Raw genomic sequence first — 56863 nt, 5'->3', positions numbered from 1 at the left:
CATGGAACAGCGACGACTGTCTACCGGTAGGCCGTGACGAACGGCGCGCTGGTGGGAACGATCTGCTTACCCAGGGGCATCAGGGATACCGGGATGAGCTTCAGGTTGGCGATGGCCAGCGGGATTCCGATGATGGTGACGGCCATGGCAAAGGCAGTCACCACATGGCCGATCGCGATCCAGATGCCCGCCACCAGCAGCCAGATTACGTTGCCCAGGAGCGAGAAAACCCCTGTCCCGCCGGGCTTGTCCACCACCGTCCGGCCGAACGGCCACAGTGTGTACTCCGCAATCCTGAACGAGGCGATTCCCCACGGGATGGTGACGATCAGCAGGCAGCAGATGATGCCGGCCACGAAATAGCCCAGCGCAAGCCAGAATCCCCCGAAAACCAGCCAGATGATGTTGAGCAGTGTCTTCATTCATCCATTGTGCCCCCGGGGGTCTGACAAAAGGATGGGGGCCTTCCCTGACTGGCCCCTGACTCAGCTGCTAAACCGGGGCCGCTTCGCTCTTCGCTGCCTGGACGAAGGCGCGCACCTTGGCCAGGTCCTTGACGCCCCGGGATGCCTCCACGCCGGAAGAGACGTCCACGCCCCAGGCATGGGCGGCCGTGGATGCGCCACCGACGTTGGCCGGGTCCAGCCCGCCCGCAAGCAGCCAGTGGCGTCCCTGAAGTACGGGCATTGCGGCAACGGAGGCGTAATCCCAGGCCTCACCCGAGCCGGGCACCGCGGCGTCGATCAGCAGGAGGTCCTCGCCCCAGTCTTCGAATTCCTCCGGAGCGGCGCCCATGGTGACTGCCCTGATCAGCTTCATGCCGGCGTCGTGCACTGTTGTTACGTCCTGGCGGGAGCGCGGGCCGTGCAGCTGGATCCATTCGAGCCCGGCAGCGCGGGCGATGGCCACGGCGTCGGCCACGGGTTCGTGGCGGAAGACGCCGATGGGCGAGACTCCCGCGGGGACCTCCGCCAACAACGAGGACGCCTGGGACGGCGTGACAACGCGGGGGCTGGCGGTGAGGACAAAACCGACGGCATCCGCGCCGGCCTGCACCGCTTCACGGACGGATTCGGGCGTACTGAGACCACACACTTTGACAAACATTCCCGGCTCCTTGAGGCTGCTTTGGTGTTATCCCCCCGGAGGAGAGTAGCAGGAACCCTGGGGCGCGGAGGCACCCGCGGCAATTAGGCTGGGCTGATGGAGATTATCCGCTTTGCAGACCTCAAGCCCCAATCCTGGCGCAACGGCGGCGGGGTGACACGCCAACTCGCCACCCACCCCAAAGCCGCTTCCACACAGGACGGATCCTGGGACTGGCAGGTAAGCATCGCGGACGTCAGCAAGGCCGGAGACTACTCGCCGTTCCCCGGCATGGAACGGGTCCTGACCGTGATCGACGGTGAACTCCTGCTGCTCACCGTGGACGGCGCCGAACACCCACTCGAGAAGTACCGCGCATTCCGCTTTCCGGGCGGTGCCAGCACACACGCCTCCCTGCCCACGGGCGACATCCGGAACCTAAATGTCATCACGCGGACCGGAAGCTTCAAGGGCTTCACGTCCATCATTGAGCTGTCCAAAAAGCGCGCGAAACCCCTCTTCGAGGGGCAGCTGGGGATCCTGCTGCAGGGACAGGCAACAGCCGCCGTCGGGACAAATGATCCCGAAACCCTGGCGCGGTACGACGCCGTGGTGGGTTCCGACGTCGACACCCCTGACATCCTGGGCCGCGGCTTCCTGGCCGTCGTGTCGATCGACCCGGTCGAGGAGGGGCCAGACGGGGAATAGGGAAGCCTCGCCTTTGGGAAGCAGAGCCTTTCCACACTGGTCACTCCCCGCAGCCGTCCCTAAACTCGGCCTATGACCACTTCAACGTTCAATGCGCTCCTGTCCACCCAGATCGGCAACGAGTTCACGGCATCGCAGCAGTACATTGCCGTGGCCACCTGGTTCGCCAACCAGGACCTCCCCCAGCTGGCCCGGTACTTCTACCGCCAGTCCGTGGAGGAACGGAACCACGCCATGATGATGGTGCAGTACATGCTGGACCGGGATATCCCCTTCACCATTCCCGGCGTCCCTGCGGTCCGCAACGACTTCTCCTCCGTAACGGAGCCGCTGGCACTTGCGCTGCAGCAGGAAAAGGAAGTCACCCGCAACATCGAGGACCTCTTCCGGGCTGCCCGCGGCGAGAACGACGCGCTGGGCGAGCAGTTTATGCTCTGGTTCCTGAAGGAGCAGGTGGAGGAAGTCGCGTCCATGACCACGCTGCTGAACATCGCCGAGCGTGCGGACAACCTGTTCGACATCGAGAACTTCATCGCCCGGGAAACCATCGGCGACGGCGGCCGTGACGCTTCCGCCCCCGAAGCTGCCGGCGGCGCGCTGTAGGGTCCCGTCCCGCCCCAACTGGTGAGGTTGGGCACCATCATTGGCCGCCCGGCGTCGGGCGTTGCTACGCTGGAAGCCAAGGCTCCGCGGCGGAGCCTCCGGACGACGGTTCAGTACCCGGCACGCGACAAGACTGGCCAAAGGATCTGTCATGCCGTGGTTAATACTCATTGTTTCCGGTGCCCTTGAAGCCGTCTGGGCGGCAGCCCTGCACCGCGCCTTCCAGGTGTCCGGCCAGCGCCGCGTCGCCCCCACATTGCTGTTCCTGGTCTCCGTGGCCGCCAGCACCGGCGGCCTCGCAATCGCTATGCAGTCCATCCACACCGGCACCGCTTACGCCGTCTGGGTGGGGGTGGGCGTAGTGCTGACCTCCGCGTACGCCATCGCCACCAAGGTGGAACGCCCGACGGCGGCACGCCTCCTCCTGTTGTCCGGCATCGCCGTGTGCGTGGTGGGCCTGAAGGTGGTGGCGTGATGCTGCGGCGTTCGATTCCCTGGCTGGTACTGCTGGCCTCGGCCGTCCTCGAAGCAGTCTGGGCAACAGCCCTTGGCCTGTCCGACGGTTTCACCGAGCCCATGCCCACACTGGTTTTCGCAGTGACAGCAACCCTGAGCATGCTGGGCCTGGGCATGGCCATCCGCAGCATCCCGCTCGGCACCGCGTACGCCGTCTGGGTAGGAATCGGAGCCGCGCTCACCGTGGGCTGGGCAATGGCCACCGGCGTCGAACCGTTCAGTGTGCTCAAGGTGCTCTTTATTGCCGGGATTGTGGGCTGTGCGGGCCGGGCTCAAGGTTCTGCCCGGCGGCTCGGACGCCGATAAACCTGAAACTGCAGCCCCTTCCAGCTCCACCGCCCGCTGAGTTTCCCCACGTTTCAGGGCGGCGACGGCGTGTCCCGGCAAAACGCCGTCGAACTCGCCTTCCCGGACGCAATAGGTGGGGAGGATCAGCGGAATCCTGGCTGCGGGTGGGGCGTTTAGGCTTTTGCCATGGAAGCACCCGAGATCACTGAGGCTGTCGCTGCCCTCCGCCAGTCCTTGGACGGAGGCCGGCGGATACTGCTGGGCATCGCCGGTGCGCCGGGTTCCGGAAAGTCCACCTTCGCGGAATTGATTTGGCAGCAGTTCGGTCCCGACGAGGCCGTGGTGGTGCCCATGGACGGTTTCCACCTGGGCAACACCATCATCGACGGCACGCCGCTGCGGCAGCGCAAGGGAGCCATCGATACGTTCGACGCCGGCGGCTACCTGTCGCTGCTGCGCCGCCTGGTCCGCCGGGATGAGCCAGTTGTCTACGCCCCTGAATTCCGGCGCACCCTGGATGAACCCGTCGCAGCCTCCATCCCGATCCCCGCGGAAGTGCCGCTGGTGATCACCGAGGGCAACTACCTGCTGGTGGAGCAGGAACCCTGGAAGGACATCCGGGCGCAGCTGGACGAGGTCTGGTTTGTGGACACACCACACGCGTTGCGGCTGCGACGCCTGGTGCAAAGGCACATCTCGTTCGGCATGGAACCGGCAGCAGCGGAGGCGTGGGCGCACGGACCGGACGAAGCCAACGCCGTCCTGATCCAGGCCACGCGTCCGGCAGCGGACCGGATCATCCCCTGGCACTAGGACTGACGGAATACAGCAACCCGGGACGGGGTTCCTGGCTTGGATAACTTCAATGATGGGAGCACATTCATGGCAGCACCGATGGTTCACCTCGGCGATGGCCTCAACGTCAGCCCGCTTGGCTTTGGCGGCATGGCACTGACACCGGTTTACGGGGACGTGGATCCGGCTGACGCACTCCGGACGCTGCACCACGCCGTCGATTCCGGAGTCAGCTTCATTGACACAGCGGATATCTACGGCGGGGGCAGCAACGAGGAACTGATCGCGCAGCTGCTGAAGGAGCGGCGGGACGAGGTGCAGCTGGCCACGAAGTTCGGGCTGGTGGGCTCGCCGGCGGACGGGTACACGGACATCCGGGGCGACGCCGCGCACATCCGGCAGGCAGTGGACCGCAGCCTGCAACGGCTGGGTACGGAGGTTATTGACCTTTACTACATGCACCGCCGTGACCTCCGCGTTCCGATTGTGGAAACCGTGGAGGCCATGGCGGAGCTTGTGCAGCAAGGCAAGGTCAAGCACCTGGGACTGTCGGAGGTGACTGCCCAGGAGCTCGAGGAAGCCACCGCAGTCCACCCCATTGCGGCGGTCCAGAGTGAATGGTCCATCTGGAGCCGCGACGTGGAACGCAACGTTGTTCCTGCCGCCGCCGCCCTCGGCGTGGGTTTTGTGCCGTACTCGCCGCTGGGCCGGGGATTCCTCACCGGCACCGTTGACGCCTCCAGCCTGGGGGAAAAAGACTTCCGGCGCCGGATCCCCCGCTTCGCCCCGGACGCTGCCAGCGCCAACGAGGCTGTGGTGGCCACGGTCCGGTCCGTGGCGGACGAGCTTGATGCGACACCCGCCCAGGTGGCCTTGGCCTGGTTGTTGGCCCAGGGCAAGCGGCTGAACCTGCCGGTGGTCCCCATCCCCGGCACCCGCAAAAGGCACCGGATCGACGAAAACCTCGGCGCCCTCGCCCTGGAACTGACCCCGCCGCAACTGGACGCGCTTGGCGAAGCGTCGGACGCCGTCGTCGGCTCCCGCTCCGCCGACCCCAAGTGGGTGTCCCAGGGCCGCGAGTAACCAGGGCTGCAGACGGGCGTCCCTAGACTGAAGCCTATGGACTCACTTCTTTACGACCTGCCGGCCCTGACCATCCGCCGGATCTCAGTCAGCGGGATGAACAACAACGTGTACCTGCTGACGGCCAAAACCAGCGGCGAACAGGTGCTGATCGACGCCGCAGATGACCTTCCGGCCATCCAGCAGCTGCTGCGGGGTGCCGCCGGGGACACGTCCGCCGAGCCCCGGCTCGCCCTGATTGCCACCACGCACCAGCACTGGGACCACGTCCGGGCGCTGGAGGAGTTGGCGGCAGCCACGGGTGCGCCCACGGCTGCAGGAAAGGACGACGCCGACGCGTTGCCTGTCGCAGTTGAGCGGCACCTTGAGCACGGGGACATCGTGGCCGTGGATGGCTTTGAGCTGACGGCAATCCACCTGCGTGGGCACACACCGGGCTCAATCGCGTTTGTGTACCGGGACCCGGAAGGCCCCACGCACATTTTCTCCGGAGACTCACTCTTCCCCGGCGGCGTGGGCAACACGCAGCAGGATCCAGGGCGGTTCAACCAGCTGATCACCGATGTCAGCGAGCGGCTGTTTGACGCCTACCCGGACTCCGCTCTCGTACACCCGGGCCATGGGAAAGGCACAACCCTGGGTGCTGAGCGGCCGCACCTCGCGGAGTGGCGCGCCCGCGGCTGGTGACACTTGTCCCATCGAGTGCTCCGCAATCGCCCTTTTGAACCTTCTAAAGGGCGTTCACGGAGCACTCGATGATGAAACTAGCGGCTGCGGCGTTCGTTCGAAGCCGGAGCCGAAGCGCGGCGCGGGCCGCTGCGGGCGGGACGGCCGGAGCCGCCGCCGTTGCCGGCGGAGTAGGACCCGCCGGAGGTTCCACCCGTGTTGGAGGACCAGACAGCCTTGTTGCCGCCGGTGGCTGCACCTGCACCGGCGGAACGGGAACCGCCGCCGGTCCGGGCACCTGCACCGGCTGCGGCACGCTGGCCCGTTGCCGGGCGTCCGCCGCGCTGGCCACCCGAGGTTGCCGGACGACCTGAGGAAGCCGGACGGCCGGTCCCGCCGCGGGGAGCGTCGCTGCGGGTTACGCGTGAATCAGCGCGTCCGTCCGAACCGCGGCCGGAGGCTGCACGGCCACCTGCCGCCGGGACGTCATTGCTGTGGGTGGACGCGGTGCCGCGGCCACGTGCGTTGCGGCGGGCAGCTGCTGCTGCGATGGCGCGGTCCTCGTTCTGCTCGCTGACGCGGTCGAAGGCTGCGCGGGCTTCGGTCCGGCCCTCGAAAGCTGCTGCGCGGCGCTCGGCACGCGGAACATCGGTACGCGTGGGCTCGGCGGAAACCCGGCCTCGTCCACCGCGTCCGCCACGTCCACCAGCGGTGGGTGCAGCCTGGCGACGGGCGCGCTTTCGCTCGGCGTTGGCACCGGTGGAGGTACCGCCGCCCTGCTGCGCGGCTTTTTTGGCCAGCAGTGCAGCCCGCGTGCGGGGATCGATCTTGTCAGCCATTTCCCCGACCAGTTGGGCAACCAGCGGCGAGTTGGCGGTGACGCGTTCGAAGTTGACCTCGACGCCGGCGGCCTTCATCAGCTTCTTGACGTCGGTCTGCTGCTCGGGGAGGGTCAGCGTGACCACTGTGCCGTCGGAACCGGCTCGTGCAGTACGGCCTGAGCGGTGCAGGTAAGCCTTGTGTTCTGTGGGCGGGTCAACGTGGATGACCAGTTCAACGTCGTCCACGTGCACGCCGCGGGCTGCGACGTCGGTGGCCACCAGGACGCGCACGTCACCGGAGGAGAACTCGGCGAGGTTGCGGTCGCGGGCGTTCTGCGACAGGTTGCCGTGCAGGTCGACGGCGGGGATCCCGGCGTCGGTCAGGGTCTTGGCCAGCTTGCGGGCGTGGTGCTTGGTCCGCATGAACAGGACGCGGCGGCCGGCGCCGGAGGCGAGCTCCACGATCAGCTGCTTCTTGACGGTCTGGTCGTTGACCACCAGGACGTGGTGCTCCATGGTGGTCACCGCGGCCTGCGGATCGTCCACGGAGTGGGTCAGCGGGTTGGACAGGTAGCGCTGGACGATCTTGTCCACGCCGTTGTCCAGGGTGGCGGAGAAGAGCAGGCGCTGGCCCTGGCTGGGGGTCATGTCCATGAGCTTCTTGACCACGGGCAGGAAGCCGAGGTCGGCCATGTGGTCGGCCTCGTCCAGGACGGTGATTTCCACGGCCTCAAGGGTGAGGATGCGTTGGCGGATCAGGTCCTCCAGGCGGCCGGGGCAGGCGATGACGATGTCGACGCCGGCACGCAGGGCCTTTTCCTGGCGGGCCTGGGAGATACCGCCGTAGATCACGGTGGTGTTCAGGCCTGCAGCCTTGGCCAGCGGCTCGATGGTGGCGTTGATCTGGGTGGCCAGCTCGCGGGTGGGTGCAAGGACCAGGCCCATGGGACGGCCGGGCTTACGGAAGTGCTTGGCTTCCCGCTCAGCGAGTCGTGCCACAAGCGGGATGGCAAAGGCGATGGTCTTGCCGGAGCCGGTGCGGCCGCGGCCCAGGACGTCGCGTCCGGCCAGGGTGTCAGGGAGGGTCTTCACCTGGATGGGGAACGGCTCGGTGATTCCCTGTGCGGTGAGGGTTTCGGCAAGGGCTTTGGGCGTGCCGAGGGCAGCAAAAGTAGTCAAAGTCAAAGGTCTTTCAGGCGGTATCCGTGCGGATATCGGCCCCCGACGCCGGTTGGCCAAGGGGGTTCGCCGAAGAAAATTCAGGTGATCAACCAGCCTGCTGCCGCTTATGCAAAGCGGCGGCCGGGACCAAATGGAACGCGTTCATCGACGCAGGATGTGCCTCTCACATGAAAAAAGCCCAGTCCCTCAATGAAGGGAGACATGGGCATCACTGCACATCAAGTTCCACCAGTCTAGCATCCCGCGCCCACTCCCCTTGTCCTCCCCCTTTCCACCCTCTTCCCAACGCCTTCCGGTGGGCGTTGCCATCACTGTCTTCGCGGGGCAGGGTGGAGGCATGACTGAACACGCGTTCCACCAGCATGAAGCGGATTCTCCCGGCTCACACCAGGCAGCGCACGACGCCGGCCCGGGCCTTTCGGGAAACGGCGACGGCCGGGGAATCAGGGACGCCGCCGCCCTGTGGGATGAGCGATACCGCAGCAAACCCCAGATCTGGAGCGGCAAACCAAACCCGCAGCTGGTCCGGGAGGCCGGCGGACTCCGGGCGGGACATGCGCTGGACCTGGGCTGCGGCGAAGGTGCGGACGCTATCTGGCTTGCCCAGCACGGCTGGACGGTCACCGCCGTCGACGTTTCCACCGTTGCGCTGGAGCGGGCGCACGGGCACGAGAAGGCCGCCCTGGCGCGGGAGAGTGTGCACGCTGCCGAGGGCGCCATCGCCAGCCGGATCCGCTGGCAGCAGGCCGACCTCGAGGAATGGCAGCCCGACGGGTCGTACGACCTGGTGACCTCGCAGTTCCTCCACTCCCAGGAGCTCGCCTGGCAGCGGCCCCTGAAAACGGCCGCGGCAGCGGTCAAACCGGGCGGGACCTTGCTGGTGGTGGGCCACCATCCGGACCGGCTTCCGCCGTGGGGCGGTGGCCACACAACGCACGAAATGTTCTACACCGGGGAGCAGCTGGTGCAGGAGCTGGGACTGGATGGGCCTGACTGGCAGGTAGAAGTGCAGACCAGCAGGGAGCGGCCGGTGACCGGCCCGGACGGGCAGCACGCCACCATCGCAGACGTGGTGGTCCGTGCCAGCCGGCTGACCTGACGTCAAGCCCCGAGCTGGTCTTTGCTGGTGACCCTGGGAGCAACCCCCACCGCGGCTACGGCGACCACGGCGGCCAGTCCGAAGACCCCTGCGAAGGATTCCTTCGTCGTCGTAAAAACTGCGAACACGATGCCCGTGGTGGCCAGCGCCAGCGCGCCGCCCAGGGAGTCCGAAATCGACATGGCGGAGCTGTTGAAACCCTCGTCTTCCTTGGCGGACAGGGCCAGGGTCATCACGCTCAGCCGGGGATAGAGCAGTCCCATGCCGCCGCCGGCGAAGATCCATCCCATGATGGCGACGGCGGCCGGCCAGTGCAGCGCGGTGGTGGCCAGGGCGAGGACAACAGCGCCCAGCACCATAAATGCGCCGATGCGGATGGCGCGGCGATGGGGCAACCGTGCACCGAGCCGGCCCTGTACTGCCGACGCGCCTGCCCAGGCGAGCGCTCCACCGGTAAGGGTGAGACCGGCAAAGGTTGGCGAAAAGTCGTACTGCTCTATCAGCAGGTACGGCAGATAGACCTCGGCGCCGAAGAACGCAGCCGAGGCGAGCCCGCGGACCAGGATGACGCTGGGCAGTCCGCGCCGGGCGGTGAGCGTACCCAGCGGCACCAGCGGCCGCACGGACACCAGGGCAATCACGACGGCGGCCACCGCCAGGAGCGCCGGCGCTGCGCCGAACCCCGGGACATGAACCTCCCGCGAGAGGTTGAGCCCCAGTACCGCGAGCGCCGCGAGGGTGGCCCAGGCAAGCCGGTCGAAGGCCACCGGGATGGGTGGCTGCTGCGCATTGGTACGTTCCTTGGCGCCCTGTCCCTTAACTGGCGGCACGCCCCGCAACACCGGCGCGATCATCACCAGCGCCGGAATGACCAGGCCCACCACACCCAGGAACACCCAGTGCCAACTGAACACCTGCGCCACAATGCCGGCAGCAAACGGGCCCACCAAGGACGGGATCACCCAGGCCGCGGAGAAGGCAGCGAAGATCTTAGGGTGGAGCAGCGCTGGATAGATGCGTGCCACCAGGACGTACAGCGCCACTGTCAGGGCGCCGCCGCCGAGCCCCTGCACCAGCCGCCCGGCCACGAGCAGCGGCATGGAGACCGCGGTGCCCGCGATCAGCAGGCCAACCACAAACAAGGCCACGGATGCGTAGAGGGGGAGGGTGGGTCCACGGCGGTCGGACCAGTTTCCGGCCGCGACCATGCCGATCACGCCGGTTGCGAGCGGCCCCGCGAAAGCCAGGGCGTAGAGTCCTGCGCCGTTCAGTTCGCGGCTCACCACCGGCATGATGGTGGTCACCGCGAGGGACTCGAACGCGGCCAGGAACACCAGCGCGCAGGCACCGATGGTCACCCACAGGTACGGTCTCTGCAGGATGCCGGCGTGGGGGCCGGTGGCTGAAAGGGTTGTCTCGCGCACGCTTCTGGCCCGATCGGTTGTTTTGGATGTGCTCCACAGCATAACGGCCGGCACTGACAAGCCCGGCCCGGAGGCCCGGCTTCTGGCAGGCCTAGCCGGCGCTGGCCACCGCCGCGGGGACGATGACCCGGCCTGTGGCCGTGGAGTCCTGGTTCAGCATCCAGCCCACCCGCTTGACGGTGCTGAGCATCACCACGCTTTCGACGAGTTCGATCCCGGGAATCCGCTGCTGCAGGGCAAGTTCCGCATTCAGCACGTCAGCCAGCGACTGCAGCCACATGATGATCACAAAGTTGGTGCGGCCGGTGGTGGAGGCGCTGAGCCGTACATTGCGGAGACCGCGGAGCTCGGCGGCAGCCGCCTCATGGTGGCCGGCGGGGACGTTGGCGAACCATTGGCAGGTCACCGGATAGCCCGAGAACTTCTGGGCCACTTCGCAGCGGAAGGAGAGGACCCTGCTGGCGAGGACCCGGTTCAACTGGCGCTGCACGGTGGCCGGATGCCGGCCAAGCGCCCGTGCGATCTCGGCCGCCGTCGCCCGCCCGTCCCTCGCCAGGAAAGGAAGCAGCGCCAGGTGGCTCTCCGGCAGGGGCTCAATGACGGACTCCGGAGGTGCCGACCCTGCTGCTTCCGGTCCGGCCTTGGCCTGCAGCGCCGAGGTCTGCGCCCGGTTGAGCACGTTGAGGCGCCAGGCGTAACCGCCGGAGTGCAGCCTGGTGCAGAGCGCCGTCTGGTACTTCAGCAGTCCATCGATGTCCTTGAGCCGGGAAGCCACGGCCGTGGTGAACTCCTCAAGGGACTGCGTCAGGACCGTCAGCATCAGGTCACGGTTGCTGGCCGCCTCCTCGATGGTGACAATCTGCGGCACCGCTGCGAGGGCCTCGGTCACCTCTTCGCGGCGGTGCATTTCACAGTCGACGTCGACGAGCGCCAGGCACATCTGCTTGGGGTCCCCCATCAGGTGCGCCGTCACCCACGCCGCGCCGGACTGGCGCACCCTTTCCCACCGCGTGGCCAGCGTGGTGGCGTGAACGCCGAGAATCTCACCGGCGTCCGCCCAGCTGATCCTCGGCGCGATTTCCAGCGCGTTGATGAGCGCGAGGTCCTCCTCGGTTAGGTCCATGGTCCCCATTCTTCCGCAGGTGTGCATGAATGCAGCAGCAGAAGGGGTGCCGCTGCATTTTTCGAGGAGATGTGTTGCTTGTGAGTCATGTCACCCCACACTGGACTAAACCATTCTTTGGAGGAGTAGAAATGACCATCATGCCCGCGGCCAGGGAACTTCAGCCCGAATTGATCCGGTTCCGCCATGCGATGCACCAGGAGCCGGAAATCGGCCTGGACCTGCCGCGGACGCAGGAGAAAGTCCTCAAGGCATTGGACGGGTTGCCCTACGAAATCACCCTGGGCAAGGAAACGACGTCGGTTACGGCCGTGCTGCGCGGCACGGGGCCCTCGGCTGCTGCCAGGGACGCTGAGGCAGCCGGCGCGGCTCAGCCCGCGCGGCCGTCCGTCTTGCTCCGCGCCGACATGGACGGCCTGCCGGTCCAGGAAAAGTCCGGCGTGGACTACACCTCCCGCGTGGACGGAACCATGCACGCCTGCGGCCATGACCTCCACACCGCGATGCTTACGGGCGCGGCCACCCTGCTGGCCGAGAACCGGCACCGCCTTGCGGGCGACGTCGTCCTGATGTTCCAGCCCGGCGAGGAAGGCTTCGACGGCGCCAGCTACATGATCCGGGAGGGTGTGCTGGAGGCGCCCGGCCGGCGCGTCGACGCCGCGTACGGCATGCACGTGTTCTCCGCCCTGGAACCGCACGGCACCTTCGCTACCAAACCCGGCGTGATGCTTAGCGCCTCCGACGGCCTGGTGGTCACCGTACTCGGCGCAGGCGGCCACGGTTCCGCCCCACACGCTGCCAAGGATCCCGTGACCGCGGCCGCCGAAATGGTCACTGCGCTGCAGGTGATGATCACCCGCCAGTTCAACATGTTCGATCCCGTAGTCCTCTCCGTCGGCGTCCTGCACGCCGGGACCAAGCGGAACGTCATCCCGGAAACGGCACGGATCGAGGCCACCATCCGGACCTTTTCCGAAGCCTCGCGGCAAAAACTGATGGACTCCATTCCCCGACTCCTGCGGGGGATCGCATCGGCGCACGGCCTTGAGGTCGACGTCGACTACCAGCAGGAGTACCCGCTCACCATCACGGACGAGGATGAAACCCACACAGCCGAGAACGTCATCACCGAAATGTTCGGCGATTCCCGGCTTTCCCGCTGGGCCACGCCGCTGAGCGGTTCGGAGGACTTCTCCAGGGTCCTGGCCGAGGTGCCCGGCACGTTCATTGGCCTCAGCGCCGTCCCCCGCGGCGTTGACCACGCCGCCTCACCGTTCAACCACTCACCGTACGCAACGTTCGACGACGGCGTGCTGGCGGACGGTGCCGCCCTCTACGCGGAGCTCGCCACGCAGCGCCTCGCCGCGCTTTCGCAGTCCCCCACGAACTCCTGATCCACCTTTCCAGGAAGAGAACTTCGATGACGTCCACCATCAGCACCCAGCGCACTGAGCGCGCAGCAATGCGGAAGACCCTCGTGGGTACCGGGATCGGCAATGCCGTTGAATGGTACGACTGGGCCATCTATGCAACCTTCACCCCCTTCATCGCCAGCCAACTGTTCAGCAAGGCGGACCCGGCGTCGGCCGTTCTGTCCACGCTGGCGATCTTCGCCGTCGGTTTCGTTGCCCGGCCCTTCGGCGGATTCCTGTTCGGCTGGATCGGCGACCGGGTGGGCCGCAAGACGTCCATGACCTTGGCCGTGGGCCTGGCATCGCTGGGCAGCCTGATGATCGGCATTGCGCCCACGTTCGCGAGCATCGGCGCCTGGGCGTCACTGATGCTGCTGGTGGCCCGGCTGGTCCAGGGCCTTGCGCACGGCGGTGAGCTGCCGTCGTCGCAGACGTATCTCTCCGAGATGGCGCCGAAGGAAAAGCGCGGATTCTGGGCCACCCTGATCTACACGTCCGGGACGGTGGGCATCCTGTTCGGCACGCTTCTTGGCGCCGTCCTGAACATGGTGCTCAGCACGGAGGCCATGAACGCGTGGGGCTGGCGCATCCCGTTCCTGATCGGCGCGGCGCTGGGGCTCTACGCCCTAATCATGCGGTCCAGGCTGCACGAGACCGAGGCCTTCGAAAGCGAATCCGCCGGCGAGAAGCGCGCGCCGATCTGGCCGCAGATTGTCCGCCACCGCAGGCAGGCCCTGCAAGTCATCGGCCTGACCGTCGGGCTTACGGTGATTTACTACATCTGGGGCGTAGTTGCCCCGAGCTACGCCACCACCGCACTGAAGATCGACCGCGGCGAAGCCCTCTGGGCCGGCGTCATCGGCAACATCGTAGTTCATCGCGGCGCTGCCCTTCTGGGGCAAACTGTCGGACCGCATCGGCCGCAAGAAAGTGCTCTGGTCCGGCGCCATCGGGTCCGCCGTCATGCACTTCCCCATGACCTGGCTGCTCAAGGATTCCGCGTGGCAGCTGGCTGTCGGCATGTCCGTGATGCTGATCTTCATTGCCGCGAGCGCCGCCATTGTTCCGGCCGTGTATGCCGAACTTTTCCCCACCAGCATCCGCACGGTGGGCGTGGGCGTCCCGTACTCCATCTGCGTGGCGCTGTTCGGCGGCACCGCGCCGTACCTGCAGCAGTGGCTGGGCACTACCCTCCAACTGCCGGACCTGTTCAACGTTTACGCCGTGCTGCTGCTCGTGGTCAGTGCCCTGTTCGTGTTCACCATCCCGGAAACGAAGGGCAAGGACCTGACGCACTAGTTTTCCCACGTAAGTAGCAGCAGGTGTCGTTATGAGCGCTCATAACGACACCTACTGCTACCCAGTTGGGTCCCCGACGAACCGGTTCCGGCCGGCGCGGTAGCCGAAAACCGCCGCGAGCAGGCCCACGGCCAGAAAAAGGACGCCGGCCGCTGTGAACGATCCGGTGGCCTGGTGCAACTGTCCCACCAGAAGCGTTCCCGATGAACCAAGGCCGTAGCCCACGCCCTGCATCATTCCGGACAGGTGCGCCGCCGTGTGCCCGTCCCGGGTCCGGAGCATGATCATGGTCAGCGCCACGGCGGTGAGGCTCCCCTGGCCGAGCCCCAGGAGTCCGGCCCACACCCAAATCAGCTCAAGCGGCCCGAAGATGCTGAGTGCGAAGCCACCGCCGGTCATCAGCGCCACCACCATGTTGATGGCCCGCTGGTCCCGGACGCGTGCAGCCAGCGCGGGCGCAAAGAGCGAGCCGAGCATCTGCAGCACAATACATGCGGACACAACCAGCCCCGCGGTGGCGCCGTCCACACCCCTTTCCCGCAGGATGGGTGCCAGCCAGGCGAACACACTGAAGGACATCATCGCCTGGAGCACCATAAAGATCGTGACCTGCCACGCGACTGCCGACCGCCAGACGTTTACCCCCTCCCTCACCGCCTGGTGCCGGATTGGGTCCTGCCGGACTGCCACCGGCAGGAACAGGACAAGGACGACGGCGGCAGGCAACGCCCAGAACCACAGCGCCAAAGCCCACTCCCCCGTCGCCTTGTACAGCGGGTAGGTGAAGCCGGCGCCGAGGGCGGCAGAGGCGCAGATGGCCGTGGTGTACAGCCCGCCCATCAGGCCAAGGCGGTGCGGGAAGTCGCGTTTGACCAGCCCTGGCAACAGCACATTGCACAGGGCGATGGCGGCACCGCAGGCCGCTGTTCCTGCCAGCAGTGCGGTCAGGTGGGCCGGTCCCGGCGGGCCGGAAACCTGCAGCCATGGGAGCTCGACCGGCCGGAGCAGGAGCCCCGCAGTGAGGACCGCCATCGCACCGAGGAGTACGCGTTCGGCGCCGAAGCGTCGGGCCAGGACCGGGGCCAGGGGCGCGAAGACGCCCAACAGCGTCACCGGAACAGTGGTCAGCACTACCACCGCCCAACCTGGAAGTGCGGCCTGCGAGGTGACCTCGGGAAGCACCGCCGAGAAACTGGAGAAGACCGTGCGCAGGTTCAGACCGATCAGGACAAGGCACAGGCCCAGGTAAACCAGGCCCCTCCGGCTTCCTACCCGGGTTGGTTCCGGCGCCGGCAGCTCATCAATTTCAGCGTCCACCAGGTTGCCGGGCCGGGGCAGATTGTCCGGCTGGGGCTTTCCCGCCTGCTGCCTTTTAGCCGCAGCGTTCGTCGCTTCCGTCACCTGCCCATTCTTGCAGGAGGCTGACGGACGAATTATCCACATAGCGGCGGTCTACGCTGTTGAAGCCCTCGCCGCCTGCCTCCGTTGGGACAGCAGCCAACGGCCCGATCAGAGGAGAGTAATGGGTATTCCGCCACCAGATGAGCCTCCAGCGGCAGATGGGGAACTCCAACCCGAAGCACCTCATGTCGCTGGATCCCAGGAAACCAGGGCCGGTCGCTGCGAGCGCAATGCAACAGCCAGCGTGGTACTGGCGGTCCTCGCAGTGCTCAGCATGATTGTCACTGCCCCGTTGGCGATGTTTGCCATCCTTGGCACCTACCCATCCGACGGCCCATCCCCCACTCCCTGGGTGGCACCCCTGGTGTTCTTCAGCCTGCCGCTTCTGTTTGCTTTGCCCTCCCTCGGGCTGGCAATTTCCGTCATGAGGAACTCCCCGGACCCCTCGCCGGACCGGTCATCCGTCGCGTTTGCGTTGTGCGTCGCCGGCTTGGTCGTTGCCCTGGCCATCGGACCGGCGCTGGACCAGTTGGGGAACTGATGCTTGAGCCATTCTTACGCCGGTATTCTGGAAGGGATGAGCGAATCCCCAGAATCACCGCAGCCGGAACACGTCCCGAGGCCGGTGACCCCGGGCACGCAGGCGTCGTTCGGCACCTACGGAGGCCGGCCCGTCAGCTTTGTTCGCCGCGGAACCAGGCTGCAGGGCCGCCGGCAGGCCGCATGGGAAGAGCACGCCGAGCGTTGGGCTGTCGACGTGCCCCGCCACGTCGCGAACACGTCGGTCCACCCGGACTACACTTTCGACTCCGAGGCGGAGTTCGGCCGCAAGGCACCCCTCATCGTGGAGATCGGTTCCGGCCTGGGTGACGCCATTTGCCATGCCGCCGAAGAGAACCCGGACACTGATTTCCTGGCAGTGGAGGTCTACACCCCCGGACTTGCGAACACGATCATCAAGATCAACAGCCGCGGGCTGAACAATGTCCGTGTGGTGGAGGCCAATGCGCCGGAGGTGCTGGCCAGCATGCTTCCGGCAGGTTCCGTCAGTGAACTGTGGGTTTTCTTTCCCGACCCGTGGCACAAGTCCCGGCATCACAAGCGGCGCCTTATCCAGCCGGAATTCGCGGACCTCGCCGCCCGCGCGCTTAAGCAGGGCGGGCTCTGGCGGATTGCCACTGACTGGTCCAACTACGCGGTCCACGTCCGCGACGTCCTGGCGGATTCGGAAGACTTTGAGAACCTGCACACCGGCGAGCGCCGCGGACCGGAAAGCCCACTGACCCAGGTGTGGCAGTCCGGCGTGGAATCGGTGGTGGGCGGAGCCCCGGTCCGTGAAGGCCGCGCTCCCGTCAGCACAGAACACACCGGGCCCAACGAGGGTGTGGACGAAACGGGTGGTTGGGCGCCGCGGTTCGAGGGCCGGATCAGGACCAGCTTCGAGGGCAAGGCCCACGAAGCCGGGCGGCTCATCTTCGACCTCTGCTACCGCCGCCGATAATTCCAGCGCCTTCACACATTCAGCACTGCTGGATCACTGGCACGTGGCATCCCGGCGTGGCACGATTGCCCTTATGCCGAGGCACGAAACATCAGCGCATCGGCGCCTGCATAGAGGGAACAGCCATCAAAAGAGAATTAAGACAGGCCGCTGATGCAGCGGAGAGTGTCAACCAACTCCCGCAGTCTGGAACTGCTGGCCAGGGCGGGGTTTGCGGCGAGCGGCATCCTGCATCTGCTGGTGGGCGCCATCGCGATCCGGCTGGCCATGGGCGGTACCGGCAACGCTGATTTCAGCGGTGCGGTAGCTGAGCTCGCCACCCAGCCGGCGGGGCCTTTCCTGTTGTGGGCCAGCTTTGCCGCCTGCGCAGCCCTCGCGCTGTGGCAGACCAGCGATGCCATCTTTGATTACAACCGGCTGCCCACCAAGGAAAAGGCCGGGAAGAAGGCCAAGGCAGCGGCACAGGCTCTGGTGTTCGCGGGGCTGGCCCTCACGCTGATGTCCTTCGCGCGGGGTACCGGTTCCGGCGGGGACAACCAACAGGCGGCCAGCGACTTTACCGCTTCCGTGATGAAGGCTCCGGGCGGCGTGGCGCTGCTGGTCCTGCTGGGCATCGGCATTGCCGTTACCGGTGTCGTCTACGGGATCCGTGGGCTGCGAAAGTCCTTCGAAAAACATCTGGTGATGCCTGCATCCTCCACCCCAAGAACGGCCGTCACCGTCCTGGGCGTGACAGGGTACGTGGCCAAGGGCACTGTGCTGTTGCTGACCGGGCTGCTGATTGCCATAGCCACCCTGCAAGCGCACCCAGAGGAGTCCACCGGGCTTGACGGCGGGCTTCGGGGGCTCCGTGACCAGCCGTTCGGCGTCTATCTCCTGGCAGCGGTCGGCGCGGGGCTGATCTGCTACGGCGTCTTTATGACCGTCCGCGCACGCCTCGGGAAGATGACCCAGTAGACCGCCCGCTCCCGCGCGGCTTCACCGGTGTCGTTGGGCCAGTGCCGGCCCAGCGCCTCGAGTCAGGGTCCAGACGCTAGGGTACGGTGATCACCGCGACGGCCTGCTGCGTGCCGTCCCGCAGTTCCACACTCGAAATGCTGGTCAGCTGGATGGGCGTGGCACCGGTAACCTTGACCCTGCCGCTCGGGGTGGCCGTCCAGGCGCACGCACGGTCCTCGCCGCCGGCACGGTCCCGCACCCACAGCGACAATGTCCCGTCGGAGGGGAGGCTGCTGCCGTTCACGGCCAGCTCGGTTCCCCAGTTCTTCCGGGCCAGGTCGATGCTGAACTGCAGGCCGCCTCCGGACTGCACTGAATATGTGGCGTCCGGTTGCGCGGGCCGGTTCAGCAGCGGACCCACCGCCATCCCCACGGCGAGGCACGCTGCGGCCACAGCGCCTACCAGAGCCGCCCACCGCCGTCGCGCCTTACGGCGGCGGTTCGCCAGTTTGGACAGGAGGTACACCGGCGCCCCGGCTGCAGGGGCGGGCGGCGCACCCAATCCAGCCGGGACCACGGTGAGCGCCACAGCGTCCGGCACCGGAAGGGCGTCCAGCAAGGCGGGCACTTTCTCAAGCCGGGCAAGCTCATCCCGGCATTTCACGCAACCCTGCAGGTGCGCTTCGAAACCCTTCAAATCCTCGGCGTCCAGTCCGCCCAGAAGGTAGGCGCCCAGCAACTGGTGCTGCTCGGAAGCGTTCACCGTTCCACCCCCATCTCGTCCAGAATGGTCCGCAACGCCCGCACAGCGTAGAAGGCACGGGACTTCACCGTTCCGCTCGGGACGTTCAACTGCACCGCTGCCTCATTCACGGTGAAGCGGCGGTAGTGCAGGGCAACCAGCACGTCCCGGTGTTCCGAGCTGAGGCGGAGCAGCGCTTCCTCGATCAGCACCCTGTTCAACAGCTCATCCACGCGTTCCACAGCATCCGCAGAATCGGCAAGGCCGTCGTCGAGGGTTTCGGCCGGGCGGCGCTGCGCCCGGCGGTAATTGTCGATCATGATGTTCCTGGCCGTCCGGAAAAGATAGCTGCGGAGGCTTCCGGTGACCTCCGGCGCGTGCTGCCATACACGGAGCACGGTTTCCTGGACAACATCTTCGGCCAGTTGCGGGTCCCGGGACGCACTGAGCACGAAGCGGCGCAGGGCCGGGCCGTGTTCACGGTAAATGGACTCCACCACATCCTCATCCAGAGGCATTTCAGGACCTCCCGTCCCGGCCTGCAGCACGCTCGCCTCCGTGCTGCTTCCGGCTGGTACGACGTCCGCAGCCGGAATTTGGTTCATTTGAACCATTCTTCACCCGGAAGCGTATTACTCGTTAGCGTCCGGCATCGACGCCGGGCACGAGCCAAGGAGCAAACCTATGAAAAAGCATCTGGGAACAGGCCTTACCATCCTCGCCCTGACGGCGGCCCTGGCAGGCTGCGCCGGCGGCAGCGGAACCACCCCTGCAGCCAGCACGCCCGCGGCCACCACTGCCGCTCCCGCGACGACCTCGGCCGATCCCACTGCCACGTCTTCAGCGTCAACTGCAGCCGCCGGAGTCGACCTGATGATCGGTTCCTCCAGCCTGGGTGACATTGTGGTCGATTCAAAGGGGATGAGCCTCTACTACTTCACCAAGGATGTGAAGGATTCCGGCACCAGTGCCTGCACGGGAGGTTGCCTGACCGCCTGGCCGCCGCTTCTCACCACTGCGGACGAGCCCAAGGTGGAGGGGGTAACCGGAACCGTGGGCACCATAACCACGCCGGAGGGTGCCAAGCAGGTGACCTTGAACGGCATGCCGCTGTACTACTTCCAGAAGGACACCAAGGCCGGTGACATCCTCGGTCAGGGCGTCAATGATGTCTGGTACCTTGCGGATCCGGCCGGCGAAATGATCAAGACGGCTGCCAAATAACTGGGGGACGGTGAGCCGGGTGCCGGCGCCGTCACGGGAGCGGAACTGCCGGCAGCGTCGCCGGCAAGGGAACCTGTGAAGGAACCGGCACTTCCGGCGAGCCGCCCAGTCCATCGTCGATACGTCCGGGAACAACCCCGGGCAGGGTCTTTGAAGCGGGGACTTCCCCGGGCTTACCCGGGGAAGTTGGCTGGCGTGTGGCGGGCCCTTCCGCGGCCGGGCCGTCCGACGGCTGACCCGCCGTCGGCTGCGTGGCTGCGGCGGGGCCTGCCGGTATCGATGCCGGGTCGCCGGCGGGTGAAGCGCTGGTGGGCGCCGTACCGGAGGTGGCTGCGGGCAGAGGTGTCGCGGGCTGTTCGGCAGGATGGTCCGCAGTTGCGCCGCCGGAAGTGGTGATAAAGGAAGTGACCGCCTGGTTGAGCTGACTGAATGATTCCCGGAAGGTTTGGTCGGACGCCGCGGCAATGGCACCGCCGGCGCTCAAGGAAACCGCCACGGACAGCGCCGTGAGGGTGGCCCGGCGTCTGGCCCTGCGGCGGGCAGCCAGCTCGTCAGCAGGACCTGATGGGGGTTCGACGGCCGCAGGCGTCGCGGTTGCTCCGGCCATCAGGGCAAGCAGCTCAGCTGTTGGTTCCGGTGCAACAGATCCCAACGCCCGGAGTTCCAAAAGGACGGGGCGGAGCCGCGTGTCGCCGTCCAGGTCCGCCTCCAACAGCAGCTGGTCAACGGAGCCGTCACGGCGGGATCCTGCGGTGTCACTCATTGTTTGCCTGGTTTCTTTTGAGCGTCTGTGCCTTGAGATTCTGAAGGGCCCTGCGCTGGAGCTGCTTGACCGCCCCTTCGCTTTTGCCCATGATTCCGGCCACCTGTTCTATGGAAAGGTCGGCCACCACCCGCAGGGCCAGCACTTCCTGGTGTTCGTCGCTGAGTCCGTCCAGCAAGGCGGCAGCAGCGCCGTTCAGCTCCACCACACAGTGCTCTGCGGAGGGGGTACTCCGGCTGTCCTCCTGAGGGTCGTAAGGAGTCAGCTGGGGCCTGCGTTCCTGCCGCCGATAGTGGTCAACCATCCGGGCGTGGGCGATGGAAAACAGTAATGACTTGGCGCCCTGCAGCCCTCCGGTGAGGCCGCTGATCTTCGGAAAGAACGCCAGGAACACGTCCTGGGTCACCGCTTCGGGATCGTCGACGCCCCGTGCCTTAAGGTAACCCAGCACTGGACCTGCAAAGGACCGGTAAGCGACGCCGAACAGCGCTGCCGGGTCGGTTCCGGCTGCGTCGTCGAATATGTCGATCTCTTCTTGGGCCAAAGTGTCTAGCACCGGCGGCTCCTCCATCCCGGAACAGGGCAATGCCCATCCCGGTTTACGGTGCGGTCTACGGGTCCTGCTCTTACTTCCCCCCGCTGCCTGGCAGGTGTTCCGGGCTGAAAATCCCGGACCGGCCTCCTCGAGGGCGGCGATTTTCCTGAAGGATGAAGTCCCAAGGGTCAGGATTGCCCTACTGCGGGAAACGGACTTCCTGCCGTTTCCCGCAGTACACACTAGCTAATGCCGCCTAGCGGACCGAAACGGACGGGGCATCCACAGCTGCGCTGCCGCCGTCGACGGAAGCAGCCGGGACCTCGGGAACGGCAGGTACAGCGGGAACTGCCGGCTCGCCGTCGATACCCGGAAGAGCGGGGACCGCCGGGACAGCGGGGATGGCCGGAACAGCAGGAAGCTCGGGGCTCCCGACCTCAACAGCGGCCGACCCGGTGGCTGCGGCGCTTGCTTCTGCGGCAGCGTCAGCCTGGGCTACGACGTCGGCGCAGAAGCTTCCGACATTCGCTTCACCCTGTGCAGCAAGGACCAGGGAGGAGAAGCCCTCGGAGGAAGCGTTCAGGCCACCATTGGCGAAAGCGGTGCAAAGGCCGAGGGCGGCGGCGCCGGCCGCATCAACGGCCGTGCCGGCACCAGCGGAGGCGGAGGCCTGGGCAGCGATGCCGTCCTCCGAAACAGCGGCGGTTCCTGCGGCTTCTGCTCCAGCGTCAACGGCGGCGTCCGTGCTGGCATCCACAGCGTCACCGGCGACTGCCTGCGTGTCAGCGGCTGCTTCTCCAACGAGTTCCGGAGCCGGTGCGCCGAGGAGTTCGTGCGCGGTCTGCTGTGCCTCGACGGGGAGGACACCGGAAACAGCTGCGGCGCCGGTCCCACCCACGGCGATGGTGCCTGCTGCCAGTACTCCGGCGGCGACTTTGCTGGTGGCGAGGACGGTGAACAACGACATAAGACACTCCAAAACCTAGACGATACGTTTGATTCGGGTCCGTCGGGCGGACCCATCACCTCCTGCATCGCGAGGGACGGAGGAAAAGTTACGGGTGTCCGGAATCTTTTTTCACGGCGCTACGATCGATGCATGCCTACGGTTCCAGAGTCCCGGAAAAAGCCCAGCACCTGGCAATCGATGGTGGACAGCAACAAAGCCCTCCTTGTCAGGAAGACCGGCGAAGACACCGCCCACTGGGTCGAAAAGGCCCGCGCCGCCGGCATCCGGAACGACGGCGAGCTCCGCACCTGGATGCGCGACGGCTTCGGGGTGACGGGGTACGCCCAGTACGCAGTCTCCTGGGAAATGTTCGGCTACCCGGAGTTCATGCTGCGGGACGCCGACGAGCTGATGGACGGGCAGTACATCAATCACCCGCACTTGAGGCCCATCGCGGACGCCATCCTGGCGTGGGCGTCCGCGACAGAGGGAGTGGATATCCAGATGCGGAAGGGCTACGTGTCGCTCCACAGCCCCCGGCGGAAATTCGCCCAGGTCACCCGGACCACCAACACCGCAGTGGACGTGACACTCAGGCTCGAGGCCCCTGCTGAGGGCCGGATCGAAACCGTCAAGACCCGGGCTGACGACCCTTTCGCCCGCCGGGTCCGCCTCACCTCGACCGAACACGTGGACGACCGACTGCTGGAAATTCTTGCGCTGGCCCTAAAGCAGAACAGCTAAGGGGCGCCCCGTTGCGGGCGCCCCCCGTTTTGAGAGCCTAAGCGTCGGCCAGTTCGGCGTCGGCTTCTTCGAACTCCACCGCCGCGACGATTTCCTGGGTTGCGGGGTTGATCATAAAGGCCTCGTCGTCCTCCTCAACCATCAGGAAGTCACCGTGGTCCGTGGAGAAGTGCCAGGCCAGGGCCTTCCCGCCGGCGTGCAGGTAATTGGGGTCGCCCATCGTGATCCTGATCAGCTCGTACCCGGCGATGCTGCAAAGTTCGCGGATGATGATTTCGAAGTCGGGGGCATCCTCAAGGGCCTCGGCGTCAGCCTGTGCCTGGCGCTCCGGCAGGTCCGGAATCCGGGCCACGAGCCGCTCGATGTACGCACCGATTTCCTCGTCGTCCAGCACCAGCAGTTCGGGCTGGCCACGCAGCCAGGCAGCGTTGAGTGCGGTGATGTTCTCCGTCTCCAGCAGCTCCTCGAACTCGCCGTCGAGCTCCTCCACCCGGAGGACGCCGTCGGGCGTGTCCCCGGAGTCCTCCAGGCCGCCGTCGAGGTAATGCTCTTCTTCTTCTTCGGACAGGTCAGCAAATGCCTCGACAGACCGGTTGAAGAGGTCCAGGTGCGTGGTGGCTCCCATTCCTGCCATGCCTTCGCGGATCAGCGCGTCCGTTTCGGCCCTGTCGACGGCGGTGAAGACGTACTGCGCGAAGCCACCCTCGAGTGCCTGGGTGAGGTAGAAGTCCACGTAGTAGCTGCACACGGCGACGGGCGACATCTCTTCGGAGCGGAGCAGGGCAGTGTGCATGGCATCCACGATGCTGACGTTGGCCTCCACGACGTCCTCGTCGCTGGATTCTATGCTGCTGCTGGTCAAAACGACAGGCTGCTGGCTGGTGATCATGGCAATCCTCACTGCGGTAAGCGGGTGGTGCTCGAACAGTTTTCACGCTACGTGGGCCCGGTACCAACGGCGTTGAGGGGGAAGTGAACGTCCGGCGAAGATTGTGGGGCCAGTTGTCCCTGCCTGGGAAATCGACGGCGGCACTCCCTCCCCCGCGGGCGAACTAAGATGGATCAGATAACCAACCACCGGCCCCGGCCCCGCCGTGGCCTGCTGAAAGTAGCGCGCACCATGCCATCCCAACCGGACGAGAGTGCGGCACTGGCAATACAGACTCCCGCCATCAACGACCGTTCGCTGGCGGCCGGACTGGCGTATGCCATGGGAAGCCGCGTCTCGGGAATTTCGTTCGACGCCGCCACCGGACTCATGCTGGGCAAGGTCCGCGGCGGCGCGGACCTTCCGTATTCGACCACCGCCAAGCTGGTCCGCAAGGGTGGCGGCTGGAGCTGCACCGTAGGGGTGTGCAGCTGCCCGGTGCGGAAGGACTGCAAGCATGTGGCGGCGCTGCTCTTCGCCGCCGAGGATAATCCGGCCACCCGCGTGCAGCTGCTTTCGCCGGCCACCGCCACCCAAGTCTCGCACGCACCGGCCACCGCCGTTTCTGATTGGGAACGGGCCCTCAGCCCGCTGATCTCCCAGCCGGGAATTGCGCCCTCGACCAACGGCGTGCCCCTGGCGCTCCAGTTCGAGATTGAAGAGCCCGCGCCGCACTTTTCCTACACAGGCCGCCGGGACCCGCTGCGCAGTGTCCGCCAGCTCAAGGCCCGCCCGGTCATCATGGGCGCCAAGGGCAAGTGGATCCGCGGCGACGTCTCCTGGAACACCCTGAGCTACCTGAACTTCCGCCGTGAGTGCAACGAGTCGCACGTCGAGTGGATGCAGGAGTTCCTGGCTGCGCACTCCGCCTCGGCCGCCCGGATGCAGAACTCATCAGGCCTCTGGCTGGGCCTGAACACCTACTCCGGAAAGAATCTCTGGAGCCTGCTGGCGGACGCCAAAAAGATCGGCCTGGCACTGGTCCACTCGCGCGGCACCGAACCGGTCCGGCTCGCGGAGTCCCCCGCCGCCGTCGGCCTTAACCTCAGCCGTTACGGCTCGCCCGTCACTAAACCTTCCGCTGCTGCCGTGGAGTCAAACGGTACGCCCGCCAAAGCTCAAACTTCGGACGGCGGGCTGGAGCTTGCGCCCACCGTCACCGTTGAGGGCGTTGAGGTTGATCCGGCGTCGATAGGCACCATCGGCCGTCCGGCGCACGGCATTTTTGTAACGTCCGGGGAGGCGGCCTTGCCGGGCGTCCCGGACCCCGACGGTGTCATCACGCTGGCGCCGCTGGAAAGTGGCCTGAGCGAGGAGCTGCTGGCCTTTGTTACTGCGGGCAGCACCCTCCACATTCCCGCCAAGGACGAGTCGCGCTTCCTCACCGGGTTCTACCCCAGGCTGAAGCAGGCGGCCCGCGTCACTGCCCGCGATGAGTCTGTTGAACTTCCCACCCTGGCCCTCCCCACCCTCTCCCTGCTGGCAAATTACGGCGCCGACCACAAGGTGCGGCTCCACTGGGAATGGCACTACAAAACAGGAAACCTGGTCACGGCCCAACCGCTGTGGCGGCACCCCGGCGACCACGGCTACCGAGACGACACCGCCGAGGCCCGGATCCTTGAAGGGATCGGCCAGCCCTGGGACGTGGTCCCGGCCCTGGGCGAATCCGCAACCGGCGGCTGGGGCACTCCCCGGCTCGCGGCTTCGGTAGAGCTGAAGGGCCTGGACACCCTGGGGTTCACCGAGGAAGTACTGCCCCGCCTGCGCCAGGCTCCCGACGTCGACGTGGACACCGCGGGCGACATCGCCGACTACCGCGAGGCTGAAGAAGCGCCGGTGGTTTCCATCTCCACCAAGGCCACCGAGCAGCGCGACTGGTTCGACCTCGGCATCCAGATCTCCCTTGAGGGACAGCCGGTTTCCTTCGCCGCCGTGTTCTCCGCGCTCGCGGCGGGGCAAACCAAGATGCTGCTGCCCAGCGGCGCCTACTTCTCGTTGGACCTCCCCGAACTGCACCAGCTGCGGGCGCTGATCGAGGAGGCCCGCTCGCTGCAGGACAACAAGGACGCACCGCTGCAGATCAGCCGCTTCCAGGCAGGCCTGTGGGATGAGCTGGCCCAGCTGGGAATCGTAGATGAGCAGGCGGCGGCCTGGCGCTCGGCGGTTGGCGGCCTGCTTGAGGGTGGCGTGGACGGCCTGCCGCTCCCGTCCACCCTGAACGCCGAACTGCGTCCGTACCAGCTGGAGGGCTTTAACTGGCTCACCTTCCTGTACCGGCACAGCCTGGGCGGCATCCTGGCCGACGACATGGGCCTTGGCAAGACCGTGCAGGCGCTCGCCCTGATGTGCGCGGCAAAGGAACTGGCGCTGTCGGTTGCTTCTGGGGAACCCGCACCCGGCACCTTGGTCCCGGCGCCCGGCGCCGGCGCTCCCTTCTTAGTGGTGGCGCCCACCAGCGTCGTGGGCAACTGGGCCCTGGAAGCAGCGCGCTTCGCTCCCGGTTTAAAGATCCAAGCCATCAGTGAAACCTTCGCGAAGAGCAGCCAGGTCCCGGCAGAATCGCTCGCCGGGGTGGACATCGTGATCACGTCCTATGCCCTGTTCCGGATCGATTACGAGGCATACGCCTCCCGCGAGTGGGCGGGCCTGGTTTTGGACGAGGCCCAGTTTGTAAAAAACCACCAGTCCAAGGCGTACCAGTGTGCCCGGAAACTGCCGGCCGCTTTTAAGCTCGCAATCACAGGCACACCGCTGGAAAACAACCTTATGGAATTCTGGGCGCTCACCTCGATCGTCGCGCCGGGGCTGTTCTCCAGTCCCAAGCGTTTCGCGGAGTACTACCAGAAGCCTGTGGAAAAAAACGGTGATAAGGGGCAGCTGGACAAGCTCCGCCGTCGGGTCCGTCCGCTGATGATGCGCCGCACCAAGGACCAGGTCATCAAGGACCTGCCGCCCAAGCAGGAGCAGATCCTGGAAGTGGTGCTGAACCCGCGCCACCAGAAGGTGTACCAGACGCACCTGCAGCGGGAACGGCAGAAGATCCTGGGGCTGATCGAGGACGTCAACAAGAACCGCTTCACCATCTTCCAGTCGCTGACCCTTTTGCGGCAGCTCAGCCTGGACGCATCGCTTGTTGATCCGGCGTTGTCGTCGGTCCGGTCCAGCAAGCTGGACGTGCTGTTCGAGCAGCTGGAGGACCTGGTGGCGGAGGGCCACCGGGCCCTGATCTTCAGCCAGTTCACGGGCTTCCTCGGCAAGGTCAGGGAGCGGCTGGACGAGGAGAAGATTGAGTACTGCTACCTCGACGGCGGAACCCGCAACCGGGCCGACGTTGTCAGCGAGTTCAAAAACGGCAGTGCACCGGTGTTCCTGATCTCGCTGAAGGCCGGCGGGTTTGGGCTGAACCTTACGGAGGCCGATTACGTGTTCCTGCTGGATCCATGGTGGAACCCGGCGTCCGAGGCGCAGGCTGTGGACCGGACGCACAGGATCGGGCAGGAGCGGAACGTCATGGTCTACCGGCTTGTCGCCAAGGACACGATCGAAGAAAAGGTTATGGCGCTGAAGGCCCGGAAGTCGCAGCTGTTCGCCGACGTGCTGGAAGGCGATGCCTTGGCCGGTGGCTCCATCACCGCAGAGGACCTGGCAGGGCTGTTCCAGGAGTAAACAGGAGTGGTGCCAGTATGCTTGGGGCTAACTGAAAAGTACAACGTTGGAGAAGACGTGCAGCAGCAGCAGGCCCCCGGAATCCTTCCATCTTCGAGCCTGCCTCCCCTGCGCGCTGATGCCTTCCGGAGTCCGTACCGCGATCCGGTCTGGGACGGGCCTACCGATCCCGTCCTGGTTCCGGACCACCTCACCGGCGAGTGGGTCCTCTTCTACACGCAGCGCCGGGCTACGGCACCGGGACTGACCGGTGTTGAGTGGGTGCACGCCACAGCGATCGGCGTGGCGAGGTCGTCCGACGGCGGACGAAGCTGGAGCTACCAAGGCACCGTGGACGGACTGGTGCCGCCGGAAACTGAACTGCCGGCAACCCTGTGGGCTCCCGACGTCGTAAGAATCCGTGACCGGTGGATCATGTACCTGACGGTCCTGGGCGGAGTCCGGACAGACTGGACCGGCAATGCATCCATCGTCCAGCTGGCCAGCCGGGACCTGGTCAGGTGGGAGTACCTCGGCGCCATCGACCTGGACTCGCCACGGGTCATCGACGCCGCCGTCGCCTTGTGCGGGGACGGCCGCTACCGGCTCTGGTACAAAGATGAGGCCCGCGGCTCCAATACCTGCAGCGCGGTGAGCGAGACGCCCCAGGACCCGTCGTCGTGGATCCGGGAAGGCCTCACCATCCCCGGCCGTCCCCACGAAGGACCCAAAGTCTTCCGGCTCGAGGGGACCTACTGGATGATCGTTGACGAATGGCGGGGCCAGGCCATTTACCGCTCAGGTGACGCCACCGGCAACTGGGTCCGGCAGGAACACCTGGGCGGGCTCATCCTCACGCAACCGGAATCAGTGGACGGAAGGCCCGTCGTCGGACGCCACGCAGATGTGGTTCCCCTCGCAGCCCGGGAAGACGGGAAGGAACAGGCCCTGCTGGTCTACTTCACGCACCCGCACTGGGGCGGCGAGGACATCGACACCATGGCCGATGACCCGAAGACCCGCCTCAGCCACGTCAGGGCAGCAGTATTGGAAGTTCGGGGCGGCAATCTGGTCTGCACCGGGCAATGACCCTGGATTCCGGCTACTGGACAGCACAACAAAGGGCCAAACCTTGGAACTATAAGCCAGCTGCTGCTGGCACCGGTCCAAGGCTTGGCCCTCTGCCTGACGCGTGCTCCGGGTGCCTCCACCCGGACCGCTTAATGCCTGCTAGGCCCGCTGGGGCGAACCAAGCTCCACCGGATCTTCATCCGTGAGGTAGGCCAGTTCCGAGTGGGCGGCAAGGTCGATGCCCCGCAACTCGTCCTCCGGCTTGATGCGCAGGCCAATGGTCTTGTCCAGGATCTTCGCCAGGATCCAGGTAATGCCGAAGGAGTAGGCAAGCACCGTGACGGTTGCCAGCGACTGGACACCCAGCAGTTCAACGCCGCCCCCGTAGAACAGGCCGTTGACGGCGTTGGGTGCGGCGTCGGTTGCGAACAGGCCGATCAGCAGCGTGCCGAGGATGCCGCCCACCAGGTGGACGCCTACGACGTCGAGCGAGTCGTCATAGCCCAGCCGGAACTTCAGCTCGATGGCCAGGGAGCAGACGGCCCCGGCGATGGCGCCGATGGCAACCGCCCCGAGAGGGCTGACGGCACCACAGGCGGGTGTGATGGCCACCAGTGCCGAGATCAGGCCGGATGCCGCGCCCATGCTGGTGGCTGCGCCGCGGCGCAGCCGCTCAACGAGCGCCCAGGCGAGGAGGCCGGCGGAAGCGGCAACGGCGGTGTTCAGGAAAACCACCGACGCCGACTGGCCGGCCGAAAGAGCGGAACCGGCGTTGAAGCCGAACCAGCCCACCCACAGCAGCCCTGCGCCGATGAGGACCAGCGGCCGGCTGTGCGGTTTGGCGTGCTCCACCTTGGGCCAGCCCGAGCTCTTGCCCAGGACCAAGGCAAGGGCCAGGGCGGCGGCGCCGGCGTTCATGTGGACGGCGGTGCCACCAGCGAAGTCGATGGCCTTGATGCCGCTGGCGATCCAGCCGCCAACCGTGCTGCCGTCCGCGGAGGAGAAGGCGAACACCCAGTGCGCGATGGGAAAGTAGACGATGGTGGCCCAAATCCCGGCGAACAGCATCCAGGCACCGAACTTCATGCGGCCCGCTGCGGCTCCAGCAACCAGGGCAGTTGTAACGCAGGCGAAGAACAGCTGGAACGCGGCGAACAGGACCACCGGGATGGAGGCACCCTCATCAGCCGGGAGCAGCTGCGCCATGCCGGGGAACTCGGTGACGTCACCGATGAGTCCCAAGCCGCCTACGGAGTTTCCGAAGGCCATCGAGTAGCCGAACAGTGCCCAGAGGACAGCCACCAGGCTGGCGCCGCCGAAGCACATCATCATCATGTTGAGAATGCGGCGCGACCCCACCATGCCCCCGTAAAACAGGGCCAGGGCGGGGATCATCATGCAGACCAGCGCCGAGCTGGCCAGAATCCATGCGACATTTCCCGAATCCATGGGAAACCCCTTTCGTGATGCGAAGAGAGAACGGTAAGTTGCCGTCAGAGCCGCTCCGGAGGAGGGACGCGGGGTCAGTACCACGTTCATCGGAGGGCAGCTATTGCCGTCGTGCTCCAACTGTATGGCTGCCATTTTTGGGTAGGTTTCAGGCGTGTTAAATGATGGTTTCAGTCATCCACCTGCGAGTTTCAGCAGTCCCACTGATTGCACGCGGGCAGCCAGGTGGGGTGCGGACAAAGGCGGCAAGGGTCCACGCCCGATTAACTTGGCGCCCCGCAGGGTTCTACTTGGCTGAGACGGCCAGGAACTTGATGGGCAGGTCGAGCAGCTCCAGCGGACCGTGCTCAGAGTAGCCAAGCTCATGTTTCAGGCGTCGCGCGGAATTGTTAAATCGTTGTTTCAGGGGGTGGCGGCATTCCCGATGGAGGGCCCCGATGATCGTCCCCTCGAAGGCAGTTATGCTGGGGAAAACCCGCAGCAGCACGAAGAATCGATTCCAAGAGCACCGGTCACAACCGTCTACCGCCAAGGAAAAGGAAGCATCCGTGAAGAACGAGCAGTCGTCCGGCCAGCAGCCCCCGACCCCTCAGAAAGCGCCGGCAGAAGAACTCCGGGAAGGTAGCCAGGAACTGCGTGTGGGCGTCGTCGGCATCGGCTGGGCGGGACAGCAGCACCTCAAGGCCTACGCTTCGCTGCCTGGCGTCCGCATCGTGTCGCTGGCGGGGATGGAGCAGGAACTGCGTAACTCCCTGCAGGCCGACTTCTCGATTCCCAACGCCTTCGCCGATTGGGAGGACATGCTGGAGCACGGCGGCCTGGATGCCATCAGCGTTGCGGTGCCCACCTTCCTGCACGCACCCATTGCCGTCGCCGCCCTGGAGCGGGGAATCCACGTGCTCAGCGAGAAGCCCATCGCACGCAACGCCGTCGAAGGCCAGGCAATGGTGGACGCGGCACGAAAAGCGGGGCGCGTCCTGGACGTGGCCTTCAACCACCGCCGCCGCGGCGACATCCAGGCGCTGAAGGGTGTCATTGACGACGGCGGCCTGGGCCGGCCGTATTACGCGAAGGCATCCTGGCTGCGCCGTTCGGGCATCCCGACGCTGGGCAGCTGGTTCACCAACCCCGAACTGGCAGGCGGCGGACCGCTCGCGGACATCGGAGTCCACGCCCTGGATTACGCGCTGCACTTGCTCGGCGAACCGAAGGTGGTGGCAGTCTCGGCTGCCACACATTCAGAGCTGGGCCCGCAGGGGCGCGGCGGCGGAAGCGCCTACTCCGCCCTGGCCTCGAGCCACGCCTTCGAGGTGGAAGACTTCGCCTCCGCGTTCCTCCGCCTTGAGGGCGGCGGAACGCTGTTGATCGAGGCGAGCTGGGCCACGTACCGGGAAACGGACGACCTGCTGGACTTCACCGTCTACGGCACCGACGGTGGCGCGGAACTTAAGGTCCAGGGGGCACCTTTCCCGCCTGTCGGCCAGCTTCGGGTTTTCACGGAAAGGGACGGGGAAAGCGCCGATTACGTGCCGCCGGTGCTGCCGGGGCGCGCCCATGACGGAGTTGTGGAAGATTTTGTAACGGCAGTGCGCGGTGGAACGGCAGTCTGGGGCGGGCACGACGGATCGCTGGCCCTCTACCGGGCACAGATTATCGACGCGTGCTACCAGTCCGCGCGGGAGCAGAGGGAGGTTCGCCTCTAATGAACGGCAAACTGAGGATCCGGGTGTGGAACGAGGGCGTCCACGAGGCCATCAACGAGCCGTCCCACATCGGGGAAATCTACCCTGACGGCATTCACGGCGCCATTGCCGCGGGTCTCCGCTCGTACTACCCGGAAGCGGAAATCACGACGGCGGTCCTCGCCACAGACGATGAGCACGGCCTTGACGAGGAGGCGCTCGCGGAAACGGACGTCCTGCTCTGGTGGGGACACATGGCACATCAAGAGGTGAGCGACGCTGTCGTCGAACGCGTTCACCGCCACGTCCTTTGCGGAATGGGACTGATCGTGCTCCACTCCGGGCACTTCGCCAAGGTCTTCACCAGGCTGCTGGGCACCACCTGCTCCCTCGCCTGGCGGAACGACGGCGAGCGCGAGCTGGTGTGGACCGTGAAACCGTCGCACCCCATAGCTGAGGGCGTGGACAGCCCCATCGTGATCCCCGAGCAGGAGATGTACGGCGAGCTGTTCGACATCCCGGACCCGGACGACCTGATCTTCATCAGCTCCTTCGCCGGCGGCGAGGTGTTCCGCTCCGGCGTCACCTTCACCCGCGGCAAGGGGCGCATCTTCTACTTCAGCCCCGGCGACCAGGAATACCCGGTGTACCACCACCCGCAGATCCAGCGGGTCCTGGCGAACGGTGTGCGCTGGGCGGCCCAGCCTGAACTGCACCGCGCGGCCCCGGAAGTGACCAACCCGGCCCGGAACTGGTTCGCCGAATGACCATTCCTTTATTGATTGACACACCCGAAATCCTGGTTGACGTGGATGTACTGGACCGCAACATCGAGCGGATGGCCCGCGCAGTCCAGGCCAAGGGCCTTGCCTTGCGACCGCATGGCAAGACCCACAAGATTCCCGAGATCGCAGCCCGGCAGCTCGCCGCCGGTGCAGCGGGATTGACCGTGGCGACCATCGGCGAGGCGGAGGTGTTCGCAGCGAGGGGTGTGGACAACTTCTTCATTGCCTACCCCCTGTGGCTCTCTCCGGAGAAGGCTGAACGTCTCCGGCGGCTGGTGGCAACGGCAGTCATTTCGGTCGGCGTGGACTCTGCGGCCGGTGCCGCAATGCTCGGAAAGGGCCTGGGTGATGCGGCAGGGGAAGTTGCCGTCCTTGTTGAGATCGACAGCGGCCACCACCGCAGCGGCGTCCGGCCGGAAGCCGCGGCAACGGTGGCCCGGGCAGCCTCCGACGCCGGTTTGAAGGTGGCAGGTGTGTTCACCTTCCCAGGCCACAGCTACGCCCCGGGGATGCCGATCGAGGCGGCGGTGCAGGAGCAGGCAGCTTTGAAGCATGCGGCAGAGGCCCTTGCCGAGGCTGGGTTCGAGGCGCAGGTCCGCAGTGGCGGATCCACGCCGACGGCGCTGCTCACCGAGGGTTCCGCTGCCACCGAAGTACGTCCTGGCGTCTACGTATTCGGTGACGCCCAGCAACTTGAGCTGGGCCGGTGCGCCCTCGAAGACATCGCCCTCACCGTTGCCACCACAGTGGTCAGCCACCACAGCACTCCGCACGGAACCCCTGCGCGCTTTATCGTTGACGCCGGCAGCAAGATCCTGGGCAGCGACCGCCCGTCCTGGGCAACTGGATTTGGCCGGTTGATCGACCATATCGATGCCCGGATCACCGCCCTCTCGGAGCACCACGCCACCGTGGAATGGCACGACGGCGGAACGCCGCCGCCCATCGGCACCCAGCTGAGGGTCATCCCCAACCATGTGTGCCTGGCTATCAACCTCGTGGACGAAGTGGCCGTCGTACAGCAGGGACAACTCGTGGACCGGTGGAGGGTGGCTGCCAGGGGCAGGAACCGATAGACGGTCCGGCTAGATCAGCCCCTGCGCCAGCATCGCGTCGGCCACCTTGACGAAACCGCCGATGTTGGCGCCGAGGACGTAGTTGCCCGGGTCGCCGTACTCGTCAGCGGTGGACGCGCAGCGGTGGTGGATGCCCACCATGATGTCGGTGAGCCGCTCCTCCGTGTGCTCGAAGGACCATGAGTCACGGCTGGCGTTCTGCTGCATCTCAAGGGCCGATGTCGCAACGCCTCCGGCATTGGCCGCCTTGCCCGGGCCAAACAGCACGCCGGCTTCCTGGAACACTGCCACGGCATCGCGGGTGGACGGCATGTTCGCGCCCTCGCCGAGGGCGAGGAGCCCGTTGCGGACCAGCCGGGCGGCAGCATCGCCGTCGAGCTCGTTCTGGGTGGCACAGGGCAACGCTACGGTGGCATTCACGTCCCAGACGGAGCCGCCTTCCACGTAGGAGGCGCCGCCGCGGCGTTCCGCATAGTCTTTCAGGCGGCCTCGTTCCACTTCCTTCACGTCGCGGAGCAGCGCGATGTCGATTCCTGCCTCATCCACCACATAGCCGGAAGAGTCGGAGCAGGCCACCACCGCGGCACCCAACGCCTGCGCCTTGGCGATCGCGTTGATGGCCACGTTGCCGGAGCCGGAAACCACCACGCGCTGGCCCTCGAAGGACGCCCCCCGAGTCTTCAGCATTTCCTGGGTGAAGATCACGGTCCCAAAACCGGTGGCCTCGGGCCTTACCAGGGAGCCGCCCCAGGAGATGCCCTTGCCGGTGAGGACACCGGATTCATAGCGGTTGGTTATGCGCTTGTACTGGCCGAACAGGTAGCCGATTTCGCGCCCGCCCACCCCGATGTCGCCGGCCGGGACATCGGTGTATTCGCCGATGTGGCGGTAGAGCTCGGTCATAAAGGACTGGCAGAACCGCATGACTTCGGCATCACTGCGGCCGCGGGGGTCAAAGTCGGAGCCACCCTTGCCGCCGCCGATGGGCATGCCGGTGAGGGCGTTTTTGAAGATCTGCTCGAAGCCAAGGAACTTAACAATGCCAAGGTAGACGGAGGGGTGGAACCTCAGGCCGCCTTTGTAGGGGCCCAGGGCGGAGTTGAATTCCACCCGGAAGCCGCGGTTGATCTGCACGCGGCCGGCATCGTCGGTCCACGGTACGCGGAAAATAATCTGCCGTTCGGGTTCGCAGAGCCGCTCCAGAATGGCAGCTTCGAGAAACTCGGGGTGCCGGTCATGGACCGGCCCCAGGCTCTCGAAGACTTCCGTGATGGCTTGGTGGAATTCCGCCTCGCCAGGGTTCCGGGCCAGGACCGTGTCCCTGATGGCCTCCAGCCGTGCATCCATGAACTATTCCTTACCGTGGGCCGAACGCGGGACGGCGACGCGGAGGCAGCACTGTCCCAGAAAGTTTACGTTTCAACCTATCGGATTACGACCGGGTACCGTTAGGCGGGGACGCGAGCTTGACTCTATTGTCCGTATTGTGACAAACAACTTCCACTTCATGAAAACTCCTGTCGCGTCACGGTGTACCTGCGAGATGTCCTGATGCCACACGTATGCCTCCTCCTTTCCGGCGCCGCACTGCTGATTAACGGCCTTGCCATGCTCGCGCATGTGCCGCGCCGCGATGCAGCCGTGCTCAGCCTGGTGGTGGGGTCCATCCAACTGGTCCTCGCCGTCGTATACGTGACGAATGACGACGGCGGCGCAGGCCCGTTGCCGACTGCCGCGGGCATGTTCCTGTTCGCTCTGACCTACGTCTACGTGGGTCTGGACGTGCTGCTGGGCCTCGGGTCCAAGGGGTTGGGATGGTTCTCCGGCATGGCTTCATTCGTCGGGCTGCTGCTGGCCGCCGTTTGGCTGCATTCCAATCCCCTCCTCGCCGTGCTGTGGGTGGCATGGGCAGCTCTCTGGGGCTTGATGTTCGCCTCGATGGCCCTGGGCCTGGGACGCCTGGACCCGATCATCGGGTGGGGCCTGGTTCTGGCCAGCCAGGCGACTGCCACCATCCCCGCCTTCCTCGGCCTGGCGGGAATTTGGCCCGGAACGCCTGGGCCGGCCTGGCTTGCGGCTGCCATCCTGGCGGTGCTCTTTGCAGCGGCGTTCATACTGGCCCGCCGCGAGGGCAGAACGGTGCTCCTTACGGGCCTTGTTCCGGCAGACGACGCCGGGCCAGCCAGCACGTCCAATCCCTGAACGGGTGACTTCGGGCTCTATTATTCCCAGGAGCGCCTTACAGGAGGCTGCTGCGCAGCTCCTTTAGCTGCAGGACCAGCCAGGGGCTGAAAGCCCATGGAACGGACTCCGCTGCCGCCTCGAGGCTTGACATGGAAACCCACTGGTACTCGCACACCTCAGATTGTCGGGGCGCTACCGAATCATCAGTCAGGGCTGTGAAGACAGGGCACAGCTCGTTTTCCACAATGCCATTCGGGTCAACAGCTCTGTACCTGAACTGCGGCAGTCGCTGCTCCACATTCAGGACCTCTATTCCGAGTTCCCACTGGCCTCGTCGCCGGATCGCGTCCACCATGTCCTCGCCTGGAGCCGGATGTCCGCAGAAGGAATTGGTCCAGACCCCGGGCCAGGCAGCTTTCACGAGGGCGCGCCGGGTCACAAGAAGCCGCCCCATCCGATCGAACACGTAGCAGGAAAACGCCAGATGAAGCGGGGTTTGTTGATCATGGATATCCTGCTTCGGCGCTGTCCCGCAGGGCTGGCCGTTCGCGTCCAGGAGAACCACTAACTCCTTATCAGTCATGCCCACGTCCTGCCTATAAAGCCACGCAGGGCATCATCAGGAACGGCATCGCATTGCCCGGACGTTGTAGTGCCAGTCATAGGTGGGTTCCTAAGGCTGAAGCATTCACAGGGGCATTCCTTTCAGGCGCGGCCCTTCAACCTGGCGGGCCTTCACATGATTGACGGCGAGGCTGGCACCAACAACTATCCCTGCTCCAGGCGGAGATTGGGATCCTCTTCGATTTTCCGGCATCAGCAGATAAGGCAATTCCGGAACGAAGAGCGGGCTGACGGGCTGCGGACGGCCGAGCCGGGCCTGCACTCCCCAATAGCACAGGCCCGACTCTCAAATATGAACGGTCCCCGTTAGAAGCGGAGCCCGCGAAGGTACTTGTAGCCCACCTCCGCCGTCTGCAGCGGCGTGACATCGGGCTGGTCGTTCTCGACGATAAATTCCTTCGGCGTGTGTGCCCGGAAGATGCGTGCAAAGTCGATCGTTCCGGTTCCGAGGTCTGCAAAATCGCCCGCGGGGGCGCGGTCCTTCACGTGGTACTGCAGGACCTTTTGCGGAGCCTGGAGGATGGTATCGATGGCAAACTGGACAGGATCTTTTGCACCCACTCCAACACCTGCGGTCACTGCCCAGTACAGGTCCACCTCGAGGTGGACCAGTTCTGGATCGAGGTGCTTGGTGAAGATGTCCCACGGGGTCAGGCCGCCACCGAGATCGGTAGTGAACTCGTGGGCGTGGTTGTGGTAGCCGTACTTGAGGCCGGCCTGCCGGGCAACAGCGGCCTCCGCGTTCATCTGCTTCGCCCAGCCGTACCAGTCAGCTGCAGAGCTGGAAACCAGGTACGGGACGTTGATGTGGGTCTGGCCGAGAGTCACGGCATTGGCGATCTTCGTCTCGAGCGCGGCAGGGGTGGCACTGATTCCGTCATGGCTCGAGGAGGGCGTAATGCCGAGTGAATCAAGCGTCGAGCGCATCGCCTCGGCCGTTCGGCCGTACAATCCGGCGAGTTCAACCTTGGTGAAGCCGAAGTTGGCGAGGCTTGCCAGCGTGGCATCCACGCCCTCGCCCCGCATGATCGAACGCAGGGTGTACAGCTGGATGCTGATCAGTCCGGGCGGCACCGGGCGGCCTGCCGCTTTGGCAGCCGGAGCGGCCATTGCAGCAGTCCCGCCGAACCCGGCAAGCCCGACACCCACGCCTGCCGCCATCGCTCCCCTCAGGAAGCCGCGCCGGTCGACACCCTTCTCTTCCAATGAACGACGAAGGGCGCCTGGGGCATTGAATCCGAAGCACATATGTTTGCCTTTCCTGGCAGGTAATGCGTTCCTCCACCGGCATTGGTGAGGGGAAGCATGCGAAGCTGCAACGCAGCGGGTTGTTTACGAGGGCTCGCGGCAGAGGCTTTCCACGGCCAGGCGGCAACGCCGCCCACGGTTGGTTGTTTCACCCACAGCGTCTTCGCCGTGAGCTTCCCGCTCCACCGTTGCCGTCAATAAGCATCAGATGCGATGGCGACTGGAACTCATGGTGCAGCTGTGATGCACCCTTTCGCTGCCATGAATTCCTTGATCTCACGCGCACGTTTGGCGCCTGAAACCCAGGCAGAAAGTGATGTTCGCTTTCAGCCTGACCGGCCATCGGCGCCTCGAACTAAAAGTAGCGTCGCCGTCGACCGGGCTTTGGGTTTGAGACTAATCGCCGGTTTTGTTGCCTGTCAAGCAAAAGTCGGAGGGAGATTGAAAGAAGGTGACGAGCTAGACGCTCACGGCACCGGACAAGCCCAAAACCATGGCATCGATGCGCTGCGGAGACATGGCGTGGTGAATAGCCAGCATGCTGGCGCCGAGCACTCCGGCATCGAGTCCTGAACTGGACTGGACGATTTGGAGGTGCTGGGTTGCCAGCGGGATGGTGCGGGAGTACACGACCTCCCGGATGCCTGCGATGAAGTGCTCGCCCGTCAATGCCATGGAGCCGCCAATGACGATGACAGATGGGTTCATGAGGCTAACGCAGGCGGAGAGAACCTCACCCACGTCCCTTCCTGCCTGCCGCACCGCCCGCACGGCCTCAGCACTGCCGGCCCCGACAAGCCGTACTACGTCTTCGCTGGTGTTCGCTTCCACGCCGTGTTCGCGAAGCTTGGCCGCAACGGCTGGTCCTGACGCTACGGCTTCAAGGCAGTCCAAATTTCCGCAATGGCACGGAACGCCGGCGCCGTTGTGCACCCTGATGTGCCCGATATCCCCGGCAACTCCGTCCGCGCCACGCTGTAGCATGCCGCTGGACACGATGCCCGACCCGATGCCAGTGGCCACTTTGACGAAGATGAGATTGTCGATGTTTGGCCACGCAACATTGCGTTCCCCCAGTGCCATGATGTTCACATCATTGTCTACAAGAATCGGAACATGGAAGTGGGCCTGCAGGTGGCCCGGGACGTCGAAGCCGTTCCAGCCGGGCATGATCGGGGGATTGATGGGCCTGCCGGTCCTATGCTCCACCGGGCCGGGCAGGCCGATGCCGATTGCCAGGAGATCCGTCATTGCCCGCCCGGAGTCCTTGAGCAGCTCGGTACCCAGTTCGACAACAGCCTCCAGCACTATGTCCGGACCCTGGGTTACTTCGATGCTGCGCGCGGCCTCACGCAAGCGGTGACCGGTGAGATCCGTTACCGCCACACTCAGGTGCGATGCTCCGATGTCCACACCGAGGACAACTTTGCTGCCGGCCTTCAACGCAATACGTGAGGAGGGGCGCCCGCCAGTGGAAACAGCATCGTCTACGAAGCCGACCAGCCCAAGTTCCATAAGCGCCTCGATACGGAGCGTGATGGTGGAACGTGCGAGCCCCATCTGCTCCGCGAGTTCAGTTCTCGTACGCGGGCGCCCGTCGCGCAGGATCTGGAACAGTTCGCTCGCTCCGGATGAACCTAAGCCGTTGAAAGTACTTATGTCACTCATCGACTAATTAAAGCACACCTTTCGACAAAAGGGTCCGCGAGCGCGTGCCTGAAGGCTGACGCCCTGCTCCCCCAAAATAAGCGCTCACCAAAGGCACCAAGCGAACGCCCCCTTCGAGCAATCCGCATAACTGCGCCCGGTTTCGGTCTAAGACGCGTCACCGGAAGCGCGAATATATCGAGCAGTGGACGACATTCGTTGTTTGACGTCATTAGTCGTGTTAGGTTCGTTGTGATCGACGCCTCACAGGGCGACGCCCCATTCGAAGGGGCGCCGACAGGGCAGATGCAGCATCACTTCAAGGAGGAAGATTTGATCAACGACATCAACTTCGGCCGGGCCCACCGGCGCCGGGGCCTCCGCAGGGCCGCTGCAGCTGCGGCACTGGCCATCACGGCAACTGCAGCACTCGCCGGTCCGGTTGCCGCGGCTCCCGCTTCCCCCAACTCGTACACGGCTGCTGACTGTGCAGGCAGAAGCGTTCCCGCCAGCAAGATTTCGATTCAGATGTTCAGCTACTGGGGTTGGACGCGCGAGGTAGGCACCGAGACCGTCCTCGCCGAGTTGAGCGACATCGGCTACCAAAATGTGGAGCCCTTCGGCGGCACCTACGAGGGCCGGACTGCGGCTGAGTTCGCCGACCTGCTCGGCAGGTACAGCCTGAAGGCGCCCACGTCCCACGGCAGCACCAACGAAGCGCAGTTCGGCGAGACACTCGCCTACGCGAAGGTTATTGGCCAGAAGTACACCGGATCGGGTGGATCCGCGTCGCCTGGCATCGGCACGTATGAGAACACCCTGGCGACAGCGCAGGCATTGAACCGTTTAGGCGGGATGTCAAAGAAGGCGGGCACCGGCAAAATCTTCGTCCATAACCACCAGGGTGAATTCACCAACCAGTTCGCCGATCCGGAAACCGGGGAAATGAAGAGCGCCTGGGAGATCCTGGTGGAGAACACCGATCCGCGGTATGTGACCTTCCAACTGGACGTCCTGTGGGCTGCTGACGCCGGCGTCGACGTCGTCAAACTCATCGAGGAGCATGGCGACCGTATCGAACTCCTGCATGTTAAGGACGGTTTCCTGAATGGAGACGCGCGGGCCATCCCGACCGACGTCGGCGAGGGCGACATCGACTGGGCCCCGGTCCTCGACGCGGCGCAGGGAACGGTGAAGTACTACGTGGTGGAGCGTGATGGTGCCCCGGCTACCCGCGAATTCGCTGAGGACAGCTTCAACTTCCTCACCTGCTACTCCTACTGACGCTTAGATTTTCGACCGGCTCATGAAGCCCGCCCGTTGAGGGCTTGCACACCGCACCTTGAAAGGACATCACATTGGGTACATCAGCTGAGGGGACACCGGGCGTGACCTCGAGCGCAGGACCGGCCGCCTATGCCTACGGAAAGACGGGCATCTGGCTGATAGGCGCGCGGGGGTCAGTGGCGACCACAGCCGCGGTGGGCTTGGCTGCCATTTCCGCCGGCCTCACGAACGCCACCGGGTGCGTCACGGAGCAGGAGCCCTTCCGCGGGGTCGCGCTTCCCGGCTTCGCGGACTTTGTGGTGGGCGGCCATGACATCAGTGATGTATGCATGACCAAGCGCGCCGAAGCACTCGTTGAATCGGGGATGCTTCCGCCTCACCTGCTCGAATCCGTCCGGCCCCAGCTTCTGGAAACCGACCAGCGCGTGCGGCCGGGCTATAACAATGCGCAGAAGTCGGAGTCGCAGGCTGAAGTAGTGCAACGGCTTGCCCGGGACATCAAAGATTTCAAGCACTCCAACCGCCTGGACCGCGTCATTGTTCTCGATGTCGCTTCCACCGAGGCGCCGGTTGAACCCATCCCGGAGTTCAGCGACGCGGACCTGCTGCTGGCCGCCATGAAGGACCCCGCACGCTCGGTGCTTCCGCCCAGCTCCGTCAGCGCCTACGCCGCCGTCCTGGCCGGCTCTCCCTACGTGTGTTTCACACCTTCCACGGCTCTTGACGTGCCTGCGCTGCGCGAGCTGGCTGCCCGGTACCGTGTACCGACCGCGGGGCAGGATGGCAAGACGGGCCAGACCTGGCTGCGCTCCGTTCTGGCTCCGGCCTTTGCCGCCCGCGGGCTGCGTGTCCTGTCCTGGGCCGGAACGAACCTCCTCGGCGGCGGTGACGGAGCGACGCTTGCTGACCCGCGTGCCGTTGCAGGGAAACTGCAGTCGAAGAACCGGGGGCTCCAGGAGCTGACCGGAGGCGCGGTTACCCCGCTTCACATTGACAACGTCCAGGATCTCGGTGAGACGAAGGTTGCCTGGGACCACATCAACGTTGAAGGTTTCCTCGGCTCCCGCCTCACGCTGCAAACCACCTGGAGCGCTTACGACTCCATGCTGGCCGCACCCATGGTGCTTGACCTCTCACGTCTGATGGCGTTGGCCCATGCTGCCGGAGAAGAAAACCACGTAGGTGCCCTGGGATTCTTCTTCAAGGATCCGTGGGGCAGCGATGAGCACTCGTTTGCGAACCAGACCACCAACCTCGTGGAGTGGGCACAGACGGCAAGCGCGAAGCTGGCGGCCGGCACCGGGAGCCCCGAGCAGCAGTGAGCCGCATCAACGATTACCTTGAACTGGTCCGTGCACCGGCCGTCCTTACCGTCCTCGGCGACACGCTTGTGGGCGGGTCCGCCGCCGGGCACGCGCTCAGCGGCCGCCGGATGATCCTTCCGATTGCGAGCGCCTGCCTCTACGCCGGCGGGATGGCCCTGAATGACTACGCCGACCGCGGGATCGATGCGCGCGAGCGGCCGGGACGGCCCATCCCGTCCGGGCGGGTCAGCGAACGGAGCGCCCTAACTGCGGCCGCAGCCCTGACCCTGGCCGGGCTCAGCCTCAGCGCTGCCGGGGGCGGCAGGCGGGCGTTCGCCGTGGCGCTTCCCCTGGCCGCGGCAATCTGGACCTATGACCTGCTGGCCAAAAGCCATGCGGTGGCCGGTGCACTCACCATGGCGTCCTGCCGTGCCCTGGACGTTCTTATGGGCGCAGGCTCCGGGCACGTTCGCCCCGCACTCGCGGCGGCCGGCATCATGGGCGGTCACACGGTGGCTGTCACCCTCCTTTCCCGCGGTGAAGTCGAGGGAACAACGACGGCGACGGCTTCCGGCGTCGCTGCCGGCACTGGCCTGCTGGCCGGTGCCGTAGTTGCCGGTTCTGCTGTACCCCGCATCCAGGTCGTTGCTGTGCTCGCCGCGGCGGCGGCCTACGCCGTCCGCTGCGGTCCGGCCCAGCTGCGGGCTGCCCGGAAGCCGGTGGCGACGAACGCACTCGAGGCCACGAAGGCAGGCATCCGGGCGATGATCCCCCTGCAGGTTGCCCTCACGCTGCGGCAGGGAAACGTGGCCGCTGCCGGAGTGCTTGCGTCGGTGGACCTGCTCGGCATGGTCCTGCGTTCCCGTCCCCGGAGTTCGAGGATAAGCGAGTCATGACAGCACCTACACCCATCTCAGCACCCACGATGCCCTTCAGCCTGGGATACGGTACGAACGGTTTTGCCGACCATCCCCTTCCCATCGCCCTCGAACTCCTCGCGGAACAGGGCTACGACGCAGTGGCCCTGACCTTGGGCCACCCCCACCTGGATCCGTTCGCGGAGGACCTGGACGCGCAACTGCAGGCACTGCGAAGCCGGCTCGATGAGCTTGGGCTTCGCGTCGTCATTGAAACAGGCACCCGTTTCCTGCTCGACCCGCGGCACAAGCACCGGCCCGCGCTCGTGGATGAAGAGGCCGAAGCCCGGGTCGCATTCCTTCGCCGTGCTGTTGACATAGCAGCCGCCCTGCAGGCAGAGTGCGTCTCCTTCTTCTCCGGCATACTTCCTGAAGACGCCACCCCCGAAACGGGATGGCAGCGGCTTACCTCCCGGGTCGCTGACACTGTTGAGTACGCACGCGGCAAGGGCGTCCTCCTCGCCGTCGAACCCGAACCGGGTATGTTGATCGAGACGGTTTCCGACGTGCTGCGCCTTCGTGAAGAACTCGGCAGTCCAGACAACCTGCGGGTGACCGTGGATATCGGCCACTGCGTAGTGGTGGAGCCGGGCGGGGTGCGGGGCGCACTGCTGCAGGCAGGTCCACTCCTGGCAAACGTCCAGTTGGACGACATGCGCCCACATGCCCACGAGCACCTGCCGTTTGGCGAAGGCACTGTCGACCTGCCGCTCGCACTCGCAACCCTGGCCGAGCTGGGCTACCGCGGTGTTGCCGCCGTCGAGTTTCCGCGGCACTCCCACGACGCGCCGGGGCTGGCGGTACGCAGTATGGATGCGCTCGGCACCGCGTGGCGGAAAGCGGGAACCAGGGCGGAATCGGAACGATGGCTGCGGGAAAGTACAGCGGCGATCGCCGCCGACCCCGCCAGCCTTGGCAAAATCTTTGCCATGGCCGGCCGCCGCCTGGGCCGCGGCCCCCTGCGGCCGGATGCCGATCCCGCCGGGGTTCTGTTCGGCACCGTAAGCGACGACGCGCGGGGCCAGCTGATCGGACGGCTTGGGGAGGTCCTTCCGCCGGATGAATTGGCCGAAGCCCTGTTAGCGCTCTACGACGGCGGCGATTCAGCCGAACGCCGCGGCGTACTGAAGGGATTGGGGGCATTGGCAACGCGCTCGCCGGAACTTCCGGCCGTCGTCGTCACGGCAGGAGTGCGCCTGACGTCGGAGGCCCTGCGGACAAACGAGAGCAGCCTCGTAGCGGCTGGCGCCGGCCCCTTCGCGGCCGCCTACCTGGACCAGCACAGCTGGCGCCATGCCGTGCTGAAACTGGTTTTTATGGGCATTAGCCTCAGCACGGTCACCGATCTCCAGGAACGGGCTGATGACGAGCTGGCGCGGATGGCACGTGACTTCGCTGCGGAACGCAAGGCCGCCGGGCGCGCCATTCCTGAAGACCTCCATCTGCTCCTGCAGTCCTCATCCAGCTATTCCACCTCCTCTTAAGGGAAGCAAGCCATGCGTATTTTCGACCCGCACATCCACATGACCAGCCGGACCACCAACGATTACGAGGCCCTCTACGCCAACGGCGTGCGTGCCCTCGTGGAACCCGCGTTCTGGATGGGCCAGCCGCGCACCAACGTGGGCTCCTTCATTGACTACTTCGACTCACTGCTCGGCTGGGAACGGTTCCGCGCCGCCCAGTTCGGCATCCGGCATCACGCAACGATCGCCCTCAACCCCAAGGAGGCAAACGATCCGCGGTGCGTCCCCGTACTGGAGGAGATTCCCCGGTACCTGATGAAGGAAGGTGTGGTGGCCATCGGTGAAATCGGTTATGACTCCATGACTCCCGCTGAGGACGAGGCCTTCAGCCGCCAGCTGCAACTCGCGCTCGAATATTCGTTGCCGGCCATGGTGCACACTCCGCACAGGGAAAAGCTCGCGGGCACCCAAAGGACGCTCGACGTCGTCCGCGAGTCAGGCGTAGCCCCGGGCATGGTGGTTGTCGACCACCTCAATGAAACGAATGTCGAGATGGTGAAAGACGCCGGCGCGTGGATGGGGTTTTCCATCTACCCGGACACCAAAATGGATGAGCAGCGGATGGTCGCGATCCTCAGCAGGTACGGAACTGAAAGGGTGCTGGTCAACTCCGCGGCTGACTGGGGCAGGTCGGACCCCCTGAAAACCGTCAGCACCGCCAACGCGATGCTCGCGGCCGGCTTCACGGCCGACGACGTCGACCAGGTGCTTTGGGGCAACCCAGTCGAGTTCTACGGCCAGAGCGGCCAGCTCATCCTTGATCCGATCCCCGGATTCGATGCGGCTGGGCTGCCTGATGCGGCAGCGGGTTTCGAGGGCAACTCCGTCCTGCGGGGGGCCAGGGTCTGATGCTCCTTTCATACTGCACCAACGTCCACCCCGCCGAGGATCTCGACGGCGTCATCCGGCAGCTCCGCGAATACGCCGGTCCCATCCGCCGCACCGTCGGGCTGGAAACCCTCGGCGTGGGACTGTGGTTGCCCGCCGGACTGGCCCGTCAGCTGGCCCACAACACAGAGGACCGCGCCGCGCTCCGCGACGTCCTCCAGGCTGAAGGGCTGCAGCTGCACACCATCAATGCCTTCCCCTACGGCGGCTTCCACAATGAGGTAGTCAAGCTCGACGTCTACAAGCCGACGTGGGCCGAGCGTGCCCGCTTGGAGTACACGCTGGACTGCGCCGAGGTGCTGGCAGCCCTCCTGCCGGAGGGCACAACCGGGTCAATCTCCACCCTGCCCCTTGCCTGGCGTGAGCCATGGACACAGGCCGACGACGACGACGCCACCTCCGCCTTTGCCGAGCTGAGCTCCCGGTTGCGTGACCTGCGGGAACGTACGGGAAAGACCGTCCGCGTCGCCGTCGAACCCGAACCTGGGTGCGTGCTCGACACCGTGTCCGACGTGGTCGGCTGGCTGCGTCCCCGCATTGAACGCGGCGTGGATCCCGAGTTCGTAGGCTTGTGCGTGGATACCTGCCACCTTGCCGTTTCGTTCGCGGACCCGGCGGGCGCTGTCCAGGAAATTGATGCCGCTGGTTTGCGGATAGTTAAGGTACAGGCGTCAGCAGCCCTGCACGTCACGGATCCATCCGACCCGGCAGCGCGGGAGGCCCTGGCTGCCTTCGTTGAACCCCGATACCTGCACCAGGTACGGGAGTCCCAGCCGGCAGGCGTTGTTGCTGCAGACGATCTCGGTGAAGCCCTCACTGAGCTGCCAGGGGAAAGCGCGTGGCGGGTTCACTTCCATATCCCCCTCCATCACGTCCCCTCCGCCCCTCTGGAGACCACCGTGGACGTGCTGAGCCGGACCGTCACCGAAGTCCGCCGGTTGCCCTACGCGCCAGAGGTCCACCTCGATATCGAGACCTATACCTGGAGCGTGCTGCCCGGTGCCTCGGTGGGCATCACCGACGGGATTGCAGCGGAGATTCAGTGGGCGCAGTCGAATCTGTTTGCTGCCGCACCCGCTGTTCAAAGCTCCTGACGCGGACGCCAATGACACCCCCAAACAAGGAAAAACCGTGAAACCAGTACTGCTGCTGAACGTCGTTGGCCTGACTGCCAAGGCCCTGGGCCAGATGCCCCGCCTGTCGCGGCTTGCTGCACAGGGATGGTCATCCGAACTGGCCACGGTCCTGCCCGCGGTAACGTGCACCGTTCAGTCCACCATGCTGACGGGCCTGGCGCCCGCGCAGCACGGAATCGTGGGCAACGGCTGGTACTTCCGGGAGCTCGGCGATGTTTACCTGTGGCGCCAGCACAACAGGCTTGTCAGCGGCGAGAACATCTGGGAAGCGGCCCGTCGGCAGCATCCCGGGTACAGCGCGGGCAATATCTGCTGGTGGTACGCCATGGGAATGTCCACCGACCTTACCGTGACCCCAAGGCCCATCTATCATGCGGACGGCCGCAAATCCCCCGATGCCTACGTCCGGCCCGCGGAACTTCACGACGAACTGGTGGCCGGCTACGGTGACTTCCCGCTCTTCCAGTACTGGGGCCCGACGGCGACAATCCAGTCGAGTGAGTGGATTGTCAACTCCACACGGCACATCATGCGGAACCAGTCACCGAACCTGCTGATGGCCTATCTGCCGCACCTGGACTACGACCTGCAGCGGTTCGGGCCCGATTCACCGCAGGCTTCGCGTGCCGCTTCGGACCTCGACCGCACCCTGGCGCCGCTGCTGGATGAAGCCGAGGCGCGCGGCTACGCGGTGATTGCCGTGGCCGAATATGGGATCGAAGAAGCAAGCACACCGGTGGACATCAACCGCGTCCTGCGCAGGGAAGGCCTGCTGGAGGTCTATGTGCAGGATGGCCGGGAGCAACTCGATCCGTGGACGTCGCGGGCGTTTGCCGTAGCCGACCACCAGGTTGCACACGTCTACGTCTCCGACCCGGCGGACGTGGAGCGGGTGGCTGCGGTTCTTCGCGGGACCGACGGCGTGGACGAGGTCCTGGACCGGGAAGCGCAGGCCCGGTACGGACTCGATCATGAAAGGTCCGGGGAGCTGGTTGCCGTAGCGGAGCCCCGCGCCTGGTTCACCTATTACTTCTGGCTCGACGACGACCGTGCACCCGAGTATGCACGCGGCGTCGATATCCACCGGAAACCGGGCTACGATCCCGCCGAGCTCTTCTTCAACCCGGCGGACAGGCTGGCGAAGGCAAAAGCAGGGCTCAATCTGGTGAAGAAGAAGCTGGGCCTGCGGTACGCCATGAGTACCGTGCCACTGGATCCGACGCACGTGCGGGGCACTCACGGACGGCTCCCGGATTCCGCAGCCGGCACGCCCCTCATCATTGGCTCGGAAGACCGGATTCCATCCTCTATAGAGGTGCTCCTGAACAGTGGCCGGCAGGTGCCCGCGGCTGCGGTGAAGGAGCTGGTTCTCCAGACGCAGGGGATCAGTAGCTAAGGTTTCGAGCTCGAAACAACAAAGTGGCGGCAGGCACCGTAAGCTGCTGTTGCGCTTTAACGTGTCCGAAAATATGCGAACGGCTCAAGATTTGCGCAATTTTGTTTTCTGAAACCACTAGGCAATCTGGTTCGGCTCAACTAGCGTTCTAAGTGACCTGAGTCCGGCTGGTCCGGGTCCTCAATGACGAGAAGAAAGTGAACGATGACTGTTAATCGACACGGGATAGCGGAAGCTTCCGGGCATCGCGCCGATGCCTTTGGTTTTACAAAAAGACGCACCGCCCGGGCTGGTGCCGGCTTGGCCATGGCTGCCCTGATGGCCACCTCCTTCGCAGTAGGACCGGCGCAGGCCCAGCAGGGCGGCGCTCCCGACGTAGCTCCGCCCGACGCCAATTTCCAGAAGGTAACGCTCAACGACGGCCCGGGCGAGCCTGTTGACCTGGCCGTTCTGCCCAACAACGACGTCCTGCACACAACCCGCGGCGGAGAAGTCTGGCTCAACGACGCGGAGACCGGCCTCAACACGCTGGCCGCAACCCTGGACGTCTACGAGCATGACGAAGAAGGCCTGCAGAGCGTTGCCCTTGATCCCAAGTTCGGGACCAAGGGCAACAACTGGGTTTATCTGTACTACTCGCCCCCGCAGGACACCCCGGTGGATGATCCCGCAACCACCGGCGTGAATGAGGGTGACGCGCCCTTCACCGGCGCAGCCGCGGACTTCGATAAGTTCAAGGGCTCCCTGGTGCTTTCACGTTTCCAGTTCAACGGTTCCTCCATCGACCTCGCCAGCGAGCAGGAGATCATCGAAGTGCCAGTCGACCGCGGCATCTGCTGCCATGTCGGCGGTGACATCGTCTTTGACGCCGAGGGCAACCTTTACCTCTCCACCGGAGACGACACCAACCCGTTCCAGTCGGGCGGCTACACCCCGATCGACGAGCGCCCCACCAGCAACCCCGCCCTGGATGCGCAGCGGACCTCCGCGAACACCAATGACCTGCGCGGCAAGGTCCTGCGGATCACGCCCAAGGACGGCGGCGGCTACACCATCCCGGAAGGCAACCTGTTCCAGCCCGGCACCCCCAAGACCCGGCCTGAAATCTACGTGATGGGCCTCCGGAACCCCTTCCGCATCGAACTCAGCCAGAGGACCGGCGAACTATTCGTCGCTGACTACTCGCCCGACGCGCGTAGTGCCAATCCCTCCCGCGGCCCTGCAGGTACCGGCAAATGGGCAGCAATCACTGAGCCGTCCAACTACGGTTGGCCCTACTGCGCCACCGCTGAACTGCCGTACGTCGACTACGACTTCGCCACCGGCACCTCCGGTAAGGCATTCAACTGTGCTGCTCCGGTGAATGAATCACCCAATAACACCGGCCTCCGGGAGCTGCCCCCCGTAGCCCAGCCGGAGGTCTGGTACTCCTACGGCGCCTCGGCCGAGTTCCCCGAGCTCGAGACCGGCGGAATCGGTCCTATGGCCGGCCCTGAATATGTGTTCAACGAGAAGGCCACCAAGGGAAAGTCCCCTGTTGCCTGGCCGTCCTACTACGACGGCAAGTCCTTCCTGTACGAGTGGACGCGCGACTACATCAAGGGCATGACGACGGAGAACGGTGAGCTCGCCTCAATCGAGAACGTCGTTGACTCCCTCGTGGTCGACAACCCCATCGACATGGAGTTCGGTCCGAATGGCGCTCTCTACGTCCTTGAATACGGTGACGGCTACTTCGGCGAGAACCCGGACGCACAGCTGTCCCGCATCGACTACATCGGCGCAGGCGGCAACCACAGCCCGGTGGCGGTAGCCGCTGGAACACCGACGGCGGGTGCTGCACCGCTGACAGTGAAGTTCTCGAGCGAAGGCACCGCCGACGCCGACGGCGACAAGATCCGCTATGAGTGGGACTTCAACTCCGACGGAGTCGTGGACTCTGAGGAAGCAAACCCCACCTGGACCTATGAGGAAATCGGAACCTATACTGCGAGCCTGAAGGTCACGGACCAGGGCGGCAAGCACCGTGGGCGCCACTCCTCTGCAGAGGTGGCAATTGAGGTCGGCAACCAGGCACCGGTCATCGAGTTCATCAGCCCCGTCGCAGGCCAGGAGTTCCGCTTTGGCGACACTGTCAGCTACGAGGTCCGCGTTACGGACGACCAGCCGGTTGACTGCTCACTTGTCCAGGTGACCTACATCCTCGGCCACCACACGCACGGACACCCGCAGACCACGACGGCGGGCTGCACGGGCACCCTCACCACTACCGTTCCCGAGGGCCATGACCCGGCCGTAGATGACCTTTCAGCCGTCTTCAGCGCCAGCTACACCGACGCCGGCGACGCCGCATCTGCTCCGCTGACCGGAACCGCTGAGGTAGTACTTGCCGTAGCCAACTGATGCTCCGCGGAGTACCAGTGGCTGCACGATAAGGCCCACCGGCCCATAACACGAAGCGGATCCTGTCCCAGCCGAAAGCTGGAACAGGATCCGCTTTTTTGGTGGCCTGCCGCGGAGAATTTACGCGGACGGAACCCTCGCACCGGCGTCGTCATCCTGGGGGCGAAGGAAACCGGCGGGATCCCGGATGAGGGGTTCGAAGGCGAGCTCCGCGGCACCAACCAGGATGGAATCTTCCCCCAGGGGAGCCAACTCGATGGCGACGCTCTCCCGCGGCCCCCGTGTTCCCGGTGTGCGCAGCGCTTCGCCGAGGGCGTCCGGTGCGGCGCGAACGAGAATGCGCAGGAAACCGCCCAGCACGATCAGGGACGGATTCAGCAGGTTGACCACGCTCTTCAGTCCGATAGCCAGCAGCGCAATCTGCCGGTCGATGATCTCCCGCAGCTCCTGGGACGCGGCCTCGTCCTGCAGCTTCTCCAGCACGGCCTCTTCGAGGTTCTCCCTTTCCCCGGCCGGCAGCCCGACTGCGGCAATCAGCTCTTCACGCGTGACCTCGGCTTCAAGGCAGCCGTAGGACCCGCAGGTGCATGCGGTCCCGCCTGAGCGCACGTGAGTGTGCCCAAGTTGTCCGGCGAATCCCGTGGCTCCTCGGATAAGTCGCCCTCCGCTGATGACACCTCCGCCTATGCCGCTCGCTCCGCCGTAAAGGTAGACAAGGTCCCGAACGTCGCGGCCCGCCCCGAAGGTGGCCTGCGCACGCGCACCGGCGACGGCATCATTTGCTGCCGTGACCGGCAGTTTCAAGGCCTCACTGAGGAGTGCTGCGAGACGTTGGTCGCGCCAGCCAAGATGCGGGGCTTCGATGACGGTGCCATCAACAGGATCCACCAGCCCTGGAATGGCCAGCCCCACGCCCATGATCCGGTGCCGGGCGGGTAGCGAGGTCCGCATCCCCGTGTAAATCGCCGTCACGATGTTTACCACCTCCGCTACCGACGGCGCCCGGACGGTATGGAAGCGGACAGGGTTCACGATGTGCCCGCCCAGCCCAACAAGCGCGACGCTGACCACATCGATATCCGGGTTCACCGACAGTGCCAGCGCGCCGGGACTCGGTTCAATCATGATGCTGGGGCGGCCATGCTGTTGTGCCTGGTCGAGGTCACTCTCCACCACCAGCCCGAGGTGGACGAGTTCACCCACGAGCGCCGCGATAGTTGAGCGGTTGAGTCCGGTGGCCCGGGTCAGTTGTGCCCGGGAAACACCGGCCATGGAGTGCACCAGGCCCAGCACGGTGGAAAGATTGTGCTGCCGGGTGGAATCGCGGTTGTTCCCGAGGTTGGTCCCGGCAACGGTGCGTCGCACGCGCTCATCGTGCATTGGCGAAGTCATTCCGCGTCAACTTGTCCGGGCGCGTCTCCAGCAATCCAAAGTGGAACCAAACGGCAAAGGCAGGGCACCTCGACAACGGCCGACGTCTTGCCTTCCACTCCGGATCAGGTCCTTCCTGGCAGATAGCCTCGGTGCCGGATTTGTTCTCTCATAGTAACGGCAGGGCGGGCGGTATCTGCGAGGAGGGAGCCATCCCAGCGCGGCTAGTGTGACCCCACGGTGGAAATGGCAGAGAACAGCATGTGTTCAAGGCTCCTGCGTACGGCATCGGGCACTCCGTCCGCCTCCAGGTGCATCACTGCGAGGTGGGCATTTTCGGTGGCAAGCTGTACGGCATAGTCCTTCGCACCGCAGGACACCAGCAACGACCGGACCTGCCCCGCGTCTGCGGCCGTCATGTCCTGCGATCCGATGAGTGATGCGATCCTGCTCCATTCCGTACGGGTAGCTGCAAAGGAGAGCAGGGCCGTCCGCTTGCCTTCCCGGAGGTCTCCCCACGTGCTTTTCCCGGTGCGGCTTTCCTTGCCGAAAACGCCCAGGACGTCATCGGCGATCTGATAGGCGATGCCTGCGTAACGCCCAAAGCCAGTCAGCGCCGCCACAACGGGTTCCGGAGCCGCTGCCAGCACGGCGCCGGCCTGCAGGGGCGCCTCGAACGAGTAAACGGAAGTCTTTTGGTGTGCCGTCTTGGTGATGTCCTCGAGGGAAGGCATTGCCGGGGTCCGGCTGAACTCGATGTCCAGGACTTCGCCGCCGACGGAAGAGAAAATCGCATCGTCGAGGATGCTGTTCAGCCGCTGGCGGACCGCGGCCGGCGCTTCTATGGGCCTCAACAGCCGGTAGGCGCTGGACAGGGCCAGGTCCCCGGCAAGGAGCCCGGCCGAAACCCCGGCGTGGTCTGCCGACGCAGACGGCTCACCGGCACGCAGTGCCCTGCTTCGGTAGTGGCCGGACACATTGGGAATGCCTCGCCGGACGAAATCACGGTCAATGACGTCGTCATGGATAATGAGCGCACTGTGCAGGAGTTCGTACGAGGCCGCGAGTTCCGCGGCGCTGGAGAAATCAGTGCCGCCCAGTTGGCGGTAAGCCAGCATGACCAACCGCGGGCGGGAGCGTTTGCCGCCCGCGGTTGCTCTTTCGAGTGCTTCCCAGAGGCCGAGATAGGTTGCGTTGACGGAGACAGCGCGCAGCTTCGCGTCGGCGAAGAAGCGCTGAAGCGCATCTTCGACCAGCTCAAGGTCCGCGTTGCCGTTCAGGCGGTTGTCCACGTTCAGGAAGTTCATTGCGCTGCCCTTCGCTTCTGGTCCTGGCTCCGCGGGATTGCCGGGAGCGCCCTGTGCCCGCCCTCCGGCGACCTAGCTTTTGATCTTGCGCGGACTCCGGGTGGCGAAGCGCTGCTGCAGGAGAACTGCGACGACAATGATCAGGCCCTTGGCGAGCGACTGGACGGAGGTGTCGAGGTTGTTCTGGGTAAAGACGTTGGTCAGCGTCGCAAAGATCAGCACGCCCAGGACGGTGCCCATGATGGTGCCGCGCCCGCCGATGAGCAGCGTGCCGCCGACAACGACGGCGGCAATCGCGTCAAGTTCGTAGAGGAGGCCATGCGTTGAGGTTCCCGCGGTGGTGCGGCCGAGCATCATGATGCCGGCGATGCCGGCGGCGAGGCCGGCCAGGACGTAGAGGGAGACGAGGTGGCGCTTGACCTTGATGCCTGCCAGGCGGGACGCCTCAAGGTTTCCGCCGATGGCGATGGTGCGCCGGCCGAAGGTGGTGCGGTTCAGGAGGAACCATCCTGCTATTGCGACGATGACGAAGATCCAGATCAGGATCGGAATGCCCAGAAAGTCAGAGCGCATGACCCTCAGGAAGTCCCGGTTGCTGACGATCTGGGTGCTGCGGCCGGAAATGAGCTCGGCAAGGCCGCGGGCGCCCACCAACATGGCCAGGGTGGCCATAAAGGCGACGACGTTGCCGTACGCGATCACGAGTCCGTTGATCAGGCCGGCAACGAGGCCCACCCCGAGCGCCACCACTACGATCAGGAGCCACGACGACTGCGTGGCGGCCAATTGGACGCTGGCCAGGGTGGCGACGACCGAGGTCAGGCCCATGACCGATCCGACGGAGAGGTCAATGCCGCCTGCGGTGATAACGAAGGTGATGCCGATGCTGATCACCCCGATGATCGAGGCGAGCCGGAGGATGGTGAGCATGTTCTCGAGGTTGAGGAACCGGTCCCCACTGGTGACTCCACCCACTACGACGAGCAGCGCGAGCGCGATGACCAGTCCCAGGCTCCGGCCCGTGGAACCGCTCAGAAAGTTCCGCAGGGGGTTGGCCTTGGTGGTGCTGTGGTCAGCCGGCGCGTCGATACGCGGTTCAGCCACCTTGGTATTCTGCTCGCTCACGCGGCACTTCCCTTCATAACGAGGTCGAGCACTCCGTGCTCGTCTAGATCGCTTGCATTGGTTTGGGTGAGGACCTTGCCATCGTCGATAACGAGCACGTTGTCGGCGAGGCCCAGGACTTCTTCGATTTCGCTGGAGACGACGATCATCGCCGTTCCGGCGGCCGCGAGTCTGCGGATGAGTGCGTAAATCTCGGACCGTGCACCGACGTCCACGCCGCGCGTGGGTTCATCCAGCAGGAGTACCGGCGTTCCGTGCACCAGCCAGCGGGCGAGGAGGATCTTTTGCTGATTACCGCCCGAAAGGGTCCGTGCGGGCCGGTCGGGATCCGCCGGTCGAAGCTCCAGTGCGGCGATCTGCTCGCGTGCGGCGTCACGCTCGGCTTCTTCGTTCAGGTGCCCGGCCCGGGCGAACCGCTCAAAGGTTGAAAGAGTGACGTTCTTGAACACGGGCTCGTCCAGGATGAGCCCCTGGCTTTTGCGTTCCTCCGGTGAAAGGCCGATTCCGGCGTTGACGGCCGACGTGACCGATCCCGGCCTGAGGACCTTGCCGTTCACTGAGACGCGGCCCGACGAGGACTTCCTGGCACCATAAATGGTCTCAAGGATCTCGGAGCGCTTCGATCCCACCAGTCCGGCGAAACCGAGGGTCTCGCCGGCTCGGACCGTGAAGCTGACCTTCTCGAAGTGCCCGGAAAGCTCAAGGTTGTCCACATCGAGCACCACGGGGGCATCCGCAGGGATGGGCTTCCGCTCCGGAAATACGTTCGCGACGTCCCTGCCTGTCATCAGGCGGATCAGTTCCGACTTGGGCGTATCCTTGACGCTGAGGCCGTTTGCAGTGCTGCGCCCGTCCTTGATCACTGAGATGCGGTCGCCGATCTGCCGGATCTCTTCGAGCCGGTGCGAAATGTAGACGACGGCGATGCCTTGGGCGGTGAGTTCGCGAACCACGCGGAACAGGTTGGAGACCTCACCGGAGTCAAGGATTGCGCTGGGCTCATCCATGATGATCAGCTTTGTATCCCGGGACAGGGCCCGCGCCATGCTGACAATCTGTTTGTTGGCGGCGGACAACGTGCCTACTTCAGTGGACGGCGAGAGGCTGCCGTGTCCCAGCCGTTTCAGGAGGGTACGCGCAATGGCGTTCGCCTTCTTCACGTGGAGGACGCCGCCGGTGGCACGTTCGTGGCCAAGAAAGATGTTCTCGGCAACGGAAAGCCCATCGACGACGTCGAGCTCCTGGTACATGGTCGCAATGCCCAGGTCGAGCGCTGCAGTGGGGCGGGGGAGGGAAATCTCCTTGCCCTCCCAGCGGATCTCTCCACTGTCAGGCTGATGGACGCCCGAGAGCGTCTTGATAAGGGTGGATTTGCCCGCTCCGTTCTGGCCCATAACGCAGTGGACTTCCCCCGGAAGTACCTGCAGATCGACGCCTTTCAGCGCCTGGACGCCAGCAAAGCGCTTGGTGAGTCCCCGAACTTCGAGCAACGGCCGTGGCTGATCTTCTTCGAACATGCGATGAACCTAACACATTATGTCGGCGATCGGTATAAAGTCGTCGATTTCCTACAATCTTCTGTTATTGTGAGGGCAGTCACGCAAAGTAGCGGGCATCAAAAGAGCATGCTGCACCACGCGAAGACGCACTTAACTCATTGAGGAGATACACATGCTTGCAGTTCGTACGGGCCGGAAGTTGCTCGTCACCACCGCTGCCTTTCTTGCTGTCGGCGCCCTTGTTACCGGGTGTACAGAAGGCGGGGGCGGTACCAACACCCAGCCCACCAATGCATCGGTGGAAGGCAATGAGGCCCAGGGTGACAAGGTTGTCATCGGCTTCTCCGGCCCCGCTGCAGACCACGGCTGGCTGGGCGCCATCAACTCCGCCGCTATCGCCGAGGCGAAGAAGTACGGCGACATCGACTTGCGGGTGGCTGAAGGAACCAACGATGCCAACCTGCAGATCAGCCAGGTAGAGCAGTTCATCAACGACCGCGTGGACGCCATCGTGCTGCTTCCCACCGACGGCGCTGCCCTCACACCGGTTGCCACCCAGGCCATGGAAGCCGGCATTCCCGTCATCAACGTTGACCGCGAATTCTCAAGCCCCGCGGCGGCTCGCGCCACTATCCTGGGCGACAACTACGGCATGGGGGTCAGCGCCGGCACCTACGTCTGTGAGCAGCTCAAAGACAAGAAGGATGCAGTGGTCGCAGAGATCGCCGGCATCGACTCGTTGCCGCTGACGCAGGACCGAAGCAAGGGCTTTAAGGATTCGCTGGAAACCTGCGGCCTCAATGTGGACAACCGCGTTGCAGCTGACTTCACCGTCCAGGGCGGAGAAGCGGCCACGTCCCAGCTCCTTTCTGCCGCTCCGAAGATCGATGCGCTGTGGAACCACGACGACGACCAGGGCGTAGGCGTCCTCGCGGCCATCGACAACGCCGGCCGCAAGGACTTCTTTATGGTCGGTGGTGCCGGCTCTGCCAACGCCATGCGTGAGATCCAGTCCGGTGAGAGCGTCCTGAAAGCCACCGTCATCTACCCCTCGACCCAGGCCGCGGACGGAGTCCGCCTCGCTCGCCTGATCTCACAGAAAAAGGCCATGAGCGATCTTGTGGAAGTGGAAGTCCCGAAGCGCATCGTTCTGAACGCCCCTGTTGTCACCAGCGAGAACGTCGACCAGTACCTGCCGACAGCTTTCGAATCGTAGGACCGTGTCAGGTGGGGCGCCCTGCCGCTGGCAAGGGCGCCCCACCTTGTTCCAACCACTATTTACTGCCGCCGGACAAAGAGGAAACATGCTGAACGACGTACCACCCCTGAAGGTTGCCCTGATCGGACACGGATTTATGGGCGCTGCCCATTCTCAGGGATGGCGGGTCGCACCGCGGTTCTATGATCTGCCGGCCCGGCCGGAAATGACCCTGCTGGTGGGACGCAATGCCACCGGGGT

General features: G+C 65.1%; 49 protein-coding genes, 3 pseudogenes and 1 riboswitch (1 of these 53 running past the window's edge). Of the genes and pseudogenes, 31 read left to right on the top strand and 21 right to left on the bottom strand.

Annotated elements, in window-relative coordinates:
- Positions 1-20 precede the first annotated feature (20 nt).
- Positions 21-422, bottom strand: a complete 402-nt coding sequence (locus QFZ70_RS00765; protein WP_307093627.1) for a YccF domain-containing protein — start codon at positions 420-422, stop codon at positions 21-23.
- Between the two features lie 70 nt (positions 423-492).
- Positions 493-1107 (bottom strand): phosphoribosylanthranilate isomerase, encoded by a 615-nt coding sequence (locus QFZ70_RS00760; RefSeq protein WP_307093626.1) that lies wholly within the window; start codon positions 1105-1107, stop codon positions 493-495.
- Positions 1108-1203: 96 nt separating this feature from the next.
- Here QFZ70_RS00760 and QFZ70_RS00755 point away from each other — a divergent pair, with 96 nt between their 5' ends.
- From QFZ70_RS00755 to QFZ70_RS00725, 7 genes and pseudogenes are all read left to right on the top strand, one after another.
- Complete coding sequence (locus QFZ70_RS00755; protein ID WP_307093625.1) at positions 1204-1794, top strand: HutD family protein; 591 nt, start codon at positions 1204-1206, stop codon at positions 1792-1794.
- A gap of 72 nt (positions 1795-1866) precedes the next feature.
- Positions 1867-2397 carry a ferritin gene (locus QFZ70_RS00750; RefSeq protein ID WP_307093624.1) on the top strand — a complete coding sequence of 177 codons (531 nt, stop codon included), beginning with the start codon at positions 1867-1869 and terminating at the stop codon, positions 2395-2397.
- A 76-nt stretch (positions 2398-2473) separates the two neighbouring features.
- Positions 2474-2539, top strand: a riboswitch (guanidine-III (ykkC-III) riboswitch).
- 9 nt (positions 2540-2548) lie between these two features.
- Positions 2549-2872, top strand: a complete 324-nt coding sequence (locus QFZ70_RS00745; protein WP_307093623.1) for a multidrug efflux SMR transporter — start codon at positions 2549-2551, stop codon at positions 2870-2872.
- Positions 2872-3259, top strand: a pseudogene (locus QFZ70_RS00740) (multidrug efflux SMR transporter). The gene QFZ70_RS00745 and the pseudogene QFZ70_RS00740 overlap by 1 nt, the downstream one beginning before the upstream one ends.
- A 128-nt stretch (positions 3260-3387) precedes the next feature.
- Positions 3388-4014, top strand: a complete 627-nt coding sequence (locus QFZ70_RS00735; protein WP_307093622.1) for a nucleoside/nucleotide kinase family protein — start codon at positions 3388-3390, stop codon at positions 4012-4014.
- A gap of 69 nt (positions 4015-4083) precedes the next feature.
- Positions 4084-5079, top strand: coding sequence for an aldo/keto reductase (locus tag QFZ70_RS00730; RefSeq protein ID WP_307093621.1), 996 nt, complete (start codon positions 4084-4086; stop codon positions 5077-5079).
- A 36-nt stretch (positions 5080-5115) separates the two neighbouring features.
- A complete protein-coding gene (locus QFZ70_RS00725) occupies positions 5116-5766 on the top strand; it encodes an MBL fold metallo-hydrolase (protein WP_307093620.1) in 651 nt (216 codons plus the stop codon).
- Between the two features lie 77 nt (positions 5767-5843).
- On the opposite strand, the gene QFZ70_RS00720 is transcribed toward QFZ70_RS00725, so the two are convergent.
- Entirely contained in the window at positions 5844-7745 is a 1902-nt protein-coding gene (locus QFZ70_RS00720; protein WP_307093619.1) for a DEAD/DEAH box helicase, read from the bottom strand.
- Between the two features lie 340 nt (positions 7746-8085).
- Here QFZ70_RS00720 and QFZ70_RS00715 point away from each other — a divergent pair, with 340 nt between their 5' ends.
- On the top strand, positions 8086-8847 hold the full coding sequence (locus QFZ70_RS00715) for a cyclopropane-fatty-acyl-phospholipid synthase family protein (protein ID WP_307093618.1): 762 nt from the start codon (positions 8086-8088) through the stop codon (positions 8845-8847).
- A 2-nt stretch (positions 8848-8849) separates the two neighbouring features.
- On the opposite strand, the gene QFZ70_RS00710 is transcribed toward QFZ70_RS00715, so the two are convergent.
- Positions 8850-10271: an MFS transporter gene (locus QFZ70_RS00710; protein WP_307093617.1), complete on the bottom strand. Its 1422-nt coding sequence runs from the start codon at positions 10269-10271 to the stop codon at positions 8850-8852.
- A 91-nt stretch (positions 10272-10362) separates the two neighbouring features.
- The gene (locus tag QFZ70_RS00705) at positions 10363-11394 is read right to left on the bottom strand and encodes an Lrp/AsnC family transcriptional regulator (protein WP_307093616.1); all 1032 of its coding nucleotides are present in this window, start codon (positions 11392-11394) and stop codon (positions 10363-10365) included.
- Positions 11395-11525: 131 nt separating this feature from the next.
- Between QFZ70_RS00705 and QFZ70_RS00700 the strand changes: the two genes are divergently transcribed.
- Complete coding sequence (locus QFZ70_RS00700; protein WP_307093615.1) at positions 11526-12788, top strand: M20 family metallopeptidase; 1263 nt, start codon at positions 11526-11528, stop codon at positions 12786-12788.
- A 26-nt stretch (positions 12789-12814) separates the two neighbouring features.
- Positions 12815-14105 (top strand): annotated as a pseudogene (locus tag QFZ70_RS00695) (MFS transporter).
- A gap of 57 nt (positions 14106-14162) precedes the next feature.
- Here QFZ70_RS00695 and QFZ70_RS00690 read toward each other — a convergent pair.
- A complete protein-coding gene (locus tag QFZ70_RS00690; protein ID WP_307093614.1) occupies positions 14163-15506 on the bottom strand; it encodes an MFS transporter in 1344 nt (447 codons plus the stop codon).
- 121 nt (positions 15507-15627) lie between these two features.
- Between QFZ70_RS00690 and QFZ70_RS00685 the strand changes: the two genes are divergently transcribed.
- The 3 genes and pseudogenes from QFZ70_RS00685 (at position 15628) to QFZ70_RS00675 (ending at position 17964) form a co-directional block, all read left to right on the top strand.
- A complete protein-coding gene (locus QFZ70_RS00685; protein ID WP_307093613.1) occupies positions 15628-16047 on the top strand; it encodes a hypothetical protein in 420 nt (139 codons plus the stop codon).
- A gap of 36 nt (positions 16048-16083) precedes the next feature.
- Positions 16084-17007, top strand: a complete 924-nt coding sequence (trmB, locus tag QFZ70_RS00680; RefSeq protein ID WP_307093612.1) for a tRNA (guanosine(46)-N7)-methyltransferase TrmB — start codon at positions 16084-16086, stop codon at positions 17005-17007.
- 98 nt (positions 17008-17105) lie between these two features.
- Positions 17106-17964, top strand: a pseudogene (locus QFZ70_RS00675) (DUF1206 domain-containing protein).
- Positions 17965-18040: 76 nt separating this feature from the next.
- On the opposite strand, the gene QFZ70_RS00670 reads toward QFZ70_RS00675, so the two are convergent.
- Both QFZ70_RS00670 and QFZ70_RS00665 read right to left on the bottom strand, forming a co-directional pair.
- Positions 18041-18709, bottom strand: a complete 669-nt coding sequence (locus QFZ70_RS00670; protein WP_307093611.1) for an anti-sigma factor — start codon at positions 18707-18709, stop codon at positions 18041-18043.
- Entirely contained in the window at positions 18706-19206 is a 501-nt protein-coding gene (locus QFZ70_RS00665; protein ID WP_307097760.1) for a sigma-70 family RNA polymerase sigma factor, read from the bottom strand. Before QFZ70_RS00665 ends, QFZ70_RS00670 begins: the two co-directional genes overlap by 4 nt.
- A gap of 166 nt (positions 19207-19372) precedes the next feature.
- Between QFZ70_RS00665 and QFZ70_RS00660 the strand changes: the two genes are divergently transcribed.
- Positions 19373-19912, top strand: a complete 540-nt coding sequence (locus QFZ70_RS00660; protein ID WP_307093610.1) for a hypothetical protein — start codon at positions 19373-19375, stop codon at positions 19910-19912.
- Positions 19913-19943: 31 nt separating this feature from the next.
- Here the strand turns inward: QFZ70_RS00660 and QFZ70_RS00655 are convergent, their stop codons facing one another.
- From QFZ70_RS00655 to QFZ70_RS00645, 3 genes are all read right to left on the bottom strand, one after another.
- Positions 19944-20675 (bottom strand): hypothetical protein, encoded by a 732-nt coding sequence (locus QFZ70_RS00655; RefSeq protein WP_307093609.1) that lies wholly within the window; start codon positions 20673-20675, stop codon positions 19944-19946.
- A complete protein-coding gene (locus QFZ70_RS00650; protein WP_307093608.1) occupies positions 20668-21246 on the bottom strand; it encodes an RNA polymerase sigma factor in 579 nt (192 codons plus the stop codon). Before QFZ70_RS00650 ends, QFZ70_RS00655 begins: the two co-directional genes overlap by 8 nt.
- 220 nt (positions 21247-21466) lie before the next feature.
- Positions 21467-22177, bottom strand: a complete 711-nt coding sequence (locus QFZ70_RS00645) for a protein tyrosine phosphatase (protein WP_307093607.1) — start codon at positions 22175-22177, stop codon at positions 21467-21469.
- A 132-nt stretch (positions 22178-22309) separates the two neighbouring features.
- Between QFZ70_RS00645 and QFZ70_RS00640 the strand changes: the two genes are divergently transcribed.
- Positions 22310-22903 carry a DUF5655 domain-containing protein gene (locus tag QFZ70_RS00640; protein ID WP_307093606.1) on the top strand — a complete coding sequence of 198 codons (594 nt, stop codon included), beginning with the start codon at positions 22310-22312 and terminating at the stop codon, positions 22901-22903.
- Positions 22904-22940: 37 nt separating this feature from the next.
- Here the strand turns inward: QFZ70_RS00640 and QFZ70_RS00635 are convergent, their stop codons facing one another.
- The gene (locus QFZ70_RS00635) at positions 22941-23792 is read right to left on the bottom strand and encodes a hypothetical protein (RefSeq protein WP_307093605.1); all 852 of its coding nucleotides are present in this window, start codon (positions 23790-23792) and stop codon (positions 22941-22943) included.
- 231 nt (positions 23793-24023) lie between these two features.
- Here QFZ70_RS00635 and QFZ70_RS00630 point away from each other — a divergent pair, with 231 nt between their 5' ends.
- Positions 24024-27500, top strand: a complete 3477-nt coding sequence (locus QFZ70_RS00630) for a DEAD/DEAH box helicase (RefSeq protein ID WP_307093604.1) — start codon at positions 24024-24026, stop codon at positions 27498-27500.
- Between the two features lie 57 nt (positions 27501-27557).
- Positions 27558-28568 carry a glycoside hydrolase gene (locus QFZ70_RS00625; protein ID WP_307093603.1) on the top strand — a complete coding sequence of 337 codons (1011 nt, stop codon included), beginning with the start codon at positions 27558-27560 and terminating at the stop codon, positions 28566-28568.
- Between the two features lie 141 nt (positions 28569-28709).
- Here QFZ70_RS00625 and QFZ70_RS00620 read toward each other — a convergent pair whose 3' ends face one another.
- Complete coding sequence (locus tag QFZ70_RS00620; protein ID WP_307093602.1) at positions 28710-29999, bottom strand: ammonium transporter; 1290 nt, start codon at positions 29997-29999, stop codon at positions 28710-28712.
- Between the two features lie 632 nt (positions 30000-30631).
- Here QFZ70_RS00620 and QFZ70_RS00615 point away from each other — a divergent pair.
- From QFZ70_RS00615 to QFZ70_RS00605, 3 genes are read left to right on the top strand one after another with little or no spacing between them, the layout of a single operon-like run.
- Positions 30632-31702 carry a Gfo/Idh/MocA family protein gene (locus QFZ70_RS00615; RefSeq protein WP_307097759.1) on the top strand — a complete coding sequence of 357 codons (1071 nt, stop codon included), beginning with the start codon at positions 30632-30634 and terminating at the stop codon, positions 31700-31702.
- A complete protein-coding gene (locus tag QFZ70_RS00610; protein ID WP_307093601.1) occupies positions 31702-32448 on the top strand; it encodes a ThuA domain-containing protein in 747 nt (248 codons plus the stop codon). The genes QFZ70_RS00615 and QFZ70_RS00610 overlap by 1 nt, the downstream gene beginning before the upstream one ends.
- Positions 32445-33542, top strand: coding sequence for an alanine racemase (locus tag QFZ70_RS00605; protein ID WP_307093600.1), 1098 nt, complete (start codon positions 32445-32447; stop codon positions 33540-33542). Before QFZ70_RS00610 ends, QFZ70_RS00605 begins: the two co-directional genes overlap by 4 nt.
- Positions 33543-33551: 9 nt before the next feature.
- On the opposite strand, the gene gdhA is transcribed toward QFZ70_RS00605, so the two are convergent.
- Positions 33552-34889, bottom strand: a complete 1338-nt coding sequence (gdhA, locus tag QFZ70_RS00600) for an NADP-specific glutamate dehydrogenase (RefSeq protein ID WP_307093599.1) — start codon at positions 34887-34889, stop codon at positions 33552-33554.
- Positions 34890-35093: 204 nt separating this feature from the next.
- On the opposite strand from gdhA, the gene QFZ70_RS00595 reads away from it, so the two are divergent.
- Positions 35094-35744 carry an AmiS/UreI family transporter gene (locus QFZ70_RS00595; protein WP_307093598.1) on the top strand — a complete coding sequence of 217 codons (651 nt, stop codon included), beginning with the start codon at positions 35094-35096 and terminating at the stop codon, positions 35742-35744.
- 37 nt (positions 35745-35781) lie between these two features.
- On the opposite strand, the gene idi is transcribed toward QFZ70_RS00595, so the two are convergent.
- The 3 genes from idi to QFZ70_RS00580 form a co-directional block, all read right to left on the bottom strand.
- Positions 35782-36309, bottom strand: a complete 528-nt coding sequence (idi, locus tag QFZ70_RS00590; protein ID WP_307093597.1) for an isopentenyl-diphosphate Delta-isomerase — start codon at positions 36307-36309, stop codon at positions 35782-35784.
- A gap of 347 nt (positions 36310-36656) precedes the next feature.
- Positions 36657-37556: a sugar phosphate isomerase/epimerase gene (locus QFZ70_RS00585; protein ID WP_307093596.1), complete on the bottom strand. Its 900-nt coding sequence runs from the start codon at positions 37554-37556 to the stop codon at positions 36657-36659.
- Positions 37557-38057: 501 nt separating this feature from the next.
- Positions 38058-39266 carry an ROK family transcriptional regulator gene (locus QFZ70_RS00580; protein WP_307093595.1) on the bottom strand — a complete coding sequence of 403 codons (1209 nt, stop codon included), beginning with the start codon at positions 39264-39266 and terminating at the stop codon, positions 38058-38060.
- 231 nt (positions 39267-39497) lie between these two features.
- Here QFZ70_RS00580 and QFZ70_RS00575 point away from each other — a divergent pair, with 231 nt between their 5' ends.
- The 8 genes from QFZ70_RS00575 to QFZ70_RS00540 all read left to right on the top strand — a co-directional run bounded on the left by QFZ70_RS00575 (position 39498) and on the right by QFZ70_RS00540 (position 50102).
- Complete coding sequence (locus QFZ70_RS00575; protein WP_307093594.1) at positions 39498-40529, top strand: sugar phosphate isomerase/epimerase; 1032 nt, start codon at positions 39498-39500, stop codon at positions 40527-40529.
- A gap of 74 nt (positions 40530-40603) precedes the next feature.
- The gene (locus tag QFZ70_RS00570; RefSeq protein WP_307093593.1) at positions 40604-41854 is read left to right on the top strand and encodes an inositol-3-phosphate synthase; all 1251 of its coding nucleotides are present in this window, start codon (positions 40604-40606) and stop codon (positions 41852-41854) included.
- A complete protein-coding gene (locus QFZ70_RS00565; protein WP_307093592.1) occupies positions 41794-42732 on the top strand; it encodes an SCO3242 family prenyltransferase in 939 nt (312 codons plus the stop codon). The genes QFZ70_RS00570 and QFZ70_RS00565 overlap by 61 nt, the downstream gene beginning before the upstream one ends.
- The gene (locus tag QFZ70_RS00560) at positions 42729-44237 is read left to right on the top strand and encodes an EboA domain-containing protein (RefSeq protein ID WP_307093591.1); all 1509 of its coding nucleotides are present in this window, start codon (positions 42729-42731) and stop codon (positions 44235-44237) included. The genes QFZ70_RS00565 and QFZ70_RS00560 overlap by 4 nt, the downstream gene beginning before the upstream one ends.
- Positions 44238-44249: 12 nt before the next feature.
- Positions 44250-45128, top strand: coding sequence for a TatD family hydrolase (locus tag QFZ70_RS00555; RefSeq protein ID WP_307093590.1), 879 nt, complete (start codon positions 44250-44252; stop codon positions 45126-45128).
- Positions 45128-46261, top strand: coding sequence for a metabolite traffic protein EboE (eboE, locus tag QFZ70_RS00550; RefSeq protein WP_307093589.1), 1134 nt, complete (start codon positions 45128-45130; stop codon positions 46259-46261). The genes QFZ70_RS00555 and eboE overlap by 1 nt, the downstream gene beginning before the upstream one ends.
- Before the next feature lie 37 nt (positions 46262-46298).
- Entirely contained in the window at positions 46299-47699 is a 1401-nt protein-coding gene (locus QFZ70_RS00545) for an alkaline phosphatase family protein (protein ID WP_307093588.1), read from the top strand.
- Positions 47700-47903: 204 nt separating this feature from the next.
- Positions 47904-50102 (top strand): PQQ-dependent sugar dehydrogenase, encoded by a 2199-nt coding sequence (locus QFZ70_RS00540; RefSeq protein WP_307093587.1) that lies wholly within the window; start codon positions 47904-47906, stop codon positions 50100-50102.
- 120 nt (positions 50103-50222) lie between these two features.
- Here QFZ70_RS00540 and QFZ70_RS00535 read toward each other — a convergent pair whose 3' ends face one another.
- From QFZ70_RS00535 to QFZ70_RS00520, 4 genes are all read right to left on the bottom strand, one after another.
- The gene (locus QFZ70_RS00535; RefSeq protein ID WP_307093586.1) at positions 50223-51467 is read right to left on the bottom strand and encodes an ROK family protein; all 1245 of its coding nucleotides are present in this window, start codon (positions 51465-51467) and stop codon (positions 50223-50225) included.
- Positions 51468-51697: 230 nt separating this feature from the next.
- Positions 51698-52780 (bottom strand): polyprenyl synthetase family protein, encoded by a 1083-nt coding sequence (locus QFZ70_RS00530; protein WP_307093585.1) that lies wholly within the window; start codon positions 52778-52780, stop codon positions 51698-51700.
- Between the two features lie 72 nt (positions 52781-52852).
- Positions 52853-53905 (bottom strand): ABC transporter permease, encoded by a 1053-nt coding sequence (locus tag QFZ70_RS00525; RefSeq protein ID WP_373461499.1) that lies wholly within the window; start codon positions 53903-53905, stop codon positions 52853-52855.
- On the bottom strand, positions 53902-55422 hold the full coding sequence (locus QFZ70_RS00520; RefSeq protein WP_307093584.1) for a sugar ABC transporter ATP-binding protein: 1521 nt from the start codon (positions 55420-55422) through the stop codon (positions 53902-53904). Before QFZ70_RS00520 ends, QFZ70_RS00525 begins: the two co-directional genes overlap by 4 nt.
- Positions 55423-55576: 154 nt before the next feature.
- On the opposite strand from QFZ70_RS00520, the gene QFZ70_RS00515 reads away from it, so the two are divergent.
- Both QFZ70_RS00515 and QFZ70_RS00510 read left to right on the top strand, forming a co-directional pair.
- Complete coding sequence (locus tag QFZ70_RS00515; RefSeq protein WP_307093583.1) at positions 55577-56620, top strand: substrate-binding domain-containing protein; 1044 nt, start codon at positions 55577-55579, stop codon at positions 56618-56620.
- Between the two features lie 88 nt (positions 56621-56708).
- A protein-coding gene (locus tag QFZ70_RS00510; protein ID WP_307093582.1) for a Gfo/Idh/MocA family protein crosses the window boundary here: on the top strand, positions 56709-56863 show its beginning. Its footprint extends 1018 nt past the window's final position; the window shows 155 of its 1173 coding nt (coding positions 1-155); the start codon lies at positions 56709-56711; its stop codon lies off the right edge, out of view.

The sequence above is a fragment of the Arthrobacter sp. V1I9 genome, from assembly GCF_030817075.1.
GTDB lineage: Bacteria > Actinomycetota > Actinomycetes > Actinomycetales > Micrococcaceae > Arthrobacter.
This window is presented reverse-complemented; position numbering and strand designations above follow the sequence as displayed.

What these genes read in the sequence shown, in the direction of transcription:
- QFZ70_RS00645 (WP_307093607.1), bottom strand. Translation starts at nt 22,177, where the DNA reads ATGTCGTTGTTCACCGTCCTCGCCACCAGCAAAGTCGCCGCCGGAGTA.
- QFZ70_RS00555 (WP_307093590.1), top strand. Translation starts at nt 44,250, where the DNA reads ATGCGTATTTTCGACCCGCACATCCACATGACCAGCCGGACCACCAAC.
- QFZ70_RS00685 (WP_307093613.1), top strand. Translation starts at nt 15,628, where the DNA reads ATGGGTATTCCGCCACCAGATGAGCCTCCAGCGGCAGATGGGGAACTC.
- QFZ70_RS00660 (WP_307093610.1), top strand. Translation starts at nt 19,373, where the DNA reads ATGAAAAAGCATCTGGGAACAGGCCTTACCATCCTCGCCCTGACGGCG.
- QFZ70_RS00715 (WP_307093618.1), top strand. Translation starts at nt 8,086, where the DNA reads ATGACTGAACACGCGTTCCACCAGCATGAAGCGGATTCTCCCGGCTCA.
- QFZ70_RS00750 (WP_307093624.1), top strand. Translation starts at nt 1,867, where the DNA reads ATGACCACTTCAACGTTCAATGCGCTCCTGTCCACCCAGATCGGCAAC.
- QFZ70_RS00760 (WP_307093626.1), bottom strand. Translation starts at nt 1,107, where the DNA reads ATGTTTGTCAAAGTGTGTGGTCTCAGTACGCCCGAATCCGTCCGTGAA.
- eboE (WP_307093589.1), top strand. Translation starts at nt 45,128, where the DNA reads ATGCTCCTTTCATACTGCACCAACGTCCACCCCGCCGAGGATCTCGAC.
- QFZ70_RS00745 (WP_307093623.1), top strand. Translation starts at nt 2,549, where the DNA reads ATGCCGTGGTTAATACTCATTGTTTCCGGTGCCCTTGAAGCCGTCTGG.
- QFZ70_RS00520 (WP_307093584.1), bottom strand. Translation starts at nt 55,422, where the DNA reads ATGTTCGAAGAAGATCAGCCACGGCCGTTGCTCGAAGTTCGGGGACTC.
- QFZ70_RS00635 (WP_307093605.1), bottom strand. Translation starts at nt 23,792, where the DNA reads ATGATCACCAGCCAGCAGCCTGTCGTTTTGACCAGCAGCAGCATAGAA.
- QFZ70_RS00560 (WP_307093591.1), top strand. Translation starts at nt 42,729, where the DNA reads ATGACAGCACCTACACCCATCTCAGCACCCACGATGCCCTTCAGCCTG.
- QFZ70_RS00640 (WP_307093606.1), top strand. Translation starts at nt 22,310, where the DNA reads ATGCCTACGGTTCCAGAGTCCCGGAAAAAGCCCAGCACCTGGCAATCG.
- QFZ70_RS00620 (WP_307093602.1), bottom strand. Translation starts at nt 29,999, where the DNA reads ATGGATTCGGGAAATGTCGCATGGATTCTGGCCAGCTCGGCGCTGGTC.
- idi (WP_307093597.1), bottom strand. Translation starts at nt 36,309, where the DNA reads ATGACTGATAAGGAGTTAGTGGTTCTCCTGGACGCGAACGGCCAGCCC.
- QFZ70_RS00515 (WP_307093583.1), top strand. Translation starts at nt 55,577, where the DNA reads ATGCTTGCAGTTCGTACGGGCCGGAAGTTGCTCGTCACCACCGCTGCC.
- trmB (WP_307093612.1), top strand. Translation starts at nt 16,084, where the DNA reads ATGAGCGAATCCCCAGAATCACCGCAGCCGGAACACGTCCCGAGGCCG.
- QFZ70_RS00665 (WP_307097760.1), bottom strand. Translation starts at nt 19,206, where the DNA reads ATGCCTCTGGATGAGGATGTGGTGGAGTCCATTTACCGTGAACACGGC.
- gdhA (WP_307093599.1), bottom strand. Translation starts at nt 34,889, where the DNA reads ATGGATGCACGGCTGGAGGCCATCAGGGACACGGTCCTGGCCCGGAAC.
- QFZ70_RS00705 (WP_307093616.1), bottom strand. Translation starts at nt 11,394, where the DNA reads ATGGACCTAACCGAGGAGGACCTCGCGCTCATCAACGCGCTGGAAATC.
- QFZ70_RS00730 (WP_307093621.1), top strand. Translation starts at nt 4,084, where the DNA reads ATGGCAGCACCGATGGTTCACCTCGGCGATGGCCTCAACGTCAGCCCG.
- QFZ70_RS00530 (WP_307093585.1), bottom strand. Translation starts at nt 52,780, where the DNA reads ATGAACTTCCTGAACGTGGACAACCGCCTGAACGGCAACGCGGACCTT.
- QFZ70_RS00595 (WP_307093598.1), top strand. Translation starts at nt 35,094, where the DNA reads ATGCCACACGTATGCCTCCTCCTTTCCGGCGCCGCACTGCTGATTAAC.
- QFZ70_RS00630 (WP_307093604.1), top strand. Translation starts at nt 24,024, where the DNA reads ATGCCATCCCAACCGGACGAGAGTGCGGCACTGGCAATACAGACTCCC.
- QFZ70_RS00605 (WP_307093600.1), top strand. Translation starts at nt 32,445, where the DNA reads ATGACCATTCCTTTATTGATTGACACACCCGAAATCCTGGTTGACGTG.
- QFZ70_RS00735 (WP_307093622.1), top strand. Translation starts at nt 3,388, where the DNA reads ATGGAAGCACCCGAGATCACTGAGGCTGTCGCTGCCCTCCGCCAGTCC.
- QFZ70_RS00700 (WP_307093615.1), top strand. Translation starts at nt 11,526, where the DNA reads ATGACCATCATGCCCGCGGCCAGGGAACTTCAGCCCGAATTGATCCGG.
- QFZ70_RS00725 (WP_307093620.1), top strand. Translation starts at nt 5,116, where the DNA reads ATGGACTCACTTCTTTACGACCTGCCGGCCCTGACCATCCGCCGGATC.
- QFZ70_RS00540 (WP_307093587.1), top strand. Translation starts at nt 47,904, where the DNA reads ATGACTGTTAATCGACACGGGATAGCGGAAGCTTCCGGGCATCGCGCC.
- QFZ70_RS00765 (WP_307093627.1), bottom strand. Translation starts at nt 422, where the DNA reads ATGAAGACACTGCTCAACATCATCTGGCTGGTTTTCGGGGGATTCTGG.
- QFZ70_RS00650 (WP_307093608.1), bottom strand. Translation starts at nt 21,246, where the DNA reads ATGGAGGAGCCGCCGGTGCTAGACACTTTGGCCCAAGAAGAGATCGAC.
- QFZ70_RS00610 (WP_307093601.1), top strand. Translation starts at nt 31,702, where the DNA reads ATGAACGGCAAACTGAGGATCCGGGTGTGGAACGAGGGCGTCCACGAG.
- QFZ70_RS00755 (WP_307093625.1), top strand. Translation starts at nt 1,204, where the DNA reads ATGGAGATTATCCGCTTTGCAGACCTCAAGCCCCAATCCTGGCGCAAC.
- QFZ70_RS00580 (WP_307093595.1), bottom strand. Translation starts at nt 39,266, where the DNA reads ATGAGTGACATAAGTACTTTCAACGGCTTAGGTTCATCCGGAGCGAGC.
- QFZ70_RS00655 (WP_307093609.1), bottom strand. Translation starts at nt 20,675, where the DNA reads ATGAGTGACACCGCAGGATCCCGCCGTGACGGCTCCGTTGACCAGCTG.